At 71.4% G+C, this 55843-nt stretch carries 55 protein-coding genes and 2 tRNA genes (1 of these 57 cut by a window edge); 14 read left to right on the top strand and 43 right to left on the bottom strand.

Annotation, left to right across the window (positions count from 1 at the left end):
• Together VGK78_RS18040 and VGK78_RS18035 are read right to left on the bottom strand one after the other, a co-directional pair.
• Positions 1-120: the 5' portion of a putative protein N(5)-glutamine methyltransferase gene (locus tag VGK78_RS18040; RefSeq protein WP_331529114.1), read on the bottom strand. 633 nt of this gene lie to the left of the window's left edge; the window shows 120 of its 753 coding nt (coding positions 1-120); it begins with the start codon at positions 118-120; its stop codon lies off the left edge, out of view.
• Positions 117-1196, bottom strand: coding sequence for an amidohydrolase family protein (locus VGK78_RS18035; protein WP_331529113.1), 1080 nt, complete (start codon positions 1194-1196; stop codon positions 117-119). The genes VGK78_RS18040 and VGK78_RS18035 overlap by 4 nt, the downstream gene beginning before the upstream one ends.
• A 96-nt stretch (positions 1197-1292) precedes the next feature.
• On the opposite strand from VGK78_RS18035, the gene VGK78_RS18030 reads away from it, so the two are divergent.
• Positions 1293-1898: a GtrA family protein gene (locus VGK78_RS18030; RefSeq protein WP_331529112.1), complete on the top strand. Its 606-nt coding sequence runs from the start codon at positions 1293-1295 to the stop codon at positions 1896-1898.
• 113 nt (positions 1899-2011) lie between these two features.
• Here the strand turns inward: VGK78_RS18030 and VGK78_RS18025 are convergent, their stop codons facing one another.
• Positions 2012-4042 carry a glycoside hydrolase family 3 protein gene (locus VGK78_RS18025; RefSeq protein ID WP_331529111.1) on the bottom strand — a complete coding sequence of 677 codons (2031 nt, stop codon included), beginning with the start codon at positions 4040-4042 and terminating at the stop codon, positions 2012-2014.
• Between the two features lie 131 nt (positions 4043-4173).
• Between VGK78_RS18025 and VGK78_RS18020 the strand changes: the two genes are divergently transcribed.
• Entirely contained in the window at positions 4174-5340 is a 1167-nt protein-coding gene (locus tag VGK78_RS18020) for an ROK family transcriptional regulator (protein WP_331529110.1), read from the top strand.
• Between the two features lie 73 nt (positions 5341-5413).
• On the opposite strand, the gene VGK78_RS18015 is transcribed toward VGK78_RS18020, so the two are convergent.
• The 5 genes from VGK78_RS18015 to VGK78_RS17995 all read right to left on the bottom strand — a co-directional run bounded on the left by VGK78_RS18015 (position 5414) and on the right by VGK78_RS17995 (position 11354).
• Complete coding sequence (locus VGK78_RS18015; RefSeq protein WP_331529109.1) at positions 5414-5791, bottom strand: NYN domain-containing protein; 378 nt, start codon at positions 5789-5791, stop codon at positions 5414-5416.
• Complete coding sequence (gene ffh, locus VGK78_RS18010; RefSeq protein WP_331529108.1) at positions 5788-7356, bottom strand: signal recognition particle protein; 1569 nt, start codon at positions 7354-7356, stop codon at positions 5788-5790. The genes VGK78_RS18015 and ffh overlap by 4 nt, the downstream gene beginning before the upstream one ends.
• A 115-nt stretch (positions 7357-7471) precedes the next feature.
• A complete protein-coding gene (locus VGK78_RS18005; protein WP_331529107.1) occupies positions 7472-9700 on the bottom strand; it encodes a [protein-PII] uridylyltransferase in 2229 nt (742 codons plus the stop codon).
• Positions 9701-9708: 8 nt separating this feature from the next.
• A complete protein-coding gene (locus tag VGK78_RS18000; protein WP_331529106.1) occupies positions 9709-10047 on the bottom strand; it encodes a P-II family nitrogen regulator in 339 nt (112 codons plus the stop codon).
• Positions 10044-11354: an ammonium transporter gene (locus VGK78_RS17995; RefSeq protein ID WP_331529105.1), complete on the bottom strand. Its 1311-nt coding sequence runs from the start codon at positions 11352-11354 to the stop codon at positions 10044-10046. Before VGK78_RS17995 ends, VGK78_RS18000 begins: the two co-directional genes overlap by 4 nt.
• Positions 11355-11711: 357 nt before the next feature.
• On the opposite strand from VGK78_RS17995, the gene VGK78_RS17990 reads away from it, so the two are divergent.
• Complete coding sequence (locus VGK78_RS17990; RefSeq protein WP_331529104.1) at positions 11712-12656, top strand: type IV toxin-antitoxin system AbiEi family antitoxin domain-containing protein; 945 nt, start codon at positions 11712-11714, stop codon at positions 12654-12656.
• Positions 12657-12785: 129 nt separating this feature from the next.
• On the opposite strand, the gene VGK78_RS17985 is transcribed toward VGK78_RS17990, so the two are convergent.
• From VGK78_RS17985 to VGK78_RS17950, 8 genes are all read right to left on the bottom strand, one after another.
• Entirely contained in the window at positions 12786-13586 is an 801-nt protein-coding gene (locus VGK78_RS17985; RefSeq protein WP_331529103.1) for a hypothetical protein, read from the bottom strand.
• Positions 13583-14695 carry a signal recognition particle-docking protein FtsY gene (ftsY, locus tag VGK78_RS17980; protein WP_331529102.1) on the bottom strand — a complete coding sequence of 371 codons (1113 nt, stop codon included), beginning with the start codon at positions 14693-14695 and terminating at the stop codon, positions 13583-13585. The genes VGK78_RS17985 and ftsY overlap by 4 nt, the downstream gene beginning before the upstream one ends.
• 42 nt (positions 14696-14737) lie before the next feature.
• Entirely contained in the window at positions 14738-15016 is a 279-nt protein-coding gene (locus VGK78_RS17975; protein WP_331529101.1) for a hypothetical protein, read from the bottom strand.
• A 152-nt stretch (positions 15017-15168) separates the two neighbouring features.
• Positions 15169-15633 carry an acyl-CoA thioesterase gene (locus VGK78_RS17970; RefSeq protein WP_331529100.1) on the bottom strand — a complete coding sequence of 155 codons (465 nt, stop codon included), beginning with the start codon at positions 15631-15633 and terminating at the stop codon, positions 15169-15171.
• 27 nt (positions 15634-15660) lie between these two features.
• Complete coding sequence (smc, locus tag VGK78_RS17965) at positions 15661-19233, bottom strand: chromosome segregation protein SMC (protein WP_331529099.1); 3573 nt, start codon at positions 19231-19233, stop codon at positions 15661-15663.
• A gap of 277 nt (positions 19234-19510) precedes the next feature.
• Complete coding sequence (locus VGK78_RS17960; protein ID WP_331529200.1) at positions 19511-20401, bottom strand: DUF6576 domain-containing protein; 891 nt, start codon at positions 20399-20401, stop codon at positions 19511-19513.
• A 107-nt stretch (positions 20402-20508) separates the two neighbouring features.
• The gene (locus VGK78_RS17955) at positions 20509-21705 is read right to left on the bottom strand and encodes a hypothetical protein (RefSeq protein ID WP_331529098.1); all 1197 of its coding nucleotides are present in this window, start codon (positions 21703-21705) and stop codon (positions 20509-20511) included.
• Between the two features lie 163 nt (positions 21706-21868).
• Entirely contained in the window at positions 21869-23134 is a 1266-nt protein-coding gene (locus tag VGK78_RS17950) for an MFS transporter (RefSeq protein ID WP_331529097.1), read from the bottom strand.
• Positions 23135-23203: 69 nt separating this feature from the next.
• On the opposite strand from VGK78_RS17950, the gene VGK78_RS17945 reads away from it, so the two are divergent.
• Complete coding sequence (locus VGK78_RS17945) at positions 23204-23839, top strand: phosphotransferase (RefSeq protein WP_331529096.1); 636 nt, start codon at positions 23204-23206, stop codon at positions 23837-23839.
• 101 nt (positions 23840-23940) lie between these two features.
• Here the strand turns inward: VGK78_RS17945 and VGK78_RS17940 are convergent, their stop codons facing one another.
• The 9 genes from VGK78_RS17940 to VGK78_RS17900 all read right to left on the bottom strand — a co-directional run bounded on the left by VGK78_RS17940 (position 23941) and on the right by VGK78_RS17900 (position 31959).
• Positions 23941-24147: a hypothetical protein gene (locus VGK78_RS17940; RefSeq protein WP_331529095.1), complete on the bottom strand. Its 207-nt coding sequence runs from the start codon at positions 24145-24147 to the stop codon at positions 23941-23943.
• Between the two features lie 97 nt (positions 24148-24244).
• Positions 24245-25105: a bifunctional DNA-formamidopyrimidine glycosylase/DNA-(apurinic or apyrimidinic site) lyase gene (gene mutM, locus VGK78_RS17935; protein ID WP_331529094.1), complete on the bottom strand. Its 861-nt coding sequence runs from the start codon at positions 25103-25105 to the stop codon at positions 24245-24247.
• Positions 25106-25118: 13 nt separating this feature from the next.
• On the bottom strand, positions 25119-25862 hold the full coding sequence (rnc, locus tag VGK78_RS17930) for a ribonuclease III (protein ID WP_331529199.1): 744 nt from the start codon (positions 25860-25862) through the stop codon (positions 25119-25121).
• 16 nt (positions 25863-25878) lie between these two features.
• Entirely contained in the window at positions 25879-26064 is a 186-nt protein-coding gene (gene rpmF, locus VGK78_RS17925; RefSeq protein ID WP_331529093.1) for a 50S ribosomal protein L32, read from the bottom strand.
• 58 nt (positions 26065-26122) lie between these two features.
• Positions 26123-26647: a DUF177 domain-containing protein gene (locus VGK78_RS17920; RefSeq protein WP_331529092.1), complete on the bottom strand. Its 525-nt coding sequence runs from the start codon at positions 26645-26647 to the stop codon at positions 26123-26125.
• A gap of 285 nt (positions 26648-26932) precedes the next feature.
• The gene (gene coaD, locus VGK78_RS17915; protein WP_331529091.1) at positions 26933-27412 is read right to left on the bottom strand and encodes a pantetheine-phosphate adenylyltransferase; all 480 of its coding nucleotides are present in this window, start codon (positions 27410-27412) and stop codon (positions 26933-26935) included.
• 24 nt (positions 27413-27436) lie between these two features.
• The gene (gene rsmD / locus VGK78_RS17910; RefSeq protein ID WP_331529090.1) at positions 27437-28012 is read right to left on the bottom strand and encodes a 16S rRNA (guanine(966)-N(2))-methyltransferase RsmD; all 576 of its coding nucleotides are present in this window, start codon (positions 28010-28012) and stop codon (positions 27437-27439) included.
• A gap of 37 nt (positions 28013-28049) precedes the next feature.
• Complete coding sequence (locus tag VGK78_RS17905; RefSeq protein WP_331529089.1) at positions 28050-30296, bottom strand: ATP-dependent DNA helicase RecG; 2247 nt, start codon at positions 30294-30296, stop codon at positions 28050-28052.
• Between the two features lie 7 nt (positions 30297-30303).
• A complete protein-coding gene (locus tag VGK78_RS17900) occupies positions 30304-31959 on the bottom strand; it encodes a DAK2 domain-containing protein (RefSeq protein WP_331529088.1) in 1656 nt (551 codons plus the stop codon).
• Between the two features lie 170 nt (positions 31960-32129).
• Between VGK78_RS17900 and rpmB the strand changes: the two genes are divergently transcribed.
• A complete protein-coding gene (rpmB, locus tag VGK78_RS17895; protein WP_331529087.1) occupies positions 32130-32315 on the top strand; it encodes a 50S ribosomal protein L28 in 186 nt (61 codons plus the stop codon).
• A gap of 187 nt (positions 32316-32502) precedes the next feature.
• Here the strand turns inward: rpmB and VGK78_RS17890 are convergent, their stop codons facing one another.
• Positions 32503-33450 (bottom strand): thiamine-phosphate kinase, encoded by a 948-nt coding sequence (locus VGK78_RS17890; protein ID WP_331529086.1) that lies wholly within the window; start codon positions 33448-33450, stop codon positions 32503-32505.
• A 140-nt stretch (positions 33451-33590) separates the two neighbouring features.
• Here VGK78_RS17890 and VGK78_RS17885 point away from each other — a divergent pair, with 140 nt between their 5' ends.
• Both VGK78_RS17885 and VGK78_RS17880 read left to right on the top strand, forming a co-directional pair.
• A complete protein-coding gene (locus VGK78_RS17885) occupies positions 33591-33827 on the top strand; it encodes an Lrp/AsnC ligand binding domain-containing protein (RefSeq protein ID WP_331529085.1) in 237 nt (78 codons plus the stop codon).
• Positions 33828-33943: 116 nt separating this feature from the next.
• The gene (locus VGK78_RS17880) at positions 33944-34390 is read left to right on the top strand and encodes a DUF3515 domain-containing protein (RefSeq protein ID WP_331529084.1); all 447 of its coding nucleotides are present in this window, start codon (positions 33944-33946) and stop codon (positions 34388-34390) included.
• An 18-nt stretch (positions 34391-34408) separates the two neighbouring features.
• Here VGK78_RS17880 and VGK78_RS17875 read toward each other — a convergent pair whose 3' ends face one another.
• Positions 34409-35539 (bottom strand): D-alanine--D-alanine ligase family protein, encoded by a 1131-nt coding sequence (locus VGK78_RS17875; protein ID WP_331529083.1) that lies wholly within the window; start codon positions 35537-35539, stop codon positions 34409-34411.
• A gap of 59 nt (positions 35540-35598) precedes the next feature.
• Between VGK78_RS17875 and VGK78_RS17870 the strand changes: the two genes are divergently transcribed.
• The gene (locus tag VGK78_RS17870) at positions 35599-36681 is read left to right on the top strand and encodes an aminotransferase class I/II-fold pyridoxal phosphate-dependent enzyme (protein WP_331529082.1); all 1083 of its coding nucleotides are present in this window, start codon (positions 35599-35601) and stop codon (positions 36679-36681) included.
• 130 nt (positions 36682-36811) lie between these two features.
• On the opposite strand, the gene VGK78_RS17865 is transcribed toward VGK78_RS17870, so the two are convergent.
• Together VGK78_RS17865 and VGK78_RS17860 are read right to left on the bottom strand one after the other, a co-directional pair.
• Positions 36812-37813, bottom strand: a complete 1002-nt coding sequence (locus VGK78_RS17865; RefSeq protein ID WP_331529081.1) for an NAD(P)H-dependent glycerol-3-phosphate dehydrogenase — start codon at positions 37811-37813, stop codon at positions 36812-36814.
• The gene (locus VGK78_RS17860) at positions 37810-38544 is read right to left on the bottom strand and encodes a lysophospholipid acyltransferase family protein (protein ID WP_331529080.1); all 735 of its coding nucleotides are present in this window, start codon (positions 38542-38544) and stop codon (positions 37810-37812) included. The genes VGK78_RS17865 and VGK78_RS17860 overlap by 4 nt, the downstream gene beginning before the upstream one ends.
• Before the next feature lie 193 nt (positions 38545-38737).
• Here VGK78_RS17860 and cofC point away from each other — a divergent pair, with 193 nt between their 5' ends.
• On the top strand, positions 38738-39346 hold the full coding sequence (gene cofC / locus VGK78_RS17855) for a 2-phospho-L-lactate guanylyltransferase (protein ID WP_331529079.1): 609 nt from the start codon (positions 38738-38740) through the stop codon (positions 39344-39346).
• A gap of 48 nt (positions 39347-39394) precedes the next feature.
• Here cofC and VGK78_RS17850 read toward each other — a convergent pair whose 3' ends face one another.
• The 3 genes from VGK78_RS17850 to leuC all read right to left on the bottom strand — a co-directional run bounded on the left by VGK78_RS17850 (position 39395) and on the right by leuC (position 42384).
• Entirely contained in the window at positions 39395-40099 is a 705-nt protein-coding gene (locus VGK78_RS17850; protein ID WP_331529078.1) for an HU family DNA-binding protein, read from the bottom strand.
• A 270-nt stretch (positions 40100-40369) separates the two neighbouring features.
• Positions 40370-40969, bottom strand: a complete 600-nt coding sequence (gene leuD / locus VGK78_RS17845; protein WP_331529077.1) for a 3-isopropylmalate dehydratase small subunit — start codon at positions 40967-40969, stop codon at positions 40370-40372.
• A complete protein-coding gene (gene leuC, locus VGK78_RS17840; protein ID WP_331529076.1) occupies positions 40969-42384 on the bottom strand; it encodes a 3-isopropylmalate dehydratase large subunit in 1416 nt (471 codons plus the stop codon). The genes leuD and leuC overlap by 1 nt, the downstream gene beginning before the upstream one ends.
• Before the next feature lie 74 nt (positions 42385-42458).
• Between leuC and VGK78_RS17835 the strand changes: the two genes are divergently transcribed.
• Entirely contained in the window at positions 42459-43181 is a 723-nt protein-coding gene (locus tag VGK78_RS17835; protein ID WP_331529075.1) for an IclR family transcriptional regulator, read from the top strand.
• 106 nt (positions 43182-43287) lie between these two features.
• Here the strand turns inward: VGK78_RS17835 and VGK78_RS17830 are convergent, their stop codons facing one another.
• The 4 genes from VGK78_RS17830 to VGK78_RS17815 all read right to left on the bottom strand — a co-directional run bounded on the left by VGK78_RS17830 (position 43288) and on the right by VGK78_RS17815 (position 46484).
• Positions 43288-43677 carry a VOC family protein gene (locus VGK78_RS17830; RefSeq protein ID WP_331529074.1) on the bottom strand — a complete coding sequence of 130 codons (390 nt, stop codon included), beginning with the start codon at positions 43675-43677 and terminating at the stop codon, positions 43288-43290.
• A gap of 96 nt (positions 43678-43773) precedes the next feature.
• Positions 43774-44253 carry a methylated-DNA--[protein]-cysteine S-methyltransferase gene (locus VGK78_RS17825; protein ID WP_331529073.1) on the bottom strand — a complete coding sequence of 160 codons (480 nt, stop codon included), beginning with the start codon at positions 44251-44253 and terminating at the stop codon, positions 43774-43776.
• 1 nt (position 44254) lies between these two features.
• Positions 44255-45766 (bottom strand): AlkA N-terminal domain-containing protein, encoded by a 1512-nt coding sequence (locus tag VGK78_RS17820; protein WP_331529072.1) that lies wholly within the window; start codon positions 45764-45766, stop codon positions 44255-44257.
• 58 nt (positions 45767-45824) lie between these two features.
• A complete protein-coding gene (locus tag VGK78_RS17815) occupies positions 45825-46484 on the bottom strand; it encodes a response regulator transcription factor (protein ID WP_331529071.1) in 660 nt (219 codons plus the stop codon).
• A gap of 6 nt (positions 46485-46490) precedes the next feature.
• Here VGK78_RS17815 and VGK78_RS17810 point away from each other — a divergent pair, with 6 nt between their 5' ends.
• On the top strand, positions 46491-46784 hold the full coding sequence (locus VGK78_RS17810; protein ID WP_331529070.1) for a hypothetical protein: 294 nt from the start codon (positions 46491-46493) through the stop codon (positions 46782-46784).
• A gap of 30 nt (positions 46785-46814) precedes the next feature.
• Here the strand turns inward: VGK78_RS17810 and VGK78_RS17805 are convergent, their stop codons facing one another.
• Positions 46815-47411, bottom strand: a complete 597-nt coding sequence (locus tag VGK78_RS17805; protein ID WP_331529069.1) for a biotin transporter BioY — start codon at positions 47409-47411, stop codon at positions 46815-46817.
• Between the two features lie 10 nt (positions 47412-47421).
• Complete coding sequence (locus VGK78_RS17800; RefSeq protein WP_331529068.1) at positions 47422-48426, bottom strand: alkaline phosphatase family protein; 1005 nt, start codon at positions 48424-48426, stop codon at positions 47422-47424.
• 350 nt (positions 48427-48776) lie between these two features.
• On the opposite strand from VGK78_RS17800, the gene VGK78_RS17795 reads away from it, so the two are divergent.
• Together VGK78_RS17795 and VGK78_RS17790 are read left to right on the top strand one after the other, a co-directional pair.
• Positions 48777-50423 carry a PEP-utilizing enzyme gene (locus VGK78_RS17795; protein ID WP_331529067.1) on the top strand — a complete coding sequence of 549 codons (1647 nt, stop codon included), beginning with the start codon at positions 48777-48779 and terminating at the stop codon, positions 50421-50423.
• Positions 50420-51670, top strand: a complete 1251-nt coding sequence (locus VGK78_RS17790; protein WP_331529066.1) for a PEP/pyruvate-binding domain-containing protein — start codon at positions 50420-50422, stop codon at positions 51668-51670. The genes VGK78_RS17795 and VGK78_RS17790 overlap by 4 nt, the downstream gene beginning before the upstream one ends.
• A gap of 23 nt (positions 51671-51693) precedes the next feature.
• Here VGK78_RS17790 and VGK78_RS17785 read toward each other — a convergent pair whose 3' ends face one another.
• From VGK78_RS17785 to VGK78_RS17775, 3 genes are read right to left on the bottom strand one after another with little or no spacing between them, the layout of a single operon-like run.
• Entirely contained in the window at positions 51694-52644 is a 951-nt protein-coding gene (locus tag VGK78_RS17785) for a 3-hydroxyacyl-CoA dehydrogenase NAD-binding domain-containing protein (RefSeq protein WP_331529065.1), read from the bottom strand.
• Complete coding sequence (locus VGK78_RS17780) at positions 52622-53560, bottom strand: 3-keto-5-aminohexanoate cleavage protein (protein ID WP_331529064.1); 939 nt, start codon at positions 53558-53560, stop codon at positions 52622-52624. The genes VGK78_RS17785 and VGK78_RS17780 overlap by 23 nt, the downstream gene beginning before the upstream one ends.
• Positions 53561-53569: 9 nt before the next feature.
• Complete coding sequence (locus VGK78_RS17775; protein WP_331529063.1) at positions 53570-54763, bottom strand: aromatic ring-hydroxylating oxygenase subunit alpha; 1194 nt, start codon at positions 54761-54763, stop codon at positions 53570-53572.
• A 109-nt stretch (positions 54764-54872) separates the two neighbouring features.
• Here VGK78_RS17775 and VGK78_RS17770 point away from each other — a divergent pair, with 109 nt between their 5' ends.
• Positions 54873-55457: a TetR/AcrR family transcriptional regulator gene (locus VGK78_RS17770; protein ID WP_331529062.1), complete on the top strand. Its 585-nt coding sequence runs from the start codon at positions 54873-54875 to the stop codon at positions 55455-55457.
• 99 nt (positions 55458-55556) lie between these two features.
• On the opposite strand, the gene VGK78_RS17765 is transcribed toward VGK78_RS17770, so the two are convergent.
• Both VGK78_RS17765 and VGK78_RS17760 read right to left on the bottom strand, forming a co-directional pair.
• Positions 55557-55632: transfer RNA gene (locus tag VGK78_RS17765), tRNA-Glu, on the bottom strand.
• A 128-nt stretch (positions 55633-55760) separates the two neighbouring features.
• Positions 55761-55832 (bottom strand) — tRNA-Gln (locus tag VGK78_RS17760).
• Positions 55833-55843 lie beyond the last annotated feature (11 nt).

Here is a 55843-nt window from a genome sequence, read left to right as displayed (position 1 = left end):
CGCGGCCCAGGCGATCACCTCGGCCGGTGACGACGCCTCGGCGAGCAGCAGCTTCGCCTCCTCCTCGGCGAAGACGCAGCCCGACGAACGGAGGGCGGCGACCAGCTGGGCCTCGTTCACATGGCCTGCCCGCGTAGCACGACGGTCGTCGGCTCGCGGAGCACCGTCAGGTCCTCCCGTGGGTCGCGCGGGTAGACCACGAAGTCCGCCGGCGCACCCTCGTCGAGCCCGGCGTTCCACCCGAGCCACTCTCGGGCGCGCCAGCTGGCCGCGCCGAGGGCGTACTCCGCCGGCATCCCGTACGACGCGAGCTCGGTCACCTCGTCGGCGATCAGGCCGTGGGGCAGCACCCCACCGGCGTCGGTGCCGGCGAAGATCGGCACCCCGGCCTCGTACGCCGCCATGATCGTCTCGCGGCGGCGGGCGTGCAGGTCGAGCATGTGGTCGGCGTACGCCGGGAACCGCTCGGCGCCCTGCGCGGCGTACGTCGGGAAGTTGGTGAGCTGGTACGCCGTGGGCACCAGCGCCGTGCCGCGCGCGGCCATCGTCTCGGCCAGGTCGGTGGTGAGGCCGGTGCCGTGCTCGATGCAGTCGATGCCCGCGTCGATGAGCCACGGCAGCACCGTCTCGCCGAAGCAGTGGGCGGTCACCCGCGCCCCGTGCTCGTGCGCGGTCGCGATCGCGGTGGCGAACGCGTCCTCGGGGAAGGACGGCGCCAGGTCGCCCTCCTCGCGGGAGATCCAGTCGCCGACCAGCTTGACCCAGCCGTCACCCGCCTGCGCCTCCTGCGCGACGTACCCGGGGAGCTCGTCCGGCTCGATCTCGTGGGCGAAGTTGCGGATGTAGCGCTTGTGGCGCGCGATGTGGCGGCCGCATCGGATGAGCCGGGGCAGGTCGTCCCGGTCCTGGACCCAGCGGGTGTCGGCGGGCGAGCCGCAGTCGCGGAGGAGCAGCGAGCCGGCGTCCCGGTCGGCGAGCGCCTGCTGCTCGGTGGTCTCCTCGTCGACCGCGCCGTGGGCGTCCAGGCCGAGGTGGCAGTGCGCGTCGACCAGGCCGGGCACGATCCAGCCCTCGGCAGCCGTCTCGGCGCCGGCGACCGGCTTGTGGGTGATCCGCCCGTCGACGACGTACAGGTCGCGTGCCTCGCTGTCGGGCAGGACCGGGCCGCGGAACCTCAGTGTCGTCGGCGTCGTCATGAGCGGGACGCTACCGGCTGTTTCCTGCGAGGCTCGCCCGGGCCGTCGGCGCTGTGGAGAGGGCCGTCTCGGCACCGGTGGATAGGGTGCGCCACTGTGGGCACGAGCCGGGCGGACACCTTGCGCAGGCACACGCGCAACGCTCTCCAGTTCGCGCGGTTCGCGCTGGTCGGCGGCACCGGCGTGGCCGTCAACCTCGTTGTCCTCGTGATCGTCAAGCGGCTCGGACCGCACCCGGAGGAGGCGATCCTCGGGCTCGCGCCCACGGCGTTCCACGTGCGGTGGTACCACCTGTACTCGACGATCGCCTTCCTGGTCGCCAACCTCTGGAACTTCCAGCTCAACCGGTGGTGGACCTTCCGCAGCTCGAAGCACTCGGCGTGGTGGCGGGAGTACTGGCCGTTCCTCGCCGTCGGGATGCTCGGCCAGGCGATCGGGCTGGTCCTGCTGACCCTGCTCATGCACCGCGGCTCCCCGATCTCGCTGCCGACCGGTGTGCTCGACGACTCCAGCGGGTTGCGCACCCGGCTCTACTGGGCGCAGCTGATCGTGATCATCGTCGTCACGCCGCTGTCGTTCGTGCTGAACAAGCTGTGGACGTTCGCCGCCGTGCGGACCCACCACCTCGAGGCCGTCCCCCAGCACCCGGCCGCGGAGAAGGAGCTGGAGCACCTCGGGGTGGACGAGTCCGACCCGGTGTGAGGGTTGGCTTGACGGTTGGTTCATCACGCTGGGCAGGTGAACCGGCGCCTGGCCAGTGGAGTTCACCTCGCCAGGCGCTGGTTCGTCCGCTCAGCGTGATGAACCGGCCACCCCTACTTCGTCGACAGCCCCCATCCGAACGGGTAGAGCGGGTCGTACGACGCGTCGCCGATGTTGATCGGCTCCTGGTCGACGCTGCGGGGCCACGAGACCGGCAGCTTCCCGGTGAACGGCTGCTGGCCGAACAGCACGTCGGCCACGCCCTCACCCTCGGAGCCCGGCAGCCAGGAGGCGACCAGCGCGTCGATGTGGGACAACATGTCCGGCGGGATGATCATCGGGCGGCCGGAGACGACCAGCACGATGCACCGGGCGGCCTGGGCGCAGACCGTGTTCACCGCATTCGCATCCGCGTCCGACAGTTCCATGGTCTTCGGCGGACGCGGGACGCCGTGGTCGCCGGGGTCGTAGGCCCAGCGGGGACCGTTCACGTCGCCGAACCCCTCGGCGTACGGCGTCTCCCCGACCACCACGATCCCGGTCGCCTGGTGCGGGATCGGCGCCGACGCGTCCTCGCTGTAGGTCACGTCGCTCGCGTCGGCCTCGATGCCCTGCAGGATCGTCGTCCCGGGGATCACGTTGGTCGAGCCGCCCTGCCAGGTGAGGGTCCAGCCGCCGGCCTGGTTGCCGATGTTGTCGGCGTTGCTGCCGGCGACGTACACGGGCCGGTTCGCCGTCAACGGCAGGGTGCCGCGGTCGTTCTTCAGCAGCACCTGCGACTCCGACACCGCCTGCCGTGCGACCGCGCGATGCGCGGGGCTGCCGACGTCCGGCAGGTGGGTGCGGTCGGTATAGGGGTGCTCGAACAGCCCGAGCTCGAACTTCGCGGTGAGGATCCGGCTGACGGCGTCGTCGATCCGCGCCATCGACACGGTGCCGTCCTCGACCAGACCCTTCAGGGTCGCCTCGAACTGCTCGAAGTTCGAGGGCTGCATGAACATGTCGATGCCGGCGTTCACCCCGGCCGCCACCTGCTGGGCGAAGGTGTAGGTGCCCGGATGGATGTGGTCGATGCCGTTGTAGTCGGAGATCACGAAGCCGTCGAAGCCCTGCTCGGACTTCAGCCAGCCGTTGATCAGGTCGCCCTCCGCGTGCATGTTGACGCGGTTGCCCAGACCGTCGTCGGTGAAGTCCACGTCGGAGTACGACGGCATCACCGAGCCGACGTGGTGCACCTGCACCGCATCGACGTACGGCGCGAGCGCGAGGTTGTCGAAGGTCGCACGGCTGACCTGGTCGACGCCCTGGTCGATCGGGTAGTTGCCGGTCTGCTGCATGTTGGAGCCGGTGCCGTACGTCGTGAGCCCGTCGCCGGCGAAGTGCTTGGCGGTGGCGAGTACCCGGTCGTTGTCGGACAGGTGTCCGGGTGGACCCTGGAACCCGTCGATCGCGGTCTCCATCTGCTCGACGAGCTGCGGGGTCTCGCCGAAGGACTCATAGGTGCGCCCCCACCGGTCGTCGCGTGCGACACAGATGCAGGGGGCGAACGCCCACTGCGGTCCGGTCGAGCGCGTCTCGGATGCCGCGACGTGCTCCACCTCGCGCACCAGGTCGGGGTCACGGGTGGCGCCGAGTCCGATGTTGTGGGGGAACACGGTGGCGCCGTACATGTTGCCGTCGCCGTGGACGGTGTCGATGCCGTAGATGATCGGGATCTGGAGCGGCGTCCGGAGCGCCTGCGACTGGTAGCGGTCGACCATGTCGGCCCAGGCCTCCGGGGTGTTCGGCGTGGGCACCGAGCCGCCGCCCGACAGCACGCTGCCGAGGTAGTCGTCGCTGATCTTGTGGATGTCTCCGGGGGCGTCGACCGAGGCGCGTTCGGCCTGCGTCATCTGGCCGATCTTCTCGTCGAGGTTCATCCGGCCCAGCAGGTCGGCGACCCGCTGGGAGATCGGGAGCGAGGGGTCCCGGTAGGGCAGGACGTCGGCCGCTGCCGAGGACGCGGCGCCGGTCGAGGTCGCCGAGGCCGAGTGGGGGCGCGCCGAGGCGCCGGGGGTCTGGACGGAGATCAGGCCGGCGGCGAGGACCGCCGCGGCGCCGAGAGCGACGGCCGTCCGCCGTCGCGTGCGTGCGAACGCGACCATGAGGCACTCCCGAGAGTGAGGGGATGGTTTCCCGAACCTAGGAACCGAGGTTTGTCAGAGTCAATGCGTTACTGACCGCCGCAGGGCGGTCATTAGTCCGTTCCCGGGAGGAATCGCACTACGCTGCGGGGGTGCCCGGACACTCCCTCGCCCAGCTGCGCGGGTCGAACCTCCGCGCCATCACGGCGCTGCTCGGGTCGGGCGGTCCGCAGAGCCGCGCCGACCTCGCCCGCGGGTCCGGGCTGTCGCGAACGACCGTGTCCAGCCTGGTCAGCGAGCTGCTGGACAGCGGCCTGGTGGTCGAGACGGAGGACCGAGGCACGCCGTACAAGGGCGGGAGCGGGCGCCCGCCCCTGCTGGTCGCGCTGGCGATCCGTCCGGGCGGGGTGGCCGGGGTCGACATCGGCCACGGCCATGTCCGGGTCGCGGTGTCCGACCGGAGCGCGAGCATCCTCGCCGAGGTCGAGACGCAGACCGACGCCGATCCGCACGGCAACGCGACACTCGACGTCGCCGCAGAGCTGGTACGCCGCGCGGCCGGCGAGGCCGGCATCCCGGTCTCCGAGCTGCTGATGGTCGGGCTCTGCGTGCCCGCTCCGATCGACAGACGTTCGGCACGGGTCGACCACGCCGTCCTGCCGGGCTGGCACGAGCTCGCGCCGGCCGACGAGCTGAGCCGGAGGGTCGAGCTCCCGGTGGTCGTCGACAACGACGCCAACCTGGGCGCGATGGCCGAGCACCAGCACGGGGCCGGCCGCGGGGTCGCCGACCTGCTGTACGTCAAGCTGGCCAGCGGTGTCGGCGCGGGCCTGGTGCTCGGCGGGCGCCTGCACCGGGGCAGCACCGGGCTGGCCGGCGAGATCGGGCACGTCCTGGCACGCGAGGGCGGAGCGGTCTGCCGGTGCGGGAGCCGGGGCTGCCTCGAGACGGAGGTGTCGACGCGGCACCTGCTCGAGCTCCTGCGCCCGGTGTACGCCGACGCCCTCGACCTGCCCCGGCTGCTGGAGCTGGACACCGCCGGGGAGGCCCCGGTGCGCCGCGTGCTCACCGACGCCGGACACACCGTCGGCCGGGTCTTGGCCGGTGTCTGCACCATGCTCAACCCCGCGAAGATCGTCGTGGGCGGCTCGCTCGGCGCCTCGCCCACGCTGGTCGCGGCGATCCGGGACGGCCTCGACCGCTACGCCCACCCGGAGGCCGCCGCGTCGTGCGAGGTCGTGTCCGGGAAGTTCGGCGGCCGTGCCGAGCTGATGGGCTCCCTGGCGCTGGCGATCAGCCGGGCGGTCGAGCCCGCCTGACGTCCCCGGCCGGCCACCCAACTGGCCCACAAAAGACCCACGCTGAGCGCGGTCCGGGTCGTCTGTGGGCCAGTTAGTCCCGGCCGAGCCGCTCGAGCAGCCAGGTCGGCCCCACCGTCGGGCCGGCCTTCGCCACCCTGGCCGCCAGCAACCGGTCCGCGGTCACCACTCTCACCTGGTGCCCCGCGTCCGCCGCCTTGTGGGCCTGCCGGACGATCTCGCTGTCGCCGTCCCGGGGCGCGTGCACCACGGTCACATGGGCGTCGCGGCCGGCCCGGACACCTTTCTTCGCCTCGCCCTCGAGCACCAGCACGACCTCGGTCACGTCGGCATCCACGTCGGCGGTCAGCAGCTGCTCGTGCAGCCGACGCGCCGCACCGGCTCGGTCCTTCCACCATCCGTCGGCCCGAGCGCCCACGACGTTCGCGCCGTCGACGACCAGGACGGTCACTTGAGGTACTTCGAGAAGTCCTTCGGCAGGTCGAGGGCGGCGGCGGCCTTCTCGTAGTCGATCTCCTCGCCGTCCGGGTTGCCGAACGGGTTGGCCTGGCCCGCCGTGGCCTTCTCGTCGGCCGCCTTGGCCTGGGCGGCGGCCTTGGCCGGGTTGCCACTGACCCGGCGACCCTTGCCGGGCTTGTTCTTGGCGGCCTGCTTGGCGCGGCCGCGCTTCCCGCCGGACGCCATCCCGGGCATCCCCGGAAGACCGGGCATCCCGCCCTTGGCGAAGGACTGCATCATCTTCCGAGCCTCGAAGAACCGGTCGACCAGGCTGTTCACGTCGGAGACCTGCCGGCCGGAGCCTCGGGCGATACGGGCCCGGCGCGAGCCGTCGATGATCTTCGGGTTGGCGCGCTCGGCCGGCGTCATCGACTGGATGATCGCCTGGATGCGGTCGATCTCGCGCTCGTCGAAGTTCTCGAGCTGGTCGCGGAACTGGCCCATCCCGGGCAGCATCCCCATGATCTTCGACATCGAGCCGAGCTTGCGCACCTGCTGCATCTGCTCGAGGAAGTCGTCGAGGGTGAAGTCGCCGCCGGTGGTGAGCTTCTCGGCCGCCTTGAGGGCCTGCTCCTGGTCGAAGGCCTTCTCGGCCTGCTCGATCAGGGTCATCACGTCACCCATGTCGAGGATGCGCGAGGCCATCCGGTCGGGATGGAAGACGTCGAAGTCGGTCAGCTTCTCACCGGCGGACGCGAACATCACCGGCTTGCCGGTGACGCTGCGGATCGACAGGGCGGCACCACCACGCGCATCGCCGTCGAGCTTGGTGAGTACGACGCCGTCGTACCCCACGCCGTCGAGGAACGCCTGGGCCGTGGTGACGGCGTCCTGGCCGATCATGGCGTCGACGACGAAGAGGATCTCGTCGGGGCTGACCGCGTCTCGGATGTCGACGGCCTGCTGCATCATCTCGGCGTCGACGCCGAGGCGGCCGGCGGTGTCGACGACCACCACGTCGTACAGCTTGCGCCGGGCCTCGTCGATCGAGTCGCGGGCGACCCGCACCGGGTCGCCGACGCCGTTGCCGGCCTCGGGTGCGAAGACGGGTACGCCGGCGCGCTCGCCGACGATCTGGAGCTGGCCGACGGCGTTGGGGCGCTGGAGGTCGGCGGCCACCAGCATCGGCTGCTTGCCCTGCTCCTTGAGCCAGAGGGCGAGCTTGGCGGCGAGCGTGGTCTTCCCGGCGCCCTGCAGTCCGGCCAGCATGATCACGGTCGGCGGGTTCTTGGCGTAGCGCAGCCGTCGGGTCTCGCCGCCCAGGATCGCGACGAGCTCCTCGTTGACGATCTTGACGACCTGCTGGGCGGGGTTCAGCGCCTGGCTGACCTCCTCACCGCGCGCGCGCTCCTTGACGGCGTCCACGAACTCGCGGACCACCGGCAGCGCGACGTCCGCCTCGAGCAGGGCGATCCGGATCTCGCGCGCGGTGGCGTCGATGTCGGCCTCGGAGAGGCGGCCCTTGCCGCGGAGGTTCTTGAAGGTCTCGGCGAGCCGGTCGGAGAGCGTGGCGAACAAGTCAGTCCTCGGTCAGTCAAAGGGTCCGTGATGCGCGGGCTTCCAGCCTAACCGGGGGCCCTCTCCCGGTCCGACTTCCCGTCTCGCCGGGGTAGTCCCTGACAATCCGGCCCCGTCAGGAACACGGCGGAGAGGGCCGTCCTGTCAGGGACAATCCGCTCAGGGCCGCCCGTACGGCGTGGGCCGCCGCGGCGGCGCGGGTGTCGGCCAGGGCGCCGGCGGAGGGCTCCTGCACGTAGAAGACGTCCACCGCCTGGGGGCCGAGGGTGTCGACGTGCGCGGAGCGGACGGTGAGCTCGAGGCTCGCCAGAGCCGCACAGACGAGGTGGACGACGCCGGGCCGGTCGGCGGCGTGAACCTCGATCACGGTGGAGCGTGCCGACGCCTCGGGACGTACGACGACCGACGGGGCGATCGCGACGGCGCCCGGCGCGAGCCGGGCCGACGGGTCGACCCGGCCGGAGACGATCGCGTCGTACCGCTGGCGCAGCACCCGCTCGTCGAGGTGGTCGTCGTCGACGTCCCAGACGGAGACTGCGACGTCCTCCTGCGCCCAGGCCCGCGCCCGCCGGATCGACACACGCTGCAGGGCGAACAGCGCCGCCGTGTCCGCGAGCAGGCCGACGCGGTCGGGCGCCAGCACGGTGACGCGCGCTCCCCAGTCGGCCGGTGCGACGGAGATGGCGATGCCACCGCGGCGTACCTCCTGCGGAATCTCCACCGGGTCGGAGTCCGCCTCGACGGACGGCGCCTCGCCCAGGAGAGCCGAGGTGCGCGCGGCCAGGTCGCGCACCAGACCCGCCCGCCAGGAGGACCAGGCCTTCGAAGAGGTTGCCCGCGCATCGGCCTCGGTGAGGGCGAGCAGCAGCGACAACGCCTCCGCTGAGCGGACCTGCTCGGCGAGGCACGCCGCGGTGGCCGGATCCTCGGGATCGCGCGTGGTGGCGGTCTCGGCGAGCACCAGGTGCCGGCGTACCAGGAGCCCGACCAGGTCGACCGCCGCTCGGTCGAAGCCCATCCGGCACGCGATGGTCCGCGCCAGCGGCTCGCCGGCCACGCTGTGCTCGGCCGGGCCCCCCTTGCCGATGTCGTGCAACAGGGCCGCCACCAGCAGCACGTCGGGTCGGGCGACGCTCCGGATCAGTGCCGCGGCCTCGCGGCAGGTCTCGACGACGTGTCGGTCGACGGTGAAGCGGTGGATGGGTGAGGCGTGCGGCAGCAGGCGGATGCGTTCCCACTCGGGGAGGAACGACGCCAGGGCACCTGTCTCCTCGAGCGTCTCCCACACGGGGAGGAGGCCGGGTCCGGCCGCGAGCAGCCGGACCAGCGCCTGGCGTGCGGCCGCCGGCCACGGGTCCGGGAGGCCGGCACCCTCCGCGGCCAGCCGCGCAGCGGTCGCGGGTGCGAGTTCCAGGTCGCGCTCGGCCGCGACCGCCGCCGCCCGGAGCAGCAACGTCGGGTCGGAGGCCGGGTGGGCGTCGTGCGGCAGCACCACCTCGAGGCCGGACAGCGCGATGCCGCGCTCGACCGGCACCAGCTCGGGCCGTCGGGCCCCGGCCACCGGCCGGGCGAGGACGGCGTCGACCCGGCGCCAGGTCAGCCGGGACACGTGACTGATCCGACGCCCGATCTCGCGGACGTGGCGCTGAGCCGCCCCGCTGTGCTCGAGTCCGAGCCGCACCGCCAGGTCCTCCCAGAGCTCCGGGGCCACCCGGTCCGTCGCCCGTCCGGCAACCTCGTGCAACGCTTCGCGCACGTCGAGCAGGGCGAGCCGCGAACGTTCCAGTTCGACGTGCGGCACGTCGACCAGCCAGGTCGCGACCAGTGCCGAGAGCACGGTCGCGTCGCGGAGCCCGCCCTCGGCCTCCTTCAGATCCGGCACCGAGAGATGGGCGAGCTCCCCGGCGATGCCGTGACGCCTGCGCACCAGCTCTCGGAGCTCCGGAAGCCGCGCGCGTGCGGTCCGTCGCCAGCCGGCCAAGACCTCGGAGCGAAGCTTCAGGGTGAGCTCCGGGTCGCCGGCCAGGTGGCGCAGGTCCAGCACGCCGAGCGCCACGCGGAGGTCGGCGCCGGCCTGCTCGAGCATCTCCGGCACTGTGCGGACGGAGTGGTCGAGCCGGGCGCCGGAGTCCCAGATCGGGTACCACATCTTCTCCGCCGCATCACCCACGTCCAGCTCGGGCACGTGGACGAGCACGACGTCGAGGTCGGAGTACGGCGCCAGCTCGCGTCGTCCGTAGCCCCCCACCGCCACCAACGCGCACCCGGCCGCCGGCGCCCCGGAGCCGTCGTACGCCGCCATGCAGAGCCTGTCTGCCTCGGCGGTGCGCTGCCGGCGGTCCATCGTGGCGGTCAGAGGGCAGCGGAGTCCCGGTCGCCGGTACGGACCCGGACCACGGTCTCCACCGGGGTGACCCAGACCTTCCCGTCACCGATGCGGCCGGTCTGGGCGGTCTTCGCAATGATGCCGACGACGTCGGCGGCGTCAGCGTCGTCGACGACGATCTCGATCCGGATCTTCGGCACCAGGGCGATGTCGTACTCGGCGCCGCGGTAGACCTCGGTGTGGCCCTTCTGCCGGCCGTAGCCGCTGACCTCCGTGACGGTCATGCCCGTGACGCCGAACATCTCGAGCGCCTCGCGGACCTCTTCCCACTTGTGCGGCTTGACCACCGCGGTGACGAGCTTCATGCCAGGGCTCCTTCCGTGGCGCGGGTCTTGGTTGCGGCGGGTGCGACGGGCAGACGGACACCGCCGGACCGGCCGTCGAGGTCGTACGCCGACTCCCCGTGCTCGGCCGCGTCGATGCCGTCGACCTCGTCGTCCTTGGAGATCCGCCACCCGATCGTGTGCTTGATCGCGAGCCCGATCAACGTCGTGAACGCGCCGGTCCAGACGATCGAGATGCCGGCCGCTCCGGCCTGGTGGCCGAGCGAGGTGAGTCCGCCGCCGTGGAAGAGGCCGTCGATGCCGCCGGGCGCGGTCGAGGTGGACAGGAAGCCGATCAGCACGGTGCCGACGACACCGCCGACCAGGTGCACTCCGACGACGTCGAGGGAGTCGTCCAGGTTGAAACGGAACTTGAGGCCGACGGCGTACGCACAGGCCGCGCCGGCGACCGCGCCGATGGCGAGCGCGCCGACGACGTCCACGGCGCCGCACGAGGGGGTGATGGCGACGAGGCCGGCGACGATGCCCGAGGCTGCGCCGAGCGAGGTGGCCTTGCCGTGCAGCACCCGCTCCATTGCCAGCCAGGCGAGCATCGCGGCCATCGTGGCGATCGTGGTGTTCAGGAAAGTAACGCCGGTCTCGGTCATGAACTGCCGGGTGTTCGCGGCCTGGCTGTCGCCGGTCAGGACGATCGAGCCGACGTTGAAGCCGTACCAGCCGAACCACAGCAGCCCGGCGCCGACCATGGTGAGTGTCAGGTTGTGGGGCTTCATCGGATCGCGCCGGAAGCCGACGCGGCGGCCGATGATCAGCGCCAGGACGCCGCCCGCGACGCCGGCGTTGATGTGGACGACCGTGCCCCCGGCGTAGTCCTGGGCCGCCAGGTGGGTCGAGATCCAGCCGCCGCCCCAGACCATGTGCGCGAGCGGGAAGTAGCAGAGGGTGACCCAGAGCGGCAGGAACACCACCCAGGACGACAGCTTCACCCGGTCGGCGACGGCGCCCGAGATCAGCGCCGCCGTGATCACCGCGAAGGTGAGCTGGAAGCAGACCGCGACGTAGTCGCCCCAGCCGACGTCGCGCAGACCGAACAGGGTGAAGGGGTCGGCGAACATACCGCCGGCGAGGCTCTTCGGGCCGAACGACTCCGACCAGCCCCAGAGCACGTACACGATGCCGACGACCGCCATCGCGACGTACGACATCATCATCATGTTGAGCACGGACTTCGACCTGGTCATCCCGCCGTAGAACAGGGCGAGCGCCGGGGTCGTCATCATCAGGACGAGGGCCGTGGCCACGATCATCCAGGCGTAGTAGCCGTCCATGGGGCCTCCACGAGTCGGGCGGGACGGTGGCGCTCCACGGACGACCTCGTCCGCGTCGGCTCACCTCGATGGCCACAGCGTGCGGCCCCGAGGTTTCGTCGTACGGCGTGCCGTGTTGCCGTCGTGCAACGTTCGGGCCCCGGTGTTACGGCTCTGTGAACTCCCTGGTGGTGGACGGTTCATCACGCTGGGTAGGCGAACGCGCACTGGGCAAGCGGAGTTCACCTGGCCATGTGCCGGCTCACCCACTCAGCGTGATGAACCGGCCGCCACCTGCAGCAGCTGGCGGGCATCTCCTGTCCACAGGCGGACGCGTACCCGGTTGCGGGTCGGCCAGAGACGGTGACAAATGCTGGCATGGATCCATTGCGTCTGATCTGCGAGGAACACGGCTTCTTCACCCGTGCCATGGCCCGCGAGTGCGGCTACAGCGACAAGAGCGTGACCGCGATGGTGCGAGGGGGCGTGTGGCATCGGTTCCGTCGCGGCTACTACGCGTTCTGCGACAACTGGGCCACGCTCGACGAGATCGAGCGTCATCTCGTGCGGTGTCGCGCGGTGTTGCACTCACTCGGTGACGACGTCGTCTTGAGCCACGTCTCGGGAGTGGTCGCACACGGGATCGCAGTCTGGGGCACTCCCCTCGACCGTGTACACGTCACTCGCCTCGACGGCGATGCGAGCCGCATCGAGGGCGACGTGGTGCACCATCGGGGTTCCGTCGACGACGCGGAGATCGTGGTCGTGGACGGCATGCGAGTTCTCGCACCCGCGCGATGCGCCCTGGAGTATGCCTCGATGGCCAGTGGCGAAGCGGCGCTGGTCACCTTCGACTCCGCCTTGCATCTGGGTCGCTGCCAACGCACCGATCTCTTCGAGCAGTTCTCGCGGATGGGGCACTGGCCGGGGATGCGTCACGTTCACGTGCCCATCCGTCTGTCCAGCGGTCGTTCCGAGAGTGCTGGCGAATCCCGGGGCTTCTGGCTGTTCTGGTCGGCAGGGCTTCCCGCGCCGGAACGGCAGTTCGAGGTACGCGACGGGCAGGGGGCACTGCGGGCGACGTGTGACTGGGGGTGGCCGGAGATCGACGCGTACGGCGAGTTCGACGGCAGAGCCAAGTACGGGCGACTGCTGAAGCCTGGCCAGGACCCCGGCGAGGTCGTGTTCGCAGAGAAACAGCGGGAGGACGAGGTCCGGGAGATCACCGGGGGTGTCATGATCCGGCTGGTCTGGGCGGACTACGACCGACCCCGGGTCACGATCGCGCGGCTGGAGCGCAGCCTCCGGCGAAGGGCTGGCTGAACGGCGTCGCGGGCGGTTCATCACGCTGGGTAGGCGAACGCGCACTGGGCAAGCGGAGTTCACCTGGCCATGTGACGGCTCCCCTACTCAGCGTGATGAACCGTCCGCCCCGGGCCAGCCCCCTGCGACTCAGCCGCGCGCCCGGGCCTGCTCGGCGTACCACGAACGGTTCACCTCACGCTTGTTGCTGCCCTCGCGGTTGTCGCCCTTCTCGATCACGACCAGGTTGTGGTAGCAGTGCACGGCCACGACGTGGAGATCGGTGTACGACGGCTCGTACGCCTCGTCGAGGAACTCCTCGTGGTTGAGCCCGTCGAGCAACCGCTTCACCATCGCCATCGACGTCGTCGGGTCGTCCGGGTCGAGGCTCCCCTTCCAGGCCGGCCAGTAGCTGGTCTGGATGTCCTCGATCACGTAGAGCCCGCCGTCCTCCAGCATCGGGAAGAGGATCGAGAAGCTCTTGATCACGTGCGGTGGCTGGTGGCTGCCGTCGTCGATGACGATCGTGGGTGGTCCGAAGCGTCTGACGATCCGGCGCATCAGCCGCCGGTTGGTCTGCGACCCCTGGAACGCCTTGATGCGAGGCTCGTCGACGAACGACTTGTCCTGGATGTCGACGCCGACGACCCGCGCCCGCGGGAAGTACCACTTCCACATCCTCAGCGACGCGCCGCCCTGCCGTTCGCGGGCGTAGCCGCCGATGCCGAGCTCGAGGACCAGCATCTCCCGGTCGCGCAGGTGCGCGAAGTGGCGCTCGTAGTGAGGCGTGTAGCGGTGCACGCCCCACTTGTCGCTGCCGAACTCCTGGGCGAGCTCGGTGAGTGACATCGACGAGTAGCGCTTCCGCCTTCGGCGCGCCCGGAGCGCGCGCACGCCGCGGCGGGCCCGCCCCGCCAGCCGGCGTAGGACGGACCGATGCGGCTCGGTCATCCGAGCAGCGCGTCGACGAAGGCGCCCGGGTCGAACGGCGCCAGGTCGTCGGGACCCTCGCCGAGGCCCACCAGCTTCACCGGTACGCCGAGCTCCCGCTGCACCGCGACCACGATGCCCCCCTTGGCCGACCCGTCGAGCTTGGTCAGCGCGATCCCGGTCACGTCGACGATCTCGGAGAAGACGCGCGCCTGCACCAGACCGTTCTGCCCGGTCGACGCGTCGAGCACCAGCAGCACCTCCGACACCGGCGCCTGCTTCTCGATCACCCGTTTGACCTTGCCCAGCTCGTCCATCAGACCGGCCTTGTTCTGCAGGCGGCCCGCGGTGTCGACGACGACCGTGTCGGCCCGTCGTTCGATCCCTTCCTGGACGGCCTGGAACGCGACGCTCGCCGGGTCGCTCCCCTCGGGCCCTCGGACCACGTCCACGCCGACCCGCTCGCCCCAGGTGGCCAGCTGATCGACGGCCGCCGCGCGGAACGTGTCGGCGGCGCCGAGCACCACCGACCGCTCCTCGGCCACGAGGATCCGGGCCAGCTTGCCGACGAGGGTCGTCTTGCCGGCACCGTTGACGCCCACCACGAGGACCACCCCCGGCTTGCCGTCCGCCCCGGAGACCTGCAGCCGTCGGTCCATGTCCGGGCCGACGAGCTGGAGCAGCTCGTCGCGCAGGACGGCGCGCGGGTCGCCCGCCTCCCGGCCGTCCACCCACAGCCGCGTCCGCAGATGCTCCACCAGCTGCTGGGTCGGCGCCACGCCCACGTCGGCGCTGAGGAGGGTGTCCTCGATCGCCTCCCAGGTGTCCTCGTCGAGGCGGTCGCGCGAGAGCAGCGACAACAGGCCCCGCCCGAGCCCGCCCTGGGTCCCGGCGAGCCGTTGGCGCAGGCGGACCAGCCGCGACGCCGTACCCTCCGGACGCTCCAGCGTGACGACCGGCGGAGCCTCCGGCTCGGCGGTGGTCGCCTCCGGTGCGGGTACGCCGGGAGGTTGCGGCCGGGTTTCGACCGGCGGAGGCGTGGTGCGCCGCCGACGACCGGTGGTCACGAGCCCGACCACGATCAGCGCGGCGAGGACCAGGATGCCGATGACGAGGTACAGCACGGTCATGCGGTCATCCAATCACTGGGCGTCTCGAGCGCCCGATCGCGGTCAGGCGCGCCGGCGACCCTCCGGCCGACCCTGGTCGAGGCTGGTCAGGTCCAGCGTCAACGACGACGACTCCGGCTCGGCCGTCGCCCAAGCGGTGGGGTCGTCGGCAGGATCTGCGGTGTTGTCGAGTGTCGGCGCATTGTCGACGCCCTTGCGCAGCAGGCGCCCCAGCCATGGCAGGTGCGGGACGTCCTCGCCGCGATGCGGGTAGGCGACGTAGAGCACCACCGCCCCGGCGAACACCAGGACCACGAGCATGGCGACCACCAGGAACCACATGCCCTTTACCTTCGCAGACCTCGCCCGGCGTCGGCAAAACCCGTTCAGGTGTGTCGAGGCGCGAGTCGGCCCGGCAGAACCGCACCCCACGAACTTCGCAGAGCGGGAGCTTTCTGCCGGGTCAGTGCTCTGGGGCGTGGCGCAGCGCCGGGTCAGCGCTCGGCGGCCGGACCCCGGACCCGGATGCCTTCGGCGGCGACCCGGATCGGCTCGGGGATGGGAGTGGCGGGGCGGGCCGGGTCGGTGTTGTCGACGTACACGACCACGACCCGGCCCTCCGCGGCGGCGTCCTCCGAGCCCTGGAACAGGCCGACCCGGTAGACGAGCGACGACCGGCCGACCCGCTCGACGGCCACCCCGAGCTCGATCGGCGCCGGGTAGCCGATCTCCCGGAAGAACCGGCACGAGGCCTCGGCGAAGACCCCGATGGTGTCCGGGTCGTCGTTGACGTCGCCGACGGTCTCCTGGAGATGAACGTCGATCGCGGTGTCGATCAGCTCGAAGTAGCGGGCGTTGTTCATGTGGCCGAAGCCGTCCATGTCCGCCCAGCGTGTCGTGGCCGTCGTCCAGTGCCCGAAGTCCGCCCGGGTGGGGCGAGGCGGGCGCTCGGTGGACATGGCCGGGTCGAACCAGGATCGACGGGGTCAGGCCGACTCGCGGAGCCGCTGGCTGATCACCGTCGACACACCGTCGCCGCGCATGGTCACGCCGTACAGCGCGTCGCCGACCTCCATCGTGCGCTTCTGGTGGGTGATCACGAGCAGCTGGCTGTGGGCACGCAGCTCCTCGTATATCTCGAGGAGGCGACCGAGGTTGGTGTCGTCGAGGGCCGCCTCGACCTCGTCGAGGATGTAGAACGGCGACGGCCGCGCCTTGAACAGGGCCACCAGGAACGCCACCGCGACCAGTGACCGCTCGCCGCCGGACAGCAGCGACAGCCGCTTGATCTTCTTGCCCGGCGGCCGGGCTTCGACCTCCACACCGGTGGCCAGCATGTCGGCGGGGTCGGTGAGCACCAGCCGCCCCTCTCCCCCCGGGAAGAGCCGGGCGAAGGTCTGCTCGAACGCCGCGGACACATCGGCGTACGCCTCGGTGAACACCTGCTCCACCCGCGCGTCGACCTCGCGGACGATGTCGAGCAGGTCCTTGCGCGTGGCCTTGAGGTCCTCGAGCTGCTCGGTGAGGAACTTGTGCCGCTCCTCCAGGGCCGAGAACTCCTCGAGAGCCAATGGGTTGACCTTGCCGAGCATCGCCAGCGCCCGCTCGGCAGCCCGGAGGCGCTTGGTCTGCTCCTCGCGGTCGTAAGGATAGGGCTCGCCGGGCTCACCGTCGGCGCCGTCCGGCTCCAGGTCGGTCCGAGGGGGCGGTGGGATGAGCTGCTCGGGGCCGTAGTCGGTGACCAGTGACTCCTCGTCGAGCCCGAGCTCCTCCATCGCCCGCTCGGCCAGCTGCTCGATCCGCATCCTCTGCTGGGTGCGGGCCATCTCGTCGCGGTGGACCGAGCTCACCAGGTCGTCGTGCTCGCGAGAGAGGTCGCGCAGGGAGGCACGGACGGCGAGCAGCTCGCGCTCCCGCTCGCCGCGAGCGGCTTCGACGGCCGCCCGCGCCTCGGCGGCCTGGTGGATGGAGACCTCGAGCGCGGCCAGCACGACGCGGACCGCGATCCCGACCGCCTGCGCCGCGCGGCCCTCACGGATCAACCGCTCGCGGCGCTCGATCGCGCGTGCCCGTGCGTCGCGCTCCGCCTCCGCCGCACGGACCAGGGCGTCGGCGCGGCCGTGCAGGGCACGAGCGCGCTCCTCGCTCGTGCGCAACGCCAGCCGGGCCTCCATCTCGGTCTGCCGGGCCGCGCGTGCCGCCTCGGCGAGCCGCTCGCGCTCGGCGGCGTCGGGCTCTAAGTCCGGGGAGTCGCTGGCCTCCTGCGCCGCCGCGAGCCGGGCCTCCAGCTCGCCAAGGCCGGTCAGGTCCTGCTCGCGAGCCTGCTGGGCAGCCGCCATCGCGTCGGCGATCCGGTCGGCTTCGGCCCGGGCCGCCCGCGCCTGCGAGCCGTGGTGGCCGAGCTCCTCGGCGACCGCGGCGAGGGTCGCGTCGGACTCGTGCAGCTTGGCCAGGGCGACATCGACCCGGCGCTGGGAGTCCTGCCGCTCCGACTCCAGGCGGGAGATGTCGAAGCCGAGCCGCTCGGACGCCGCGACCGCCTCGGCCAGCGCGGCCGAGGCGTCGTCGTACGCCGCCTGGATCTCGAGCAGGCTCGGCTGGCTCTGTGAGCCGCCGGAGACGAAGTGCGCGCCGTACACGTCGCCGTCACGGGTCACCGCGGTGACGTCGGGCAGGTCGGCGACCAGGGCACGGGCCGTGGGCAGGTCGGCGACGACCGCGGTCTTGAACAGCAGCCGCGCCAGCGACGGGCGCAGGGTCTCGGGGCAGCGCACCACGTCGACGGCGTACGCCGCGTGGCCGGGAAGGGAGGGCCAGGGGGTGCCGTCGGCCGTAGGCCCACCGCCCAGCAGGAGCCCGGCGCGGCCGAGGTCGGCGGTCTTCAGATGGTCGAGGGCGGCGACCGCGGCGTCGCCGTCCGCGACCGCGACCGCGTCGGCCGCCGAGCCGAGCGCGGCGGCGACAGCGGTCTCGTAGCCCTGCTGGACGTCGAGGACGGCGGCCACCGAGCCCAGCAGGCCGGATACCGAGCCGGACGCCGCGAGCAGCGCGCCCGCGCCGTCCTTGCGGTTGAGGCCGAGCTCGAGGGCGTCCTTGCGAGCCAGCAGGGCGGACCGGTCGCGGTCGGCCTGGGCGGCCTCCTCGCGGGCCTTGGCGAGCCGCTCGGACACGTCGTCGAGCATCGCGACCGCCGTCTCGTGCTCGGCGTCCAGCCCCTCCTCGCCGGCGTCGAGGCCCGCGATCCTGGTCTCCAGGGCGGTGAAGTCGTGCTGGGCCCGCTCGGCCCGCGAGACCGCGGCGGCGCGGGCGGACTCCAGGCGGCCGATCTCCTCGGCGGCCGCGGCGGCGCGGGACTTCACGGCGTTCACCTGACCGGCGAGCCGGGCCAGGCCCTCGCGTCGATCGGCGGCGGCCCGCTGGAGTCCGGCGACACGGCGGTCCTCCTCGGCCGCCGCCTCCTCGGAGGTACGGCGTTCGGTCACCGCCTGCTCGAGCGCGGAGCGGTGGGCCTCGACCTCCGCGGTGATCTCGGACTCTTGGGCGCGCACCTGCTCGGCCTCGGTCTCGAGCTCGTCGGGGTCGCGGCCGACGTCGCGCGACTCCTCCTCGGAGCCCGCGGCGTTGCGGACCCGCTCGGCGGCCAGCGAGGCCGTGCCCCGGAGCCGCTCGCGCATCCCGGACAGCCCGAACCAGGTCTCCTGGGCCCGGGCCAGGGCGGGCAGGTCCTCACGCAGGGCCTCCTCGAGGCGCCCTTCGCTCTCGTGGGCACCGGCGATGGCGGCCTCGACCTCCTCGCGGCGCTCGACCAGGATCGTCTCGTCGGCCAGCTCCTGCTCCAGCGCCGTACGGGCGGTGAGCAGGTCGTCGGCCAGGAGCCGGGCCCGGGCGTCGCGCACGTCGGCCTGCACGACCGCCGCCTTGCGCGCGACCTCGGCCTGCCGGCCCAGGGGCTTGAGCTGTCGGCGGATCTCGCTGAGCAGGTCGTTCAGCCGGGTCAGGTTGCCGTCGGTGGAGTCGAGCTTGCGGAGCGCCTTCTCCTTGCGCTTGCGGTGCTTGAGGACGCCCGCAGCCTCCTCGATGAACCCGCGCCGGTCCTCGGGCGTTGCGTGCAGGATCGAGTCGAGCTGACCCTGACCGACGATCACGTGCATCTCGCGGCCGATGCCGGAGTCACTCAGCAGCTCCTGCACGTCGAGCAGCCGGCACGGCGTGCCGTTGATGGCGTACTCCGAGCCGCCGGAGCGGAACATGGTGCGGCTGATCGTCACCTCGGAGTACTCGATCGGCAGTGCGCCGTCGCTGTTGTCGATCGTCAGCAGCACCTCGGCGCGACCCAGCGGCGCCCGACCCGCCGTACCGGCGAAGATGACGTCCTCCATCTTGCCGCCGCGCAGGCTCTTGGCTCCCTGCTCCCCCATCACCCAGGCGAGCGCGTCGACGACGTTGGACTTGCCGGAGCCGTTGGGCCCGACGATGCAGGTGATGCCCGGCTCGAGCTGGAGCGTCGTCGACGAGGCGAAGGACTTGAACCCCTTGAGGGTCAGGCTCTTCAGGTACAACGTGGCTCCTCGGGCGTCGACAGCGCTGCTGGTTCGGGTGTCCGGACTATCGGTGTCTGCAGGCGCGCGGGTCGAGCGGGGGAAGTGCAGCGGGGTTCACCCTACCCAGGGCCACCCCCGATCCCTGACATCTGCCGGGCATCCGGGCGCCGGTGTCGGTGGGCGCGGTGGACGGTTCATCACGCTGGGTGGTCGAGCGGGAACCGGGCACGCGGAACTCACCTGGCCAGGAGCGGACTCACCTACCCAGCGTGATGAACCGTTCCGCGTACGCCGGTCAGCGGCGACGCAGGCGGTCGCGCAGGATCATCAGCTGCTCGCGCTCACCGTCGGTCAGCGACTCCATCCCGCCGGCGCTGATCTTGTCGAGCAGCGCGTCGAGGGCGGCCTGGTCGCGGGAGACCGGCGGCGACTGCGGAGGCTGCCACGGACCCTGCACGACGGTCGGCCCGGTGCTGCGCCGCTGCCGCTTCGGCTTCGGGTTCCGATGGATGCTCACGCGCGGCACCCCCCGCCACTCCGACATCAGCCCCATCGACTTGGCGACCAGGGCGGTCAGGAGCAGCCCGAGCAGGAAGTTGAGCAGGTAGAGCCACTGCCGGTTGCCGACGTACCCCAGCACGTAGATCGCGATGATCACCGCCCCGATCACCCAGCCGGGGATGTTGAAGAAGAAGCGGCGCTGGGGGTACTCGGCGATGAAGACCAGCAGCACCATCAGCTCGAGCTGGTTGAGGCCGTTGAGCTGGAACGCGCCCGACAGCACGCCGTTGGAGATCGAGGTCAACTCGACGAACCCGACCCAGAGGAGCCCCAGTCCGACCGCGATCAGGCCGAGGAACCACGCCATCCGCTTCTTGCCGAGCAGCGACTCGATCTCGGTGCCGAAGTACCAGAAGAACGCGATGGCCAGGATGCCGAAGAGACCGATCCCGAACGGGTACGCCAGCGGCCAGGTGAGCAGCTGCCACACCTGCCCGGACACGACGTCGTCGGGCACGAGCGAGATGTGCGACTGCAGGGGTCCGAAGTTCCCCTCGAAGGCCCACTCGACGACGGAGGCGACGGAGAGCACGATGACCAGAACGGTCGTGGTGACCTCGATGCTGCCCAGCCGGAACCAGCCGTCCTCGGACCCGCCGCCCGGGCGCGCCATCCCCCACCGCATGCTCACGGGGCCACGCTATCCGGCATCACAGCGGCCTGCCGACAGGCGCCGCAGACGAACGGAGGGGCCGCCCGGGTGGGCGACCCCTCCGCTGGTCCTGTCCTCGGTCAGAACGCCCCCGTGCCGTTCGGGGTCCCGAGACCGGTCGGACCGTCCCAGCCCGCGCGGGCGTTGCACCACTGAGTCGTGGGGCAGGAGCCGTTGCTGCCGCTGGTCACGTCGTTCAGGCTGCCGGCGTTCTGGTACGGCGTGGCGTTGCTGTAGCCGCTGCCCGCGAGCGCGTAGACCGCGGCGATGATCGGCGACGACTCGCTGGTGCCGCCCCACTGCGACCACGTCGAGCTGCGGTTGCTGGTCGGCGAGTAGGTGCTCAGGCCGCCCGTGTTCGGGTCGGCGGCCGCCGAGACGTCGGAGATCGCCCGCTTGGCGCATCCGGTGTTGAACGACGACGGCGCGACGGCGGTGTTGTACGCCGAACAGCCCGAGCCCGCGCCGCTCCAGGCGGTCTCGCTGACGCGCGTGGTGCCCGACATCTTCAGCGTGGTGCCGCCGACACCGGTCACGTGGGACGAGGACGCGGGGAAGGACGCACCCTGGTAGCCGTTGTCACCGGTCGACGCGGTCACCGCGATCCCGGGGTGGTCGTAGTAGGAGCCGTACGTCGCGTCGTCGAGGTCGCCGCCGCCGTAGCTGTTGGAGATCGCGACGACACCCGGCTGCTTCGCGGCCGTGATCACACCCTGGCCGAGGTTGGCGAAGGAGTTCGTCTTGGTCTGGACGACCACGATCTTGCAGTCGGGGCAGGTGGCCGACACCGCGTCGACGTCGAGCGCCTGCTCCTGCGACCAGCCGAGGTCGGTGCGCGGCAGGTTGGTCCCGCCGTTCTGGTCGATGATCCTCAGGCACCCGTTGGCGGTCGTGCACGTCGGCATGCCGTAGTAGTCCCGGTAGATCGTCAGGTCGCGCTCGAGGTTCGGGTAGCCGTACGCGTCGACGATGGCGACGGTGCGGCCGGCACCACTGGTGCTGCCGAGGTTGTAGGCACTGCGCAGCTGGTCGGGCGACAGGGCCGTCGACAGTGGCGCCGAGGCCGCGGGGATGACGCCCTTGCTGTTCACCAGACCCTTGGCGAAGCAGGTGGCGTGTCCCGCTGCGGGCGTCCGCGCACAGGCTCGCGCCGCATGCAGGCCGGACGGGTGCGTCAGCTGCGGGGAGGCCGCGTCGGCCGCCTGGACGCCCGCGGTCAGGGTGGTGGCGGCGAGCGCGCCCGCACCGAGAAGGGCTGCGATCAATCTCTTGCTCACGAGTGATGACTCCTGAAGCTCCGGCGGCCCCGATCGTGACCCACTGCCACACCGCCACGGCGATGGTGCACCCGGGCGGGCACGATGGAAATGACCCGGGTGCGTCATGTTTTCGCAGCGCAGGATCCTGCACGACCTGGTCCGCGCCCGTTTCCGGCACGGCTCAGCCCGCCTGCGCGGCGTCGCTGACCGCCTGGTCGGCGTGTGCGACGTACGCGAGCGATCGCCAGATCAGGGCCAGGGTGATGCCGGACCCCACGAACGCGAACCAGAACGGCGCGGTCAGCCCCCACCGGTCGGCGATCGCGCCGCCGAGGGCCTGACCGACGACGATCCCGCCGTACAGGCCGACGGTGTACGCCGACCCGACCCGGCCCTGGTACGCCGTCGGCACGGCCCGCTGGCGGACGGTCTGGCTGACCGTGCCCCACACGAACGCGTAGCAGCCGAAGCCGAACATGATCACCAGGGCGATCACCGGCGAGCGGTTCACCGCGAACGCCAGGTGCATCAGCACCTCGAGGGTCAGGCAGACCCGCATCAGCGTGGCGAGCGGGACACGCCGCTCGAGCCAGCCGTAGCAGGTCGTGGACAGCAGCCCGCCCACCGCGGCGACTGTCGTGAGGGCGCCGAACCCCACCGGACCCATGCCCAGCACCTCGGTCGAGTAGAGCACCAGCACGGCCCACCCGGCGGCCCAGGTGACGTTGAAGGTGAGGATCACCAGGGCGAGCGTCCGCACCGCGGAGTGCCTCATCAGCCAGCGGATGCCGTCGAGGATGTCCCGCCGGACGTGGGATCCCTCGAGGTCGCGGACAGGTCCTGCCGGGATGGCGACCCGCGCGATGAGCACGACCCCGAGCGCGACGCACACCGCCTGAGTGACGAAGGGCAGCGCCATGCCGGCCGCGAACAGGAAGGCGCCGAGCGGCGGCCCGGCCAGCTGGTTGAGCGCGATCGTGCCGGTCATCAGTCGCGCGTTGCCGATCCCGAGGTCCTGCCGGGCCACCAGCATCGGCAGCAGGGTCCGAGAAGCGCTGTCCGAGAACACCTCCGCCACACCGATCAGCAGCATCGCGGCCAGGACGACGTGGATGTCGACCTCGCCGGTGGTGATCGCCAGCGCCAGGACCCCGAGGACGACACAGCGAAGGGCGTCGCAGATCATCACCATCCGGCGGCGGTCCAGGCGGTCGGCCAGGGCACCGGCGTACAGGCCGAGGACCAGCCAGGGCAGGCGCTGGAGCATCGCGGCCAGGGCCACCAGGAACGGCCGGTGGGTCTGCGAGGCGACGAGCAGCGGACCGGCGGCCAGGGCCAGCCCGTCGCCGAGGTTCGACGACCACGAGGAGGCGACCAGCCAGCGGAAGCCGGTGCCGAGACGGGGCGGCGCGATCCGGTCGCCGATCTCCCGAACGATCCCCGCCACGAGGACGAGACACTACCGAGAGGGCGGGTCGGGCGCCTTCCGATTTCCTGCGCCGTTAGGGTCACGCTCGTGGAGGTGCTGGCGTCGGGGCGCGAGGCCGAGGTGTTCGCGCTGGACGACGACCGCGTGCTGCGGCGGTTCCGCGACCCCGCGCGGAGTGCCGGCGCCACGGTGGGCCTGCTCGACCGGCTGACCGGGCTCGGCTATCCCGTGCCGGCGGTGCTCTCGTGGGACGGACACGAGCTCGTGCAGGAGCGGGTGAACGGCCCGCGGATGGATGAGGCGATGACCGCCGGAGCGCTCGCGCCGTCGGACGCCGGCCTGATGCTGGCCGGCCTCCTCGACCGGCTGCACGCCCTGCCGTGGGGTGCCGAGCCGCTGCTCCACCTCGACCTGCACCCGCAGAACGTGCTGCTCGGGGACGACGGTCCGGTCGTGATCGACTGGAGCAACTCCCGGCCAGGTCCTCCCGGCCTCGACGTGGCGATGTCCGGCCTGATCCTGGCTCAGGTCGCGGTGGCCGAGCCGGCGACGTACGCCGACGTAGTTGCGGTGCTGGTGGGGACGATGACGGGCGCGGTGGCGACGGAGGTCGTCCCGTACGTCGACGACGCCGTGGCGTTGCGTCGCAGCGACCCGAACATGACCGAGCTCGAGCTGGCCCAGATGGGCCGGGCGAAGGACCTGCTGCTCAGCCTGTGCTGACGTCGCCGGGGCGCGCGGTCGCAGGCCTCAGCGAACCGGCCGTCGAACACGACGGCGGGGTTGCTGGTGCGCTGACGGGGTGAGCCGGGAGACCGCGAGGGTCAGGCCGGCTGCATCTCCAGGTGCTCGGGGTCGAGGTCGAGGGCCCGTGCCGCCGTGGCGACGGCGAGGCGGTCGTTCTCCTCCATCAACCGAGTGACCAGCGCCTCCAGCTCGGCGATCCTGACCCGCAGCTGACGGTTCTCGGCGGCCAGCCGGATAGGGAGGCCGCGGTCCTGCTGCAGATGGCCGATCAGAGCCTTGGCCATGTGTGATGAGCCTTCCGACGTGGGGGACCCGCCGTGTCCGGGGGGCCGTCTTCAAGAGTGACACCTCCATGCGCTGCGGTCAATCTCGGGTGAGGGGTCAGGTACGAATCGGCGTCCTCCGGACCCGCGGCACCGGCTGGCAGCGCGGGCAGAAGAACGACGAGCGGTTCATGAAGTCGATCCGCCGGATCGCGGTACCGCAGCGATCGCACTCCTTCCCCTCGCGACCGTAGGCGTGGAGGGCGCGGTCGAAGTAGCCCGACTGACCGTTCACGTTGACGTACAGGCTGTCGAAGCTGGTGCCGCCCTCGAGCAGCGCGGCACCCATCACGGTCCGCGCCTCGGCGAGCACCCGGCGTACGTCCACGGGGCGGAGCCGCTCCCCCGGCCGGTCGCCGTGGACCTGCGCCCGCCAGAGCGCCTCGTCGGCGTAGATGTTGCCGACGCCGGAGATGAGGGTCTGGTCGAGCAGCAGCCGCTTGATGCCAGCCGTCCGCCGCCTCACCCTGCGCACGAAGAGGTCGTCGTCGAACTCCGGGTCGAAGGGGTCACGGGCGATGTGCGCGATCTCCGGCGGCAGCGCCGCACCCCCCGTGGAGACGGCGAGACCGCCGAACATCCGTTGGTCGACGAAGCGCAGCTCCCGGTCACCGAGCCCGAAGCGCACCCGCAGATGACGGTCGTCGGGACGGCCCGGCTCCTGGACGAGGAGCTGGCCACTCATCCCGAGGTGACCGAGCAGCGCGTCGCCGTTGTCGAGCGGCAGCCAGAGGTACTTGCCGCGGCGCCGGGCCGCCTCGAAGCGGCGCCCGGTCAGCGCGGTGGCGAACCCGGCCGGACCACGGGGGTCGCGGCGTACCGGACGGGGATGGAGGACGGTGACGGACTCGATCCTGCGACCGACCACGTGGCGCTGGAGGCCGTCGCGGACGGTCTCGACCTCGGGAAGCTCGGGCACGGGTGGTGACCAGTCAGTCGTCGGCGGACTCGGCGACCTCGTCGGCGACGCTGTCCGCCACGGGGTCGCCCACGCCGAGCGAGTCCGCCAGCTCGCCGTACGCCGTCTCCGCGGCGGCCTGCTCGGCCTCCTTCTTGGAGCGGCCGACGCCGTTGCCGTAGCGCTGCTCCGCGACCCGCACCTGGGCGGTGAAGGTCTTCATGTGGTCGGGGCCTTCGTCGGAGATCAGGTACTCCGGGACGCCGAGACCGTGCTCGGCCGAGAGCTCCTGGAGCGAGGTCTTCCAGTCGAGCCCGGCGCCGAGCGCGGACGCCGACTCGATCAGCGGGTCGAACAGGAGGTGCACCACCTCGGCCGAGCTCTCGAGGCCGCCCGACAGGTGGATCGCGCCGATCACCGCCTCGACGGTGTCGGAGAGGATCGAGGCCTTGTCGCGGCCGCCGGTCGTGTCCTCGCCACGCCCGAGCTTGACGTAGGTGCCGAGACCGATCTTGCGCCCGACGCCTGCCAGCGCGCGAGCGTTGACCACGGCCGCGCGGAGCTTGGCCAGGTGACCCTCGGAGAGGTCGGGATGGGTGCGGTAGAGCGTCTCGGTCACGACCACGCCGAGCACGGAGTCACCGAGGAACTCCAGCCGCTCGTTGGTGGGCAGCCCGCCGTGCTCGTAGGCGTACGACCGGTGGGTGAGCGCGCGCTCCAGCAGCTCGGCGTCCAGGGTGGGCTCGCCGAGCGCGGCGCGCAGCGGGGCGTAGTTCAGCGGTCCGGCGCCGGGGTCAGAGGACCTGGCGACGGTCGCCGCGGGCGCCGTACTGGCCGCAGGTGCCGCACGCGCGGTGCGGCAGGTGCTTGGCACCGCACGCGGGGTTGGCGCAGGTCACCAGGGTCGGCGCGACGGCCTTCCACTGCGAGCGCCGGTGGCGGGTGTTGCTGCGCGACATCTTCCGCTTCGGGACTGCCACTGTTCTCTCCTACGTCGGTGGACCCACTCCCGCGGGTCCGTGTGCGTTCCTGGTGTGCTCACTCTTCTGGCTGCTCGGGCTCGGCCAGTGCGCTGAGCGCCGACCACCGCGGGTCGACCGGCGCGTCGTGCCCGTGGTCCGGGTCGTCCGCGAGCCGAGCGCCGCACTCGGCGCACAGTCCCGGACAGTCCTCGGTGCACAACGGCTGGAACGGCAGTGCGAGCACCACCGCTTCCCGCAGCACCGGCTCCAGGTCGACCAGGTCGTCCTGCAGCGTGCTGACCTCGAACTCCTCGTCCGGATCGACGGCCTGGTCTTCGTAGACGAACAGCTCCTGGAACCTCACCTCGACCTCGTCGGAGATCGGTTCCAGGCACCGTGCGCACCCACCAGCGAGGGCGGCTGACGCCGTCCCCGTGACCAGGACGCCCTCCATGACCGCCTCCAGCCTCAGGTCGAGCTCGACCTGAGAGCCTTCGGGGACGCCGAGGACCTCGATGCCCAGATCTGCCGGGGCCTGAACCGTCCGGAACACCTCGCGCTGGGACCCCGGGCGGCGACCGAGCTCGCGAGTGTCGAGCACGAGCGGCGCTCTCGGGTCCAGTTTGCTCAGGGGTTCGCTTTCACTTCGGGACACAGCGGATCGCTACGTATCGTATCCGGGCAGGTCAGGCCCGCAAAACCCGCGCCGTAAGACGCTGACCCGAGTGAGGACGTTCCGGTCCGGCGGAGCCGGGACGGAACGTCCGCAGCGAGCGCCGCGGCGAGCTTGCTCGCGAGGCGGCCTCACATCGGCCTGTCTGAAGCGTCCCGGGCGCTCGCACGTTTCCGCCGGGTCAGCGAGCAGGGACAGCACACTTCTGCCGGGTCAGCGTTGGCCCAGGCGAGCCTTCAGCTGGTCGTGGACGAAGTCCGGGACGAAGGGGGAGACGTCGCCGCCGAAGCCGGCGACCTCCTTGACCAGCGAGGAGGAGACGAAGCCGCTCCCGGCGCTGGTCGGGATGAAGACGGTCTCGACGCCGGTGAGCGAGGAGTTCATCTGAGCCATCTGGAGCTCGTAGTCGAAGTCGCCGGCGGCCCGGAGTCCCTTGACGATCGCGGACGCGTCGCGCTCGGCGCAGAACGTCGTGACCAGACCGCTGAACCCCTCGACCGAGACGTTCGCGAGCGCGGCGCACGCGCGCTGCATCATCTCGATCCGCTCCTCGGCGTCGAACAGCCGATGCTTGCTGACGTTGGTGCCCACGGCCACGATCACCTCGTCGAACAGGCGCGCGGCGCGACCGACGATGTCGAGGTGCCCGTTCGTGACCGGGTCGAACGAGCCGGGGCAGACGGCGCGACGCACGGAACCTCCTGAGGTCGGGACCGGCTAGGCGGGGCTGGACGCGGCGGCGTGAACGTACCAGAGCACGGTCTCGCCGTACCTCTTCTCCCGGCTGTCGCTGAACCCGTCCGGCCACTCGGGCTCGGTCCCGCGCGAGCCGCGCTCGACGACGACCATCGCGCCGGGCACCAGCCAGCCCTGCTTGACGAGTGCTCCGAGGTCGTCGGCGACGTCCTGCTCCGGCTGCCCGTACGGCGGGTCGAGGAAGGCGACGTCGTACGGCGCCGTCGGCGGCCGGGCGAGGGCGATCGCGACGCTCCCGGTCACGACATCGGCCCGGTTGAACCCCAGGTCGCGGGCGTTGGCCGAGATCAGCGAGGCGGTACGTCGGTCCTGCTCCACCATGGTGACGACACCCGCGCCACGCGACCACGCCTCGAGCCCGACCGCGCCGGAGCCGGCGTACAGGTCCAGGAACCGGAGCCCCGCGAGCGACCCGCACCACGACTCGATCGTGGCGAAGAGCGCCTCGCGCACGCGGTCGCTGGTCGGGCGGGTGCTGACCCCCCGCGGCGTGTTGATGCGCCGACCGCCGACTCGTCCCCCGATGATGCGGGTCATGGCCGCGCCGGACTCCCGAGCACCCCGCGCCGTGCGGTCATGACTTCTCCATGAAGTCAGACTGCCGTGAATGCTCCAGTTCTGTCACGAGGAACCGGAGCTCCGGCGCGCGTTCGAGCTGCGGGTCGTCGGCGAGCAGAGCCGTGGCGGCCTCGCGCGCCTCGACGATCGTGTCCTCGTCGCGGAGCACGCGGAGCTGCTGCAGCGAGCTGAAGTAGCCCGACTGCGACCGCCCGAGGACGTCGCCCTCGCGGCGCTGCTCCAGGTCGACCCGGCTGAGCTCGAAGCCGTCGGTGGTGGCGGCCACGGCGTCGAGACGCTCCCGGGACGGGCTTCCCGCCTCGGCGGAGGTGACCAGCAGGCAGAGCCCGGGCAGGCCACCACGACCGACGCGACCCCGGAGCTGGTGGAGCTGGGAGATGCCGAACCGGTCGGCGTCGAGCAGGACCATCGTGGTCGCGTTGCCGACGTCCACCCCTACCTCGATGACGGTGGTCGCGACCAGTACGTCGGTCTCACCGGCCGCGAACGCGCGCATCGCCCGGTCCTTCTCGTCGGGTGGCAGCCGGCCGTGCAGCAGGTCGAGCCGAAGCCCTCTGAGCGCCCCCTCGCCCAGCTCCTCCACGACCTCCTCGGCGGCACTCAGCGCGTGCGCGGGCGCCACGGGCCGGCCTTCCTCGTCCTCCGCCGGCGCATCCGCCTCGCCCTGCTCGAGCTCGTCGCCGGTGATCCGCGGGCACACGACGTACACCTGATGCCCTTTCTCGGACTCCTCGCGCACCCGGTCCCATACGCGGTTCATCCAGCCGGGCTGGTCCGCGAGCGGCACGACGGTGGTCTGGATCGGCGCACGCCCGGCAGGGAGCTCGGTGAGGGTCGAGACCTCGAGGTCGCCGAACACCGTCATCGCGACCGTGCGCGGGATGGGCGTGGCGGTCATCACCAGGACGTGGGGCGGCGTACCCGCCTTGTCGGTCAGGGCGGCGCGCTGCTCGACCCCGAAGCGATGCTGCTCGTCGACGACCACCAGACCGAGGTCCGCGAACTGCACGTGCTCCTGGAGCAGCGCGTGGGTGCCTACGACGATGCCGGCCTCTCCGCTCGCCGCCGCCAGCAGTGACTCCTGCCGGGACGCCTTGGACATCGAGCCGGTCAGGAGCACGACCCGGGTGCCGTCGGCCGCCCCACCGAGCATCCCGCCCTGGGCGAGGTCGCCGAGCATCGCCGTGATCGAGCGGAGGTGCTGCTGGGCGAGCACCTCGGTGGGGGCCAGCAGGGCCGCCTGTCCCCCGGAGTCGATCACGCGGAGCATCGCCCGCAGCGCGACCAGCGTCTTGCCGGAGCCGACCTCGCCCTGCAGGAGACGGTTCATCGGATGGGGACGGGCGAGGTCGTCCATGACCTCCGCGGAGACCTGCTGCTGTCCGCGCGTCAGGGTGAACGGGAGTCGCTCGTCGAACGCCGCCAGCAGACCGCCGCCGCCGGCGCGCGCCTGGCCACCGAGCTCGGCGAGGGCCGCTCTGCGTCGGGCCATCACCAGCTGGGTCACCAGCGCCTCGTCGAAGCGGAACCGGCGCTGGGCCGCCTGCAGCTCCGGCCACGAGTCGGGCGCATGGATCTGCCGGAGCGCGGTCGCCAGGTCGGGCAGCCGGTGCTCACGGCGTACGTCGTCCGGAAGGGGATCGCGCGGCTCGTCGACCACGGTGAGAGCGAAGGCGATCGCGCGCTGGAGGTCCCAGGAGTCGACCCCCTTGGTCTGCGGGTAGAGGGGGAACAGCGCCTTGACCGAGGCGACGGTCGCCCCGACCGTCTCGTCCGCCAGGTCGTCCTCGTCGGTGCCGCCGAACAACACCATCTTGGGGTTCGTCAGCTGCCACTTCCCCCGGAACGTGCTGACCGAGCCGACGAACAGACCTCGCCGCCCCACGGCGAACCGCTTGGCGTGGTGCTTGCTGACGTACTCCTTCTTGGAGAAGAAGGACATCCGCAGCGACGGCCCGTCGGTCTGCAGGACCGTGTCGAGCCGGTACGCCCGGCGGCCGGACCTCCGGTCGAGGTAGGAGTTGACCTCGCTCTCGACGATCTCGCCCACCACCGTGAGCATCTCGCCGCTGCGCAGCTCCTTGACCTTCGTCAGCTCGCCGGTGCGGACGTAGCGACGGGGGAAGTGGTACAGCAGGTCGCCGACGGTGCGGATGCCGAGCCTGGTCGCGGCGTTCTTCGCCGTGCCCTTCTTGGTCTGCGCGCCGAGCACGGTCGCGACGGGCGAGTCGAGGCTGATCACTCTGTCGTCACTCCACGGACATCAGGAGGGGGTAGCGGTCCTGCCCCCCGTCGTACACCACGACGTCGACATGGGCGTGCCGGTCGGCGACGTACTCCTCGCAGCGCTGGGCGAGACCGTTCGCACCGGTGCCGCTGACGAGGGTCACCAGCTCGCCGCCACCACCGAGCATCCGCTCGAGGATCTCGGTCGCGACGTCGGTCAGGTCGTGGCCGACGAGGGCGAAGTCGCCCTCGATCACGCCGAGCACGTCGCCGGGCTCGCACGGGCCGGCCATGGTGATCGCCCGGCGCGCGGCGATGGTGACCGCGCCGTGACGGGTGTGGCGAGCGGTCGCGGTCATCTCGAGCACGTCGGCGTCGAAGCCTCGGGCCGGCTCGTGGACCGCCAGTGCGGCGAGCCCCTGGACCTGCGCCTCGGTGGGGATCACCGCGACCCGCACGTCGAGGTCCTCCTCGGCGGTGCGGGCGGCGATCCGGGCTGCGCGGACGGAGTCGTGGTCGTTGGGCAGGATCACGATCTCGGCCGCCCCCGACTCGGTGACGGCCTCGAGGATCGCCCCGGTCGAGGGGCGGTTCCCGGGTCCGCCCTCGATCACGATCGCGCCGGCGTCGCCGAAGAGCCGGGCCAGGCCCGGGCCGGCGCTGACCGCGACGATGCGCCGACCGCTGCGGTCCTGGGCACGGCGGTCGGCCTGCTCTCGCTGGCGGGCGACCTGCTCGGCGAAGTGCGTGACCCGGACGCGGTGCGGTCGGCCGGCCGCGATGCCGGCCTCGATGGCGGCGCCCACGTCGTCGACGTGGACGTGGACGTTCCACAGCCGCTCCCCGCCCACCACGACCAGCGAGTCGCCGAGCGGTCCGAGAGCCTCGCGCAGCGCCGGCACGGCGTCGTCGTCGGCGTCGAGCAGGTACATCACCTCGTACGCCGGCCCGCCCTCGCGCAGGCCGGCGTGACCCGGGGGGCCGACGGGGACCGGGATCGTGTGGGAGCCGATCGGCTGCGGTGCCGAGACCGGCCGCCGGCCGGTGAGCACGGTCTCGGCCGCGTCGAGGACCACGCTGAGGCCACGGCCGCCGGCGTCCACGACCCCGGCCGCGCGGAGCTCCTCGAGCTGCTCGGGCGTGTGCGAGAGCGCCTCGCGGGCGGCCTCGGCCGCCGCCGCGAACACGTCACGAGCCCGCGTGCCGGCGTCCTCGGCACGGCGTACGGCGGCGTCGGAGGCGGCCCTCGCGACGGTGAGGATCGTCCCCTCGACCGGCGTGCCGACCGCGGCGTACGCCGCCTCCGTGGCCTCGGCCATCGCCTCGGCCATCAGCGTCGCGTTGCGCTCGCCTTTCTGCGCCCGGCCGATCCGGGCGACCAGTGCTCCGAGGAGCTGGCTGAGGATCACGCCGCTGTTGCCGCGCGCACCGAGCAGCGCGCCGCGCCGGAACGCGGCGAGCGCGGTGAGGAGGTCCGCGTCGTCCGCGGCTGCCTGGTGGATGGCGTCGCGGGCGGCACTCATCGTGAGGTACATGTTGGTGCCGGTGTCGCCGTCGGGCACCGGGTAGACGTTGAGGGCGTCGATCTCCTCGCGGGCGGCTGCCAGCGCGTCCACCGCGACGTCCACAAAGCGCCGGACGACCGCCAGCTCGATACCGCCTCCGGTGGGGGCCTCCATCGTCTGCCGTACGCTCCTGTGGGCTCGCGCCCGGCTCGCCCGGGCGGCTGCCAGGGTAATGGGCGGGAGGCCGGGTCGCTGATTGGTCCGTCCGAGGGGGCGTCGGATATTCTTTCCCGGTTGCCCGCTGCGCGCGGGCCCTCGTTCCACCTCAATCCAGGAGTACACCCGTGGCTGCCGTCTGCGACATCTGCGCCAAGAAGCCGGGCTTCGGCAACAACCGGCCGTGGTCGAAGAAGATCACCAAGCGGCGCTTCGACCCCAACATCCAGCGCGTCCGGGCGACCGTGAACGGCACCCGCAAGCGCCTCAACGTGTGCACCGGCTGCCTGAAGGCCGGCAAGGTCACGCGCTGACCGGCTGAAGGACTTCTGCCGAGCCCCGGGCCTGGTGGTCCGGGGCTTCGTGCTGTCCGGGAGCTCTAAGGGACGGTTCATCACGCTGGGTTGTCGAAGCAGCGCTCGGCCAGCGGAACTCATCTGGCCCAGAGGCGGCTCGACCACTCAGCGTGATGAACCGTCCGGCGGCGCCCACGACCAGCGGTCAGAAGTGCGTCCACCCCGTGGGGCCTTCGTACTCACCGCCGTCGACTGTGACGCCCGAGCCCTCGGAGACCGAGCCGATCACCGTCCAGCCGTCGGGTACGTCGGCGGAGGGGAACGTCGCCAGGAGGGAGTGGTCCTCGCCTCCGCCCAGGATGAAGCTGATCGGGTCGGCACCGGTGGCGGCCGCAACCGCCTGCAGCGGCTCGGGGACGTCGAAGGCGTCGCGGCGTACGTCGATCGCGACTCCGGACTCCTCCCCGAGGTGCCCCGCGTCGGCGAGCAGACCGTCGGAGACGTCGATCATCGACGTGGCGCCCGCGTCGGCCGCGACTCGACCGGCGTCGTACGGCGGCTCGGGACGGCGGTAGGCCTCGACCAGCACCCGGGGTGAGCGGAAGCCGCGGCCCAGCACGGCCAGCCCGCCGGCCGACCAGCCCTGGCGGCCGCACAGGGCCAGCACGTCGCCCGGCTCGGCGCCCGAGCGCAGGACCGGCGACCGGGTGCAGGAGCCGAGCACGGTCACCGCGATCACGATCATCTGGGCCGCCGTCAGGTCTCCCCCGACGACCGAGGCCCCCACCAGGCCGCACTCCTCGGCGAAGCCCTGCGCGAAATCGAGCGCCCACTGCGCGGGCAGGTCCCGCGGTGCCGCCAGGCCGATGGTCAGCGAGTGGGCTCGGCCGCCCATCGCGTTGATGTCGGAGAGGTTGGCGGCGGCCGCCCGGTGCCCGATGTCGGCGGCGGACACCCAGTCGCGACGGAAGTGGTTGCCCTCGACGAGCACGTCGGTCGAGACCACGATGTGACCGTTGCGGATCCGCAGGACGGCGGCGTCGTCACCCGGCCCGACCAGCACCTGCTCGCCCTGCGCGAAGACATCCTGGAGGCGTTCGATCAGGGGGAACTCGCCGGCCTCCGAGAGGGTCGCGTCAGCTGGGAACGACATGCGCACATCCCACCAGATCCCGGCCGTACGTCGTCCCGCACCCGGCCGGCGACCTGTCGGGCGCGACGTACCGCACGGTAGGTTGTGCCCGGCAGGTCAGCACGGCCCCCGATCCCCATCGTCGACCGGAGGAGACAACCATGGTCGTCCAGGCGTACCTCCTCATCCAGACCGACGTCGGCAAGGCCGCCGAGGTCGCCCGGGCCATCGCGCAGGTGAAGGGTGTGACCCTGGCCGAGGACGTCACCGGCCCGTACGACGTGATCGTTCGCGCCGAGGCGCGCAACGTCGACGAGCTGGGCAAGCTGGTCGTCTCCAAGGTGCAGAACCTCGAAGGAATCACCCGTACCCTCACCTGCCCGGTCGTCCACATCTGACCAGACCCGAACCGAACCGATCCGACACGACCCGATCTGCCTTGGCTCAACCCCCGTCGCGCCTCAGGCCGCACGTGCGGACCCGGGGCGCGCGTCTGTCCGTCGGGATGGCTTGCGTGGGGCTGGTCCTGGTCGCGTGCGGCAAGGAGCCGGTCAGCATCCCGACGCTCCGTCTGACACCCACCGACCAGGCGGTCTGTCAACGTGTGGTGAACGCGCTGCCCCATGACCTGGCCGGTCAGTCCCGCCGCAAGACTCAGCCTGCCGAGGCCCTCGGCGCCGCCTGGGGGGACCCGGCGATCATCGCCCAGTGCGGGGTGCCGGTGCCGGCGGACTTCTCGAAGACCGCGGGGTGCACAGAGGCGGACGGCGTCGGCTGGTTCGTGCCCGAGGCGCAGGTCGACGACGACTCGGAGGACGTCGTGATGTCCACCGCCGGGTACCGGCCGATCCTGCAGGTGACGGTCCCCGCGACGTACCGGCCCAACGGCCTGGCCGCGGCCATGGTCGAGCTGGCACCGATGGTCAAGCAGTACACGAAGCTCGTGAAGCCCTGCCACTGACCTCGGTCAGTCCCGGGCTCATCGAAGCCCCGTGGTACGCCGCAGCGCGAGCCGGATCAGCCGGTCCACCAGCGCCGGGTAGTCGACGCCGCTCGCCGCCCACATCCGCGGGTACATCGACGTCGGGGTGAAACCCGGCATCGTGTTGATCTCGTTGACGACCAGCGACCCGTCGGGCATCACGAAGAAGTCGACCCGGGCCAGTCCCTCGCCGTCGATCGCGGCGAACGCGCGCACCGCCATCTCGCGCAGCTCCGCCGCGGTCGCCTCCGGGAGGTCGGCCGGCACCGCGAGCTCGGTGTGCTCCTCGGGGAGGTACTTCGCCGCGAAGTCGTAGAACTCGTGCTCGCCACCCACGATGATCTCGGCCGGCACGCTGGTCTCAGGGGTGCCGTCCAGTGCCTCCAGCACGCCGCACTCGACCTCGCGAGCACCGACCGCGGCCTGCTCGACCAGCGCCTTCGGGTCGTGCCGGTGCGCCTCCTCCACGGCCGCGTCGAGCTCGCCGGCGTCGTGCACCTTGCCGATCCCCATGCTCGACCCGGCCCGGGCCGGCTTCACGAAGAGCGGGAAGCCGAGCTCGGCGACCCGGTGCCGGACACCGTCGGGGTCGCGGTACCACTCACGCGCGGTCACCGTGACCGAGGGCATCACGGGCAGCCCGGCCGCGCGGAGCACGAGCTTCGCGTAGGACTTGTCCATGCCGACGGCGCTCGCCAGCACCCCGGCACCGACGTACCGGACGCCGGCCATCTCGAACATCCCCTGGATCGTGCCGTCCTCACCCCACGGACCGTGGAGCAGGGGGAACACGACGTCGACCTCCCCGAGAGTGTGCGGCGGCTGTGACGGCTCGTGCACGACGAGGTCTGTGCTGCCCGCCTCGCGCAGCAGCGCGACCGTGGCCCGGTCACCGTCGACGCTCGGCAGCTGATCGGGCCCCTTGATCTGCAGCCGGTCGGTGTCACCGGACTCGAGCACCCAGCGCCCGTCCGGGGCGATCCCGATCGGCACCACGTCGTACGCCGTGCGGTCGATCGCCGCGAGCACGCTGCCCGCCGTGACGCAGCTGATCGCGTGCTCGCTGGAGCGTCCGCCGAAGACGATCGCGACGCGGGGCTTGCGGGTCGGGCCCGAGTGCTCGCTCATCGGACGCACCCTATCCGGGGCCGTGCCGCGCCCCCACCGCCTCGCCGTACGCTCGCGGCATGCCCGATCCGAGCGCAGCCGAGACCTGGTCCCCCGCCACCACCGCGGTCACCGCGGGCCGTCCGCCGCACGAGCCCGACCGCCCCCTCAACCACCCGATCACCATGGCGTCGACGTACGGCGCGACCGGCGACCTCGAGTACGGCCGCTACGGCAACCCCACGTGGTCGGCGTTCGAGGAGGCGCTCGGCGCCCTCGAAGGTGGCCGTTGCCTGGCGTTCTCGTCGGGCCTGGCCACGGTCGCGACCGTGCTGGACCTGGTCGGCCAGGGCGCGACGGTCGTCGCGCCGCGGCACGCCTACAACGGCACGGTCATGCAGGTGGCCGACCTCGAGGCCCGCGGCCGGCTGACCGCACGCCTGGTCGACGTCACCGACACCGAGGCCGTGGCCAAGGCCTGCGACGACGCGGCGCTGGTCTGGCTCGAGTCGCCGACCAACCCGGCTCTCGAGCTCGCCGACATCCAGACCATCGCCCGGGTCGCCCACGACGCGGGCGCGTACGTCGTCGTCGACAACACCTTCGCGACACCGTTGCGGCAGCGACCGCTGACGATGGGCGCCGACGTGGTCGTGCACTCGGCCACCAAGTACCTCGCGGGCCACGGCGACGCGATGCTCGGGGCGCTGGTCACCGCCGACGATCAGCTGTACGACGTCCTCAAGGGCAGGCGCGACCTGGTCGGCGCGATCCCCGGCACCCTGGAAGCATGGCTCGCGCTGCGCGGGCTGCGCACCCTCCACCTCCGGGTCGAGCGCGCCGAGAGCAACGCCCGCGACCTGGCCGAGCGCCTGCGCGCGCATCGGGCGGTGTCCGAGGTGCGCTACCCGGGATTCGGCGGCATCGTCTCGATCGTGCTCGACGGCGGCCCCGACGCCGCAGACCGACTGGTGCGGTCCACGTCGCTGTGGGTGCACGCGACCTCGCTCGGGGGGGTGGAGTCGACGTTGGAGCGTCGCCGCCGCTGGAAGTCCGAGCCGGCCACGATCCCCGATGCACTGGTGCGCCTCAGTGTCGGCGTCGAGGACGTGGAGGATCTGTGGGCCGACCTGGAGCGGGCACTCGAGGTCGTCGACACCTAGCGTCGGCGGCCGTCCGCGACGCGGCCCGGCGGGAGGTTCCCAGCCGATCCATGACGTTCCCGGCCGACATTTCACCCCGGAACGTCAGCCTTCCCCGGTGTACCGGGGAAACCGCCGCCCCGATCAGCCGCTAGTCGATCTCGGCTTTCGTGTCGCGGCGGATGAACGACTCCATCATGTCCGGCGCGGTCATCCGGCCGTCGACGACCGCCTCGACGTGCTCGGCGATCGGCGTGTCCACGCCCACCTTCTGGGCCAGCGCGACCAGCGAGGAGCAGGACTTGGCGCCCTCGGCCACCTGCCGGGTCGACGCGACGATCTCCTGGGTGGTCATGCCGAGCCCGAGCTTCTCGCCGAACGTCCGGTTGCGCGACAACGGTGACGAACACGTCGCCACCAGGTCGCCGAGCCCGGCAAGTCCCATCAGCGTCAGCGGGTTGGCATCCATGGCCATCGCCAGCCGAGCGGTCTCAGCCAGGCCGCGGGTGATCAGCGAAGCCGTGGTGTTGTCACCGAAGCCCAGCCCGACGGCCATCCCGACCGAGAGCGCGACGACGTTCTTGTAGGCGCCGCCGAGCTCACAGCCGACGACGTCGACGCTGGTGTAGGGGCGGAACGCGGGGCCGTGCACCAGGTGCTGCACCTGCTTGGCGACGTCCTCGTCGGTACACGCCACGACGGACGCGGCCGGCTCGCGCTGGGCGATCTCGTGGGACAGGTTGGGCCCGCTCACCACCGCGACGCGCGCAGCGTCGGCGCCGGTCACCTCGGTGATGACCTCGCTCATCCGTTTGAGGGTGCCGAGCTCGACGCCCTTCATCAGCGAGACCATCACCGCCGAGTCCGCGACGTACGGCGCCCACTGCTCCAGGTTGCTGCGGAACGTCTGCGACGGCACCGCGAACACCACGACGTCCGCGCCCGCGATCGCCTTCTCGGTGTCGTGGGTGGCGACCACGGCCGGCGGGAGCTCGACACCCGGGAGGTAGTCGGTGTTCTCACGACGCTGGTTGATGGTGTCGCAGACCTCCTCGCGGCGCGCCCACAACGTCACGCCGTTGCCCGCGTCCGCCAGCACCAGCGAGAACGCGGTCCCCCACGAACCCGCCCCGAGCACGGATACCTGCGTCATGCGCCCCTCGACCTCCGGTCGTCCTCGGCCCGCTGGGTCTTCCTGGGGTTGCCCGTCTCACGCAGGCCGGCCTTGCGCGGGTCGAACGGCTCGGGTGGCGGCACCTCGTGCCGAAGCTCTGCCACCAGGGCGGTGAGGGCCGCCATGATCCGCCTGGTCGCCTCGTTGACGGTCTCGGTGGTCCGCGGCTTGTCGCGCAGGTCGTCCAGCGGCACCGGGTCGCCGACCTTCATGGTGATCCGGGTGCGCGGGAACAGGTGCGGCTTCTTGGCGTACGGGTACAGCAGGTCGTGCGCACCCCACTGCCCGACCGGGATCACCGGGCACCCGGTCGCGAGCGCGATCCGCGCGGCACCGGACTTCCCGGCCATCGGCCACAGGTCGGGATCGCGGGTCAGGGTCCCCTCGGGGTAGACCACCACGCACTCGCCCGCCTCCACGGCGGCGACCGCTGCGTCGAACGCGCCCTTGGCGTTGCGGCTCAGGCGCTCGACCGGGATCTGGCCGGCGGCCGTGAGGAACGAGGCCAGCGCCTTGTTCCGGAAGAGGCCCGACTTCGCGAGGTAGCGCGGCATCCGGCCGTGGTCGTAGACCAGGTGAGCGGCGGTGATCGGGTCGACGTGGGACACGTGGTTGAAGACCAGGATGCAGCCGCCGGTGGCCGGGATCTTCTCGCCGTCGATCCAGGTGCGCCTCGTGGTCGCGAGCAGAGCCGGCTTCAGGATGCCCACGGCCAGGGTGAATGCCCATCCTCGCCTCTGCTGCAGGGGTCGCACGGGTCGAACAGTCACCAGCGTCCCTCCCGTCGTGGCACCCGAACCCTGCGTTCGCACGAGGTGTCCGGTCGGCCCGGCACCAGCGCCGGCGTTCGGGTCAGGCTACTCGGTCGGCGCGGGTCACCCGTCGCCTGACAGGATCGTCGCGATGAACACGTCGTACGTCGTCCTGCTGCCGGTGAAGCCGCCGGCACGCGGGAAGTCCCGGCTCGAGGGGGATCCGGTACGCCGTCGCACCCTGGCCGCCGCGTTCGCGCTCGACACCGCGCGGGCATGCCTCGCGGCCTCGTCGGTGACAGCGGTGCTCGCCGTCACCGACGACGCGAGGTTCGCCGGCGAGCTGCGCGCCGCCGGTTGCGAGGCGATTCCCGACGGCGTCGCCGGGGACCTCAACGAGTCGCTCCGCCAGGCCGCCGCCGAGGCGCAGCGACGCTGGCCGGACGCGACGCCGGTGGCCGTCTGCGCCGACCTGCCCGCACTGCACCCGGAAGATCTCGACGCCGCCCTCTCGTCCGCGGCCGGCGCCGCATTCGTGGCCGACCAGGACGAGGTCGGCACGACGCTGTACACCGCGCCGTACGACGTGTTCTTCCCGCGGTTCGGGCACAGGTCGCGGCAGGCACACCTCGACACGGGAGCCCGTGAGATCGCGGGAGACCTGCCCTCGCTGCGTCGCGACGTCGACGATGCCGACGCGCTCGCCGCGGCCACGGCGCTCGGGCTCGGAGCTCACACCCGACTCGCCATCCTGGTCTGACACGACGAAGGGGCCACCGATCCGGTGGCCCCTTCGTCGAGGAGTGGGTCAGCGCTTCGCGGTGCGCTTGGCCGTCTTCTTGGCGGCCCCGGCCTTCTTGGCCGTCGTCTTCTTCGCGGCCGTCGTCTTCTTCGCGGCCGTCTTCTTGGCCGGCGCGGACTTCCGGGCGGTCGTCTTCTTGGCGGCCGTCGACTTCTTCGCGGCCGTCTTCTTGGCCGGCGCGGACTTCCGGGCGGTCGTCTTCTTGGCAGCGGTCGACTTCTTCGCGGCGGTCTTCTTGGCCGGCGCGGACTTCCGGGCGGTCGTCTTCTTGGCGGCCGTCGTCTTCTTCGCGGCGGTCTTCTTGGCCGGCGCGGACTTCCGGGCCGTCGTCTTCTTGGCGGCCGTCGACTTCTTTGCCGCGGTCTTCTTGGTCGGGGCGGTGGCCCGCTTCGCCGCAGACGTCGACGCGGCGAGCGTCAGCTTGGGCAGCTTCCGGGCACCCGAGACGACGTTCTTGAGCTCTGCGCCGGCGGTGAACTTCGGAACGTGCGTCCGCTTGGCCTTGATCTGTTCGCCGGTCTGCGGGTTGCGGACCATGCGAGCTTCACGCACGCGCTTCTCGAACGAGCCGAAGCCCGTGATCGCGACCTTCTCGCCCTTGGCCACTTCGCGCGTGATCGTGTCCAGGACGGATTCCAGCGCGTGCTGCGCCTGCTTGCGGTTCCCCTCGAAACGCGCAGCCAGCGCGTCGATGAGCTGTGACTTGTTCACGGCTTCCCTTCCAATGAACGATCATGGCCGGCCCTTTTGCCCGGCTTCCCGACGAACGCTAGGTATTCGCGGCGTTCGTCACAATCACCACGCCGGGTTTGTCGGAGGTTTTTTCGCACCAAAGCGGCTCAACGGCGCCGGTTCGTGGCCCGTCAGCACCATCCGGTTTCCGCGCCGCGCACCCGACGACCGCGAGGACGAGAAGGGACGGACTACCGAGAATTCCCTTGCCCCGGTGGGAAATCGGCCCATCGACGGCCGCGCGCACCGTCAGAGCGTCGCTGGTTTCCACCTCGGTCGCGCGGACTCGAACGTCGTGATGTCGGCGTCGTGCGCGAGAGTCAACGAGATGTCGTCGAGCCCTTCGAGCAACCTCCAGCGCGTGTAGTCGTCGATGTCGAAGGAGTCCTCGATGACGTCCGGACCGTGGCCGGCGCGCAGCGTCCTCTCGACGAGGTCGACGCTGATGGTCGTGCCCGGCTCGGCGGCGAGCAGGTCCCACAGACGCAGGACGACCTTGTCGTCGACCTGCGCCGCGAGGAGACCCGCCTTGCCGGCGTTGCCGCGGAAGATGTCGCCGAAGCGCGGCGACAGCACCACCTTGAAGCCGTAGTTCTGCAGGGCCCACACGGCGTGCTCGCGGGACGAGCCGGTGCCGAAGTCGGGTCCCGCGACGAGGACGCTGCCCGCGTCGTACGGCTTCTGGTTCAGCACGAACGACGGGTCGCTGCGCCAGGCCGCGAAGAGACCGTCCTCGAAGCCGGTGCGGGTCACCCGCTTGAGGTAGACCGCGGGGATGATCTGGTCGGTGTCGACGTTGCTGCGCCGCAAGGGCACGCCGATGCCGGTGTGGGTCGTGAACGCTTCCATCAGATGGCCTTCAGGTCTGCGGGTGAGCTGAGGGTGCCGCGGATCGCCGTGGCGGCCGCGACGGGCACGGACACCAGGTGGGTGCGTCCCCCCTTGCCCTGCCGGCCCTCGAAGTTGCGGTTGGAGGTCGAGGCGCTTCGCTCCTGCGGAGCCAGCTGGTCGGGGTTCATGCCGAGGCACATCGAGCAGCCCGCGCCCCGCCACTCGGCACCCGCCTCCTTGAAGACCACGTCGAGGCCCTCGTCCTCGGCCTGCAGCCGCACCCGCGCCGATCCGGGGACCACGAGCATCCGCGTCCCGTCCGCGACCTTGCGCCCCTTGACGATCTCGGCCGCTGCCCGGAGGTCCTCGATCCGGCCGTTGGTGCACGAGCCGACGAAGACCGTGTCGACACTGATCTCGCGCATCGGGGTGCCGGGCTCGAGGCCCATGTACTCCAGGGCCTTGCGAGCACCGACCCGGTCGCTCTCCTCCTCGAAGTCGTCCGGGTCGGGTACCGAGCCGCCGAGAGGGACACCGTGACCGGGGTTGGTTCCCCAGGTGACGAACGGCGTCATCGTGCTCGCGTCGAGCACGATCTCCGCGTCGTACTCGGCGTCGTCGTCGGTGACCAGGCTCGTCCAATGCTCGACGGCGGCGTCCCAGTCCGCGCCCTTCGGCGCCTCGGGCCGGCCCTTCAGGTAGGCGAACGTCGTCCGGTCCGGCGCGATCAGCCCGGCCTTCGCGCCCCACTCGATGCTCATGTTGCAGACCGTCATCCGGGCCTCCATCGAGAGCGCCTCGATGGCGGAGCCGCGGTACTCCACGACGTACCCCTGACCCCCTCCGGTGCCGGCGTGGGCGATCAGCGTGAGCACGAGGTCCTTGGCGGTGACGCCCTCGGGCAGCTCGCCGGTGACCGTGACGGCCATGGTCCTCGGGCGGGCCTGCGGCAGCGTCTGGGTCGCCAGGACGTGCTCGACCTCCGAGGTTCCGATCCCGAACGCGAGTGCCCCGAACGCACCGTGCGTCGAGGTGTGGGAGTCGCCGCAGACGATGGTCATGCCGGGCTGGGTGAGCCCTAGCTGCGGGCCGATGATGTGCACGATCCCCTGGTCGAGGTCGCCGAGCGGGTGGAGCCGGATGCCGGACTCCTCGGCGTTCCTGCGCAGTGTCTCGACCTGGGTGCGGCTGACCGGGTCCTGGATGGGTCGGTCCCAGTCGAGCGTCGGCACGTTGTGGTCCTCGGTGGCGAGGGTCAGGTCGGGACGGCGTACCTGTCGGCCCGCGAGGCGGAGCCCGTCGAAGGCCTGCGGTGAGGTCACCTCGTGGATCAGGTGGAGATCGATGTACAGCAGGTCGGGCTCGCCGGTTCCTGGTGGGGTCGACCGGACGACGTGCTCGTCCCAGACCTTCTCGGCCAGGGTCCTGCCCATGTCTTCTCCTCCGTGCTCGGCGTCACCCCAGGGTACAACTTGCGTCCCATGATCTGAGACGGCAGTATTGCCATATGGACAACTCCAGTGGCGTGGGTGTGCTCGACAAGGCCGCCCTGGTACTCACCGCCCTCGAGTCTGGGCCGGCCACTCTGGCCGGCCTGGTCACCGCGACCGGACTGGCCCGGCCGACGGCGCACCGGCTCGCGGTCGCCCTGGAGCACCACCGCCTGGTCGCCCGCGACCTGCAGGGCCGGTTCGTGCTGGGGCCGCGGCTGTCCGAGCTGTCCGTCGCGGCCGGCGAGGACCGCCTCCTCGCCACGGCCGGACCGGTGCTGGCCCGGCTCCGCGACATCACCGGTGAGTCGTCCCAGCTGTGGCGCCGCCAGGGCGACTACCGGGTCTGCGTCGCCGCGGCCGAGCGGCCGTCGGGGCTCCGCGACACCATCCCGGTCGGCTCGCAGCTCACGATGCGCGCGGGCTCGGCGGCCCAGGTGCTGCTCGCGTGGGAGGACGCCGAGCGCATCCACCGGGGCCTGCAGAACGCCGCGTTCTCGGCGGCGGCCCTCTCCGGCATCCGTCGTCGCGGCTGGGCGCAGTCCGTGGGCGAGCGCGAGCAGGGCGTGGCCTCCGTGTCCGCCCCGGTGCGGTCGCCGTCCGGGAAGGTCGTCGCGGCCGTGTCCGTGAGCGGCCCTCTCGAGCGGCTGTCCCGCCAGCCCGGACGGATGCACGCTCCGGCCGTGGTCGCCGCCGGGGAGCGGCTGTCGGAGTCGCTGCGGCGGGCTGCTGCTGAGTGAGCGTGACGGTTCATCACGCTGAGTGGTCGAACCGGAACTGGGCCAGCGGAGTTCCCCTGGCCCAGCGCGGGTTCGCCTACTCAGCGTGATGAACCGGCCGCCACCCTCAGCCCCGCTTCATCACCAGCTCCACCAGGTTCCCGTCCGGGTCGGTGACGACCGCGTTGCGGTTGTTGTTGCCGGAGTCACGGGGTGGCGTGACGCTCGGTGCGCCGGCCGTGACCAGCTCGTCGTACGCCGCGTCGACGTCGTCGGTCCAGAGCACGAGCTGAAATCCACGGGTGCCGGGCGCCGCCTCGATGCCGTGCACACGGGCCGCTGCCTCGGCCGTGGAGAGGGCGACCGTGACCCCGTCGAGCCGGAGCTCGACGTGGTCCGGCGTCTCGGACGAGGGAGCGCGGAAGGTCTCCTCGAATCCCAGCAGTCCGCCGTAGAACGCGAGCGCCGCCGGCAGGTCGCGGGTGTAGATGTTGGTCATCGGGTCCGAGTAGGTCACCCGATCATCCTGCAGCATTCGTTGCCGTCACCGAGGTTTCGAGACGCCTCGACCCGCCCGCTCATCCTCGCCCTCGCACGCTCGGACGAGACGCGCTCAGAAGAGCGCGTCCTGCTCGATCTCCAGCAGCGTCTGCTTGCGCTCGACGCCGCCCGCGTAGCCGGTCAGCGTGCCGTCCGCCCCGATCACCCGGTGACAGGGGATGACGATCGGGATCGGGTTGCTGCCGTTGGCCAGCCCGACCGCGCGGGAGGCGGCGTTGGACTTGCCGAGCCGCCGCGCGATCTCGCCGTACGACGCGGTGTCGCCGTACCCGATCTCCAGCAGCTGCGCCCACACCGCCTTCTGGAACGCGCTGCCGCTGGGATCGAGCGGGAGGTCGAACTCCTTGAGGTCGCGGTCGAAGTACGCACGGAGCTGCCGGACCGCCTCGGCCAGCAACGGATGGGCGTCGTCGCGGTCGCCGCGCGGGCGGCCGTCGTGGTCACGGAACGGGGCGTACTCGATCGCGGTGATCGCGCCGGCGTGCTCGACGATCCGCAGGTCGCCGACGGGTGAGTCCATCACGGTCCACATGTCAGTGTCCCTTTCTGCTCGGAGAGAGTGTCGTGGTCGGGGAGAGGGTCTGCCAGAGATGGAGCTGTGCGTACGAGCGCCAGGGCCGCCATCCCTCGGCATGTCGCAGGGCATCCGTCGGGTCGATCCCGCGTAGGCGGAACGCGTCACGGATGCCGATGTCGGTGGGCAGGAAGACGTCGGGGTGACCGAGGGCGCGGAGCGCGATGTAGTCAGCGGTCCACGGACCGATGCCCGGGATCTCGAGCAGGCGCCGGCGAACGTCGTCGCGATCAGCGCCGCGGTCGAGCGACAGGTCGCCCTCGGCCAGGGCTCGGCACACGGCCAGCAGCGCCCGGCCGCGCGAGCGCGGCATCGGCAGGGACTCGGGCTCGAGCTGGGCCAGTCGCGCCGCCGTGGGGAAGAGATGGGTCAAGCCGTCCGCCGGCGACCCGATCCGCTCGCCGTACCGCTCGGTGAGTCGGCCGGCCGCGGTGCGCGCCGCCGCCACCGTGACCTGCTGGCCGACCACGGCACGCACGGCGATCTCGTCGCCGTCGACATGACCGGGCACCCGGAGACCCGGGGTCTGGCGGACCAACGGCCCCAGCACGGGATCGCCCGCGAACGCATCGCCGATCGCCACCGGGTCGCAGTCGGCGTCGACCAGTCGGCGTACCCGCTCGACGGCGGCAGCGAGGTCGCGCAGGTCGGTGAGCCGGAAGGTCGCTGCCACGAACGCCGTCGGACCACGCTCGGCGTGGTCGTCGAGCTCGAGCTCGACGATTCCGGTGCCGTGCGGGAGCCGAAGGGTGCGGGCGTACGTCGTGTCCGTGGCCACCTCGACGCCCGCGACGGCACGCACGGCGAGGAAGTGCAGCAGCGCGCGGCCCGCGAACGGCGTGCGCACCGCCAGCCGCAACTGGAGAGTGCCACCCCGGTCGGCACCCTTCCCGCGCCCGCCCCGGAGCCGGGTCGGGGTCGCGTCGTACACCTCGCGGATCGTGTCGTTGAACTGCCGCACGCTGCTGAACCCCGCCGCGAACGCCACATCGGCGGCGCCCAGGTCGGTGGTCTCGAGCAGCGTCCGGGCCGTCTGGGCACGCTTCGCCCGGGCCAGGGCCAGCGGACCGGCGCCGAGCTCCTGGGTGAGGATCCGCGACAAGTGCCGGGTGGTGTAGCCGATACGTCGCGCCACACCGTCGACGCCCTCGCGGTCGACGACGCCGTCGGCGATCAGGCGCATCGCCCGGCCGGCCACGTCGGCGGCGACGTCCCAGTCGGGACTGCCCGGCGTCGCGTCCGGCAGACACCTCTTGCAGGCCCGGTAGCCGGACGCCTGTGCGGCCGCGGCCGTCGGATGGAACGTGACGTTGTGGAACGCAGGTGTGCGGGCCGGGCACGACGGGCGGCAGTAGATGCCCGTCGTCCGGACCGCCGTGTAGAACACGCCGTCGAACCTGCGGTCGCGGCTCTTCACCGCGCGGTAGCAGGACTCGAGGTCCAGGTGCATCGGCGAGGTCGACGGGGTCATGCCCCCATTCTGGCCCAGGCCACCGACACGCTCTGGCGGGAATCGGACGCGTGGGCGCTCACCGTCCCGTGCTGCTCACGACGCCGCGCTCATAGGCGTAGACGACCGCCTGCGCCCGGTCTCGGGCGCCGATCTTGGCGAAGACCCGTCCGACGTGCGTCTTCACCGTGGCCTGGCTGAGCACCAGTTCGTCGGCGATCTCGGCGTTGGACAGACCGCCGGCGATCAGCCGGAGCACCTCACGCTCGCGCGGGGTGAGCGACTCCAGGTCTGACCAGTCGACGTCCGGTCGCCGGTGCGTGGCCAAGAATGTCGTGATCAGCCGCCGGGTCACGGTCGGAGCCAGCAGGGCCTCGCCCGCGTGCACCGTGCGGATCGCCTCGGCCAGGACCTCGGCCTTGACGTCCTTGAGCAGGAACCCGCTCGCGCCGGCCTCGAGTCCGGCGTACACGAGCTCGTCGAGATCGAACGTCGTCAGGATCAGCACCTTCGGACCGCTCGACGTCGCAGTCACTCGGCGGGTCGCCTCGATCCCGTCGAGCACCGGCATCCGGATGTCCATCAGCACGACGTCCGGGTGCAGTCGTCCGCTTTGTGACACCGCGGCCGCGCCGTCCCCGGCCTCGCCCACGACGGTCAGGTCGGGCTCGCGCTCAAGGATCAGCCGGAAGCCCATGCGGACCAGGTCCTGGTCGTCGACGATCAGGACGCGGATCATCCGGGGATGCCCGCTGGAGTGCCCAGGGGCTCGAGCCGCAGCTCCTCCACCGGGAGTCGGGCGGACACCCTGAACCCGTGTCCGGTCGGGCCGGTCGTGGTCGGTTTCCTGGTGCTCGGGATCGACGGGCTACGACGTCCCGGTGCGCGCTGGCTCGCGCTGCTGCCGCTTGTCACGATGCTCGTCGCCATCGGTGCCGACGACCGCGGTGGGTTCTTGCTGCTCGGGGCCGCCTGGGGTGCGCTGGCTGTGGGCGGCGCAGCAACGGGACGCGGCGAGGAGGCCGCGCAACCCGCCTAGGGTGCGCACTCCCGAATTGGGAGACGTGCCTCAGCGGCGGATCTTGTCGACGACCCACCACGCGCCGGGCAGCAGGCCCGCGGCCAGGAGGATCTTGAGCGCATCACCGACCAGGAAGTCCTTGACCCCGAGGTCCCAGGCGTCCTGCGCGCCGACCCCGAGCGCGTGCGCAAGCCAGGTGGCGCCGAAGGCGTAGATCACGACGTTGCCCAGGACCATGGTCGGCAGCGAGCGCCAGGGCTTGCGGTCCCAGCCGCGGTCGGCGAGCCAGCCCACCAGTCCGGCCGCCACGAGCATGCCGACCAGGTATCCGCCCGTGGCGGAGGAGAACCGAAGCACGTCCCAGCCGGACGAGTGACCCGCGAAGACGCCGTACCCGAGCCCGCCGACGACGAGGTACGTCGCGAAGGTGACGAACCCGCGCCGTGCGCCGTACGCCCCACCCACGAGCAGCGCGCCGAACGTCTGACCGGTGATCGGGACCGGGGTGTGCGGGAGGTTGATCGAGACCTGCGCCGAGAGGGCGATCAGGGCGACGCCAGCGGCGACGAGGACGGCGTCGGCCACGAGTGCGGCGACGCGGTTGCTCGGGCGGACCAGCGTGGGGACGATCGCGGTGGAGGACATGGCCGGGAGCCTAGCGGCGGGCGAGAGCCAGGTGGAACGCGGTGGCCATCGACGGCGCGGATGCGGCCTCACGCAGGGGCGGTACGCCGAGCACCTCGGCGTACAGGCGGCTCAGTGAGAGCTGCGAGAGGGGCTGGGAGACCACCTCTGCGCGCACGCCCGGGTGGATGACGACGGTGAGCACGGTGTTGCCCTGTGAGCCGTCGTCCTCGTCGGCGGTGATCACGATCGCGAGGCGTCCGGAGCGGAAGTCGGGTCCGGACATCGCCAGCCCGACCACCTGGCGCAACCACGCATCGGCCGTGGCGAGCGAGCAGTCGTGGGCGTCGTGGCAGACGTCGGGGACCACCATGCCGGCGTCCGGAAGATGACCCGCGCGGACGTCCGCGGCGAAGCGCGCCAGAGGCGTGTCGAACGTGCGGCACTCGGCCCGCTCGTCGACGAAGTAGGTCCACGGGTTGTGGCGGACGGCGTACTCCCCCGCCGAGGTGAGGAAGCAGGACGACGGCATGGCGTCGGCGTACACGCGTGCGGTCAGCCCGGCCCGGAGCGCCTCGCCGAACACCGACGGTCCGTGCAGGGGATGGGCCGACGGGTCGTCGTCGTCGTTCACGCCGAAGGTCGAGCCGCCGGCGATCGCGAGGTAGTTCGGCAGGGACGGGTGGGTCATCGCGCGGTACGCCGTGGCGTAGCCGTAGCGGTGCGCCAGCGCGTAGGTCCAAGGCATCTGGCTGCGCATCTCGTCGAGGGAGTGGTTCTCGACCACGAAGACGAGCAGCTTGCCGGCCGCGGGCGCGACCGGTATCCCGGTCGCCGACGGCGCCGGCGTCCGGGTGTGCCGGCTCGGGTGCCTCGCCGGGTGCTGGGTCGGATGAGGGGTGGGCCTCGGGGTCGACGTCGGCTCCCGCGGGGAGGGCGACGCCGATGGTGCGGCGGTCGATGTCCGGGCGCCGCCGCACCCCGCGAGCGCACACATCAGCACGACCGCCCCCGCGACCCGCCGACGGTGTGCCATTCGGCCGACGCTACCGGGGCCTCGATCGGCGTACGCAGCGGCGCAGAAAGCAGAGGTGCGCGCCTTCTCAGTGCTGCGCGACCGGCGTATCGTCACGGACGCGCCCACTCCCGGGGTCGAGGGCGAGCATCACCCGGGGGGAACCAGATGATGCCTTCCGCAGCGAGGGCCTTCCAGAGTGCGCCGTCCAGTGCGGCCCCGTGCTCCTTCACCACCTCCTCTTCGGCAACGACCACGCCGTGTCCTCGGCAGGTCCACGGCTACCCGTGATGGCGGCGCTCTCAGGCGACCGGAAGTCGACGTCTCCCACGTCACCAACACACCAGACATCCAGCCAAGGAATGGTTCGCATGACAGACACCGACATCGAGACCGGCTCTCGGATCGAGCCGCCCGGCCCAGGGACCTGGGAGCTCGACCCGGTCCACTTCCCGCGCCCGGTGACCAGGTACTACGCCACCACCTCCCACGCGTTCAGACGTGGTACGGCGGAGGTCATGGCGTACTACGGGATGCCGATCGAGGCGATGCTCAGCGAGGTCGTCGGCGGCTTCGTGTACCACCAGATGGTTCCGGTCGACCCCGCCGAGATGCCGGCCCGCATCCAGCGCGCCGAGGAGGTCTTCGCCGACAAGCTGTGGCGCGACCAGCTGCGCGAGTGGGACGAGGTCGCGAAGCCGGCATCGATCCAGCGCCATCGCGACCTGCAGGCGGTCGACCCCGATGCACTCTCGGACGCCGAGCTCTGTGACTACCTGACCCGGTGCCAGGACCACCACGCCGAGATGCGCTACCAGCACATGCGCTTCACGGGGGCTGCCGTCGTCTCCGTCGGTGACCTGCTGGCACATGCGGTGGAGTGGGCTCACGTCAGCCCGGCTGATGTCCTGGCGACCACGCGCGGTGCCGCACCCGTCTCGGCCGGCGCCTCGGCCGAGCAGGAGCGGCTGGTCGCGGCTCTGGCCGGCGACTCCGCCGCGCGTGACCTGCTGGAGTCGGACGACGACCCGGCGATGGTGCTCGACAAGCTGCGCACCTTGGGCAACGAGGTGAGCGAGGCGGTGTCGGCGTACCTCGACCTCGTCGGCTGCCGGCTGCTCGACGGGTTCGACATCTCCGGCCGCTACGCCCTGGAGATGCCTGATGCGCTGGTCCGGACGATCCGCGCCTGGGCGGCCGGCCGGGCCGAGACCGGACCCGACCCGGAGCACAAGCTCGCCGAGATGCGGGCCCAGGTGCCTGAAGAACACCGTGCGGAGTTCGACGACCTGGTCGCCGAGGCGAGACTGATGTCCCGGATCCGCGACGAGCGCGGGGTGTACTCCGACATCTGGGCCTCGGGCATCATGCGCCGGGCCGCCCTCGGCGCCGGGCGACGGCTGGCCAGCACCGGCCGGCTGCTCGAGCCGGAGCACATCGTCGACGCCACCGTCGAGGAGATGGTGCAGATCATCTCCGGACAGGGCGGGCCCTCGGCGGAAGAGCTGGCCGGGCGCGCGGCGTACCGGGCTGCCCACACGGCCAAGGACGCGCCACCCGTCCTCGGCCCGCCTCCTACGCCCCCGCCGCCGCCCGACGGTCTGCCGCCGGCGGCCGCCCGGATGGTGCGAGCCTTCGGCACCGCCATGTCGATGCTGTTCGGCAGCTTCGAGCCCGCGGCCGATGACGAGGAGCGGGAGGCGCTACGCGGACTCTCGGCGAGCGGCGGGGTGTACGTCGGGCCCGCTCGCCTCGTCCACGGTCCGGCCGACTTCGACCGGATCCAGGAAGGCGACGTGCTCGTCACGGAGTCGACGACCGAGGCGTTCAACATCCTGCTGCCCCTGCTGGGCGCGATCGTGACCGACAGCGGCGGACTGCTGTCCCACTCGGCCATCGTGGCCCGCGAGTACGGCATCCCGGGTGTCGTGGGCACCCGCGAGGCCACGAGCCGGTTCACCGACGGGATGCGGCTGCGCGTCGACGGCGACGCCGGGGAGGTGACGACCGTCTCGTGACGAGCACCGTCGTACCGCTCGAGGAGGCTCGCGAGGAGTCCCTGTTCGGGGCGAAGGCCGTCGGACTCGGGGAGGCCATGCGCGCGGGCCTCCCCGTACCGCCCGGGCTCGCGCTCACCGGTGACGTCACCGAGGCGATCGCCGCCGACGACCCGGACGCCCTCGCCCGCTTGGTCGAGGCGGCCCAGCCCTTGACCTACCCCCTCGCCGTGCGCTCCTCGGCGGTGGACGAGGACGGTGCCGCTGCGAGCTTCGCGGGCCAGCACCTGACGCTGCTCAACGTGACCTCGACGGAGGGGCTCGGCCCGGCGATCAGGGAGATCTGGTGGTCGGCGAACACCGACTCGGTGATCAGCTATCGCAAGCGGGTCGGCCTGTTCACGCGCCCGAGCGTAGGTGTCGTCGTCCAGAGCCTGCTCGATCCAGAGGTGGCCGGCGTGATGTTCACCCAGAACCCGGTGACCGGCGCCGACGAGCGGGTGATCGAGGCGAGCTGGGGGCTGGGCGAGGTGGTCGTGGCGGCCCGGGTGATCCCCGACAACTTCCGCCTCTCACGCTCCGGTGAGGTGCTGGGCCGGCATGCCGGGGTCAAGGAGGTCGCCATCCGACCGGTCGCGACCGGTGGCACCGTCGAGGAGGCCGTGGCCCCCGAGCGGGTCGAGGCTCTCTGCCTCGACGACCAGGCGCTCGAGGCGCTCGGCTTGCTGGCGGCACGGTGCGAGGAGGTCTACGGTCCCGGCCGCGACATCGAGTGGGCGTACGCCGACGGCACGCTCTATCTGCTCCAGTGCCGCGCGGTGACGCACGCCGCGCCGACCCGGCCACGTCCGGTCTCGGCATCCGCTGCTCCGAGCGAGGTCATCGGCGCCGTGCCCCTCTTCGCCGGGCTGAGCGAGGCGGAGGTCGATCGGGTGGCCCGGCTGTTCAAGGAGCGGGAGTTCGTGGCCGGCGAGACGATCATCAAAGAAGGCGTCGGGGCCGCTGCGTTCTTCGTGATCCTCTCCGGAGAGGTCGCGGTCTCCGTCCACGGCAAGCCCACGTCGACCCTCACCAGGGGCGACTACTTCGGCGAGGTCGCCCTGATCGACGAGGGCGCCCGGTCGGCCACGATCACCGCGGCCACCGACGTCGTGTGCCAGGGCCTCACCTACTGGGAGTTCCGTCCCCTCGTGCAGAGCAACGCGACCATCGCGTGGAACCTCCTGCAGACGCTGGCGAGACGGCTCCGCTCCGCCGAGCGGGAATGAGCCGCGGTTGCCGACGGGCGAGCTCACCGGCCGGCACGCGGATGGGTCGCCGCCACCACCGCCGTGAGCAGCGCGTCGCGGCGGGACGCCAGCTCGGCATGCGGGACCGTCGCGGTGACCTCTCTCATGCCTTCCACCAAGGTGGCGACCGTCGCGTCGTCGAGGTGCGGGACTCCCAGGTCGTCCCACCAGGTGTTGAAGCTGTCGGCGTAGTGCTCGCAGAACTGTTCGAGGCCGCCATCGGCGCCCAGGTGGAACAAGTGCGTGGGACCCATCGTCGCCCATCGCAGCCCGGGTCCGGAGGAGACCGCCTTGTCGACGTCCACGACACTGGCGACGCCCTCGTTGACGAGGTGGATGGCCTCTCGCCACAGGGCCGCCTGGAGCCGGTTGGCGACATGTCCGGGTACCTCGCGCCGCACCTCGATGGTCACCTTCCCGACCGACTCGTAGAAAGCGCGAGCACGGCCGACCACGCCGCCGGCGGTGCGGTCGTTGCCCATCACCTCGACCAGCGGGATCAGGTGTGGGGGATTGAACGGATGCCCCAGAACGAAACGGCGCGGGTCCTCCCAGCCGCCCTGCAGCTCGGTCAACGTCAGCCCGGAGGCTGATGTCGCGACCACGGCGTCGGGCGCGAGGGCGCCTTCGATGTGGGCATACAGCGCGTGCTTGATGGCAACCCGTTCGGGGACGCTCTCCTGCACGAACTGCGCGCCTTCGACCGCCTCCCGCGCGTCGGTGCAGAAGACCAGCTCGCCCTCGGGGGCATTGGATGCTGCGAGACCCAGGGCTCTCAGCGTCGGCCACGCGTGCTCGACCGACTCGCGCACGTGTTGCTCGGCGCCGGGGGCGGGGTCATGGACCGCGACGTCTTTCCCTGCGGCCAGGAAGAGGGCGGCCCAGCTGCGACCGATGAGGCCGGCACCCAGTGCCGCGATGCGGGTGACCTCAGGACCGTCGGAGGGTGACACGAGCGGCTCCCTTCAGGCCGAGACGCTCACGAGCCTGCTCCGGGGTCGCCACGGTGTGGCCGAGCGACTCGATGATGCTGCGGACCTTGGCGACCTGGTGGGCGTTGGACGGCGTCAGCTCGCGGGGCCCCAGGTACAGGCTGTCCTCCATACCGACGCGGAGGTTGCCGCCGAGCATGGCGGCCTGGGTCGCGAACGACATCTGGTGCCGACCCGCCGCGAGCACCGACCACTCATAGCTGGCACCGAACAGCTTGTTCGCGATGGTGTGCATGTGCTGAAGGTTGTCCAGGTCGGCCCCGACACCCCCGAGGACTCCGAAGACCATCTGCACGAAGAACGGCGGCTCGAGCCAGCCCTGGTCGATGAGCCACGCCAGGTTGTAGAGATGGCCGAGGTCGTAGCACTCGAACTCGAACCTGGTCCCGTGCCCCTGCCAGAGTTCCTTCACGACGTATTCGATGTCGGCGAAGGTGTTGCGGAAGATGAAGTCGCGCGTCATCTCCAGGAACGCCGGCTCCCACTCGTGCTTCCACTGGGAGTACTTCTCGGCCATCGGGAAGATGCCGAAGTTCAGCGACCCGACGTTGAGCGAGGCCATCTCCGGTGAGGTCGCCACCGCCGCGCGGAGCCGCTCCTCGCGGGTCATGCCCAGCCCGCCGCCCGTCGAGACGTTCATCACCGCGTCGCAGCTCTGGGCGATCCTGGACATGAAGTCGTGGAACAGCTCGGGCCGGGGGTCGGGCTGGCCGGTCTCGGGGTTGCGGGCATGAAGGTGGACGATCGCGGCACCCGCCTCGACGGCCTCGATCGAGGCCTCGGCGATCTCCTCCGGGGTGGTCGGCAGGTGCGGCGACATGGTCGGGTTGTGGATGCCCCCCGTGGGGGCGCAGGTGATGATGACCGGCTTCGGCATGTCGAGCTCCTAGATGCTCCCGGCAACCGCGGGGGCCGCGGCGTCGGGGACCGGCTCCGGTGGCCGCACGGCCTCGCGGTACGCCTCGAGGACCAGCCCGTGGAAGTGGTGCACGCCGTGCTCGGACAGTCCGGAACCGTCACGGGCAGGGTCGAAGACGATGCGGCCCTGGTCGAACGCCGGCGTGGACATGCCTCGCTGCACGCTCTCGACCAGTGCGATGTCCTGCTGCTGCAGCACGCCGTCGATGTAGTGGACGGACTCGACCTCGGCCGCCGTCAGCTCGGTGGTCTCCAGGTAGAAGTCCCAGGTCTCCAGTGTCCGGTCCGGTCCGGCGGGGATGACCTGGAAGACCATGAAGTTGCCGCGACCCGGATAGCGCAGCAGGCACGTGTTCGGCCACAACCACCACACGGCGTGCTCGGTCACCTGCGCCCCGGACACGTCGTACGCCGCGTTCGTGTGCTTGCCGGCTTCGGCGAAGTGCGACGACCAGATGCCATGGGTCCTGACCGCGTAGGTGTCCATGTCGACCAGGTCGACGAACTCCTTGTGGGCGATGTGGCAGTGGTAGCACTCCAGGAAGTTGTCGATGACGTTCTTCCAGTTGGTCGCCACGTCGTAGGTCAGCCGCTTGGCGTGGGTCAGGCCTTCCACGTCGGGTGCCCAGAACGCGATCTCCTCGGCGAGGTCCGGTGCCTGCTGCTGGAGCGGTTCGGCTCTCCTGTCGAGGTTGACGTACACCATGCCGCCGAACTCCTCGACCTGCACCTGGTCCAGGCAGACCTCGCGCTTGTCGAAGGTCTGCATCCTGTCGGCGCGACGGGCGGCCTTCAGTGATCCGTCGAGGCCGTAGGTCCAGGCGTGGTACGGACAGACGATCTTGCGAGTAGTCCCCGACCCGCTCAGCAGCTCGTGGGCTCGGTGTTTGCAGACGTTGTAGAAGGCTCGGAGCTCCCCACCCTTGCCGCGCACGACCGCGATCGGCATCCCGGCGACAGTGGCCGAGACGTAGTCACCGGGCTCACGCAGCTTCTCGCCGTGGCAGACCCACTGCCAGGCGCGCGCGAAGATCGCCCGCTGCTCGAACGCGGCCCACTTCGCATCGGTGTAAGCCTCGGCCCGGAGGGACCACGACCGCGCCGGGTCCGGGTCGTATCCCGCCGCGACCCGCTCGGCATCCTGCGAGGTGACCTGTGCCATGGCCGCAGCCTAGATCGAGACTGGACGATCGTTCAATATTTCCCTGGACATTCGTCCAATGTCGTGTGTCCTGCCCGAGGGAGGCTCGTTGGACAACTACGCTCGACCGGTGAGTGCCGAGCACCCGGCCGAGCCGGAGAGAGACCGGCAGCAGCGCATCCTGGATGCGGTGCTGAGCCTTCTCGCCCGGCGGGGCATCGGCGGCGTCAGCATGCGCAGCGTGGCCAAGGAGGCCGGCGTGTCGCTGGGCCTCCTGAACTACTACTACGAGGACAAGGTCGGCCTGATCCGCGCCGCCCTGCATCGCATCGAGGCAGACGACATCGAGCTCTTGGCGCCAGACCCCGCCCTGCCTCCCGAGAAGCGCCTGAGGGCCGCGCTGCACCGAGTGGTCGAGCCGGAGTTCCTGACCACGGACTACCTGTCCCTACGACTCCAGCTCTGGTCCCTGGCCCAGGCCCGCGACGACTTCGCCGAGATCAACACGGCCGCTCAGCAGCGCTATCGCGGCGGGCTGGCCGACCTCATCAAGGACGCGCGACCCGAACTGACCCGTCGCGAGTGCAACAAGCGAGCAGCCGACATCGACGTCATCCAGAACGGTCTGTGGCTCACCGCCCTCCTCGGGCTCGACCAGGCGTCGCTGAGAAGATCGGTCGCGCGATGCGAGGCCATCGCCTTCGACGACTCGTAGCTCCTCGTCGAACGCGCGGAGTACATGCGACAACCGAACAGACCTCCGCGACATGGAAAGCCATCAGCGTTTCCCGCTGGTCAGGACCGCTTTCCGGAGTGGTACCCCCGACCGGATTCGAACCGGCGCTACCGCCTTGAGAGGGCGGCGTGCTAGGCCGCTACACAACGGGGGCGAGCACGTGAACACGCGAAGAGGGACTTTATCGAAGCCCCTGGAACGCACAAAATCCCGGCACTCGGCCGGGATTTCGAGACGCGTCGCTCTCCTTCGGCCTCGCAAGCTCGGCCGACGCGCTCGGAGCTGGGGTACTAGGACTCGAACCTAGACTAACTGAACCAGAATCAGTCGTGCTGCCAATTACACCATACCCCTCGGGGGTGTCG

Source organism: Nocardioides sp. (genome assembly GCF_036503465.1).
Taxonomy (GTDB): domain Bacteria; phylum Actinomycetota; class Actinomycetes; order Propionibacteriales; family Nocardioidaceae; genus Nocardioides.
Note: the sequence above shows the minus strand (reverse complement) of the source record. Positions and strands in the feature narration are given on the sequence as shown.

What these genes read in the sequence shown, in the direction of transcription:
- VGK78_RS18035 (WP_331529113.1), bottom strand. Translation starts at nt 1,196, where the DNA reads ATGACGACGCCGACGACACTGAGGTTCCGCGGCCCGGTCCTGCCCGAC.
- VGK78_RS18025 (WP_331529111.1), bottom strand. Translation starts at nt 4,042, where the DNA reads ATGGTCGCGTTCGCACGCACGCGACGGCGGACGGCCGTCGCTCTCGGC.
- VGK78_RS18005 (WP_331529107.1), bottom strand. Translation starts at nt 9,700, where the DNA reads ATGGACCGCCGGCAGCGCACCGCCGAGGCAGACAGGCTCTGCATGGCG.
- VGK78_RS18000 (WP_331529106.1), bottom strand. Translation starts at nt 10,047, where the DNA reads ATGAAGCTCGTCACCGCGGTGGTCAAGCCGCACAAGTGGGAAGAGGTC.
- VGK78_RS17995 (WP_331529105.1), bottom strand. Translation starts at nt 11,354, where the DNA reads ATGGACGGCTACTACGCCTGGATGATCGTGGCCACGGCCCTCGTCCTG.
- VGK78_RS17990 (WP_331529104.1), top strand. Translation starts at nt 11,712, where the DNA reads ATGGATCCATTGCGTCTGATCTGCGAGGAACACGGCTTCTTCACCCGT.
- VGK78_RS17985 (WP_331529103.1), bottom strand. Translation starts at nt 13,586, where the DNA reads ATGACCGAGCCGCATCGGTCCGTCCTACGCCGGCTGGCGGGGCGGGCC.
- ftsY (WP_331529102.1), bottom strand. Translation starts at nt 14,695, where the DNA reads ATGACCGTGCTGTACCTCGTCATCGGCATCCTGGTCCTCGCCGCGCTG.
- VGK78_RS17975 (WP_331529101.1), bottom strand. Translation starts at nt 15,016, where the DNA reads ATGTGGTTCCTGGTGGTCGCCATGCTCGTGGTCCTGGTGTTCGCCGGG.
- VGK78_RS17970 (WP_331529100.1), bottom strand. Translation starts at nt 15,633, where the DNA reads ATGTCCACCGAGCGCCCGCCTCGCCCCACCCGGGCGGACTTCGGGCAC.
- VGK78_RS17960 (WP_331529200.1), bottom strand. Translation starts at nt 20,401, where the DNA reads ATGCGGTGGGGGATGGCGCGCCCGGGCGGCGGGTCCGAGGACGGCTGG.
- VGK78_RS17940 (WP_331529095.1), bottom strand. Translation starts at nt 24,147, where the DNA reads ATGGCCAAGGCTCTGATCGGCCATCTGCAGCAGGACCGCGGCCTCCCT.
- rsmD (WP_331529090.1), bottom strand. Translation starts at nt 28,012, where the DNA reads ATGACCCGCATCATCGGGGGACGAGTCGGCGGTCGGCGCATCAACACG.
- VGK78_RS17900 (WP_331529088.1), bottom strand. Translation starts at nt 31,959, where the DNA reads ATGGAGGCCCCCACCGGAGGCGGTATCGAGCTGGCGGTCGTCCGGCGC.
- VGK78_RS17890 (WP_331529086.1), bottom strand. Translation starts at nt 33,450, where the DNA reads ATGTCGTTCCCAGCTGACGCGACCCTCTCGGAGGCCGGCGAGTTCCCC.
- VGK78_RS17885 (WP_331529085.1), top strand. Translation starts at nt 33,591, where the DNA reads ATGGTCGTCCAGGCGTACCTCCTCATCCAGACCGACGTCGGCAAGGCC.
- VGK78_RS17875 (WP_331529083.1), bottom strand. Translation starts at nt 35,539, where the DNA reads ATGAGCGAGCACTCGGGCCCGACCCGCAAGCCCCGCGTCGCGATCGTC.
- VGK78_RS17870 (WP_331529082.1), top strand. Translation starts at nt 35,599, where the DNA reads ATGCCCGATCCGAGCGCAGCCGAGACCTGGTCCCCCGCCACCACCGCG.
- VGK78_RS17865 (WP_331529081.1), bottom strand. Translation starts at nt 37,813, where the DNA reads ATGACGCAGGTATCCGTGCTCGGGGCGGGTTCGTGGGGGACCGCGTTC.
- cofC (WP_331529079.1), top strand. Translation starts at nt 38,738, where the DNA reads ATGAACACGTCGTACGTCGTCCTGCTGCCGGTGAAGCCGCCGGCACGC.
- leuD (WP_331529077.1), bottom strand. Translation starts at nt 40,969, where the DNA reads ATGGAAGCGTTCACGACCCACACCGGCATCGGCGTGCCCTTGCGGCGC.
- leuC (WP_331529076.1), bottom strand. Translation starts at nt 42,384, where the DNA reads ATGGGCAGGACCCTGGCCGAGAAGGTCTGGGACGAGCACGTCGTCCGG.
- VGK78_RS17835 (WP_331529075.1), top strand. Translation starts at nt 42,459, where the DNA reads ATGGACAACTCCAGTGGCGTGGGTGTGCTCGACAAGGCCGCCCTGGTA.
- VGK78_RS17825 (WP_331529073.1), bottom strand. Translation starts at nt 44,253, where the DNA reads ATGTGGACCGTGATGGACTCACCCGTCGGCGACCTGCGGATCGTCGAG.
- VGK78_RS17820 (WP_331529072.1), bottom strand. Translation starts at nt 45,766, where the DNA reads ATGACCCCGTCGACCTCGCCGATGCACCTGGACCTCGAGTCCTGCTAC.
- VGK78_RS17815 (WP_331529071.1), bottom strand. Translation starts at nt 46,484, where the DNA reads ATGATCCGCGTCCTGATCGTCGACGACCAGGACCTGGTCCGCATGGGC.
- VGK78_RS17810 (WP_331529070.1), top strand. Translation starts at nt 46,491, where the DNA reads ATGCCCGCTGGAGTGCCCAGGGGCTCGAGCCGCAGCTCCTCCACCGGG.
- VGK78_RS17805 (WP_331529069.1), bottom strand. Translation starts at nt 47,411, where the DNA reads ATGTCCTCCACCGCGATCGTCCCCACGCTGGTCCGCCCGAGCAACCGC.
- VGK78_RS17800 (WP_331529068.1), bottom strand. Translation starts at nt 48,426, where the DNA reads ATGGCACACCGTCGGCGGGTCGCGGGGGCGGTCGTGCTGATGTGTGCG.
- VGK78_RS17795 (WP_331529067.1), top strand. Translation starts at nt 48,777, where the DNA reads ATGACAGACACCGACATCGAGACCGGCTCTCGGATCGAGCCGCCCGGC.
- VGK78_RS17780 (WP_331529064.1), bottom strand. Translation starts at nt 53,560, where the DNA reads ATGCCGAAGCCGGTCATCATCACCTGCGCCCCCACGGGGGGCATCCAC.
- VGK78_RS17775 (WP_331529063.1), bottom strand. Translation starts at nt 54,763, where the DNA reads ATGGCACAGGTCACCTCGCAGGATGCCGAGCGGGTCGCGGCGGGATAC.